A 50628-nucleotide genomic window follows, 5' to 3' on the forward strand; every position below is an offset into this window, starting at 1 on the left:
CCTAGTCAACCTTGCCAGGGCGGGACTACGAATTCATAATAAATTCTGTCCCGCTACCATCTTTGCTTTTCAGCTCATCACAGTTAACGCGTAGGTCGTAAACGTTTAATCATCAGTTACTTTTTTAATGATAGATTCTAATAGTTTTTCGCCATTTTTGCTTATTTCTTTATCTAATTTGTCAAGTTCTTTAGATGAAAGTTCACCAATATCTTTGGCTTTATCCGTATCAAAGCTGATGTCTGCTTTTAACTTCGTATCACTGTTTAAAATAAAGTTAATTGGCTCGTCTTGAAGTTTGATACCAACTGTTAATTTTTGTTTTTGTTGGTTATTTTTCACATCTGTATCTAAGCTGTTGTCAAAAGTAAAGTCTTGTTTAGTTCCAGCATTGTCAAATGTGATTGTACCTTTATCATGACGTTTTGTACCGTCTTGTTTTTCTTTGTTTTCAAATGTCAATGTAGATTTATTGTAGTTGTTATCGAATGTAGCATCGTATTTATCTTTATAGTTGTCGTCTTTACCAGTAGATTTACCTTTTAATGAGAATGAACCATCGTCAGTAGTGAATTTATAATCTAACGCAAGTTTGTCATCAGTGATGCTATTGTTACCAACGATTTTTACTTTTTTGTTATCTTTATCTGTTAATGTAATGTCACGTTTTAAGATTTCATGATGTTTTTCGTAAATTGTGGATGTGAATTCAATAAATTCTTTTTCTTTTGCATCTTCGGCTTTTTTGAGTGCATCTTCAATTTGTTTTTTGTATTCATCTTTAGACATTTGATTTTTTACAAGTGATTGTAGTTCTTTATCATCTTTAGCTTTTTTAAGGATGGCTAAAGTAAGTTTTTTAGTATCAGCACGGTCTAATTTTAATGTGACTTTGTTTGCTTTTTCTGTCTCACCGTCGACTTTAACTTCTTCTTTGCCTTCTTTTTTAAAGTTATCATCTTTTAAATGATCAAAGACAATATCTGTATAGCGTTTAATAATTGTATCCAAATCTTTTTGTTGTGTTTGTGTCGAACCTAAAAGTGTATTTAGATTTAAACTTTGATTTGTCACTCCTGATGATTTAAGCTGCTCTTCATCTTCTCCAGATATTTCTGCATATTGTTTCACTAACTCAGAATTTTTAACTTTGTAGTCACCTTTAAATAATGGCGCTGTAAAGTATTGGAAATTCTTATCTGCAGCCCATTGGAAATTACCCACTTCTTTATCTGCAATTGTAGGATTTACTTTGATTAATGATTTAGTATTTTTATCGTCATGACCAATAGAAGCTGTAATTTTTGTTGCATCAATGACTGATTTAGGCAATCCCATACTTTCAATGAGTTCTTTAGAAGCATCTGCACTCAATGACATGTTTGATAAATAAGAATTATCCTTCATCTTTTCTTGGAATTTAACTTCATTATCAAAACGGTCATTAAAATAATTTTGGAATTTTTTTGCTGTTTTTTGTTCGCTCAGTAAGTATGTATTTTTTGGTGTGTTTGAAAAAATTTTATATGCACCAAATCCAATACCTGCAACGATAAGCAATATCACTACTGCTGAAATAATAATTTTAAGTTTTTTTGACATTGTGCGCCTCCTAAATAGCTTATATTAATGTTCTAATTTAATGATTTTTTTGCCTATTTCCTTGGTAGTATAACCATCAGGATTTTTGGCTTCAATCGTAATAGGTTTTTTGTCATCTTTAATTTCAAAGAATCTCACACCTGTTACTTCACCATCTTTGTTAATGTTATTGCGCATATCCTCGCCGTACTTTTTGTACAAGTCTGAGTCTTCAGCAAAACCGGTCTCTAAACGTTTTTGAACGTTTTTCGTGTCATTATAGACGTCAAATGCTTCAATAAAAGCCGTACTAGCCGTAATTTTTTCGCTAGATTTATTTTTGACCTTATAGACAATGGCTAAATTAGGATTTTTACTATCTGCATATTTATCTGGCTTAACAACCTTTGTTTCCTTAATTTCAATATCAAATTTATTTGATGTAAATTTATTATCTTTGAATTTAGCTGTAGGTTTGTTTTTGGCTTTTTCTAAACAAGAATCAACTGATTCTGATTTGTCAGTAGCCGACTTGCTTTCAGACGATTTTTTCTCAGAACTATTTGATTCTGAATGCGATTTTGATCCACATGCTGTAAGTACTAATGATGAAATGAGCAATAAACTGAATAATCTCTTCATATATCCTCCCCAACTTATATAGAATGATGTAAGACTGAAAACAATAAATCGTATTAAAGTAGTATTATTTATGTGTTTTCGAAAATAGTATACCATTGATGTTTTTAAAAGGTAACACTTTTATTAAATTTCGTATACAAAGAAAATCTTAATTTATATAAATGACTATTCAATTTAACTCTAGTATCATTTATATATCTAAAATAATTTTTAATAATTTAAGAAAGGCCTTGCCCATCATTTGAACAAATGTTAATTAAATTCAGACAACATAAATTGTATTTAGTCAGTCCATTTTGACATTGTTATTCATTGAAAACTGTAGTACAATACAAAACGTAATAATTACGATTAATAAATATTAAGGAGAAGAATATGAAAAACAGTTATGAACAGTGGTGGCATAAAGGACAAGAAGATGATGACACGATGGCACGTGATCATCATGATGCTTGGGATAGAACAATTGATGTCATCGCTAAAGAAGATATTATTGGAAAAACGATTTTGGATTTTGGGTGTAATCAAGGTGGCTTTTTACGACAACTATATCAAAAGGTTCCATTCAAGCAAGGTGTAGGTATTGACTTAGCTCGAAAATCTTTGCAGAAAGCAGAATTGCTAAAAGGAGATTTACCATTATCGTATGTCTTAACCGATATGCCAAGTGATATTGGCCTACAGTTTGATACAGCGATTAGTACGTCTGTATTGTATCTTATCGATGATATTCCCCAACACGCAAAAGAGTTAAAACGCGTATTAAAGCCTCAAGGTGTTTACTATGCTACGTTTGCAGATTTAACCGATAATCCAAGTTGTGATTATATGGCACAAGTCATTAATACATATGGCGCAACGCCTTCGCAAAATCATTCGCTCAAACACATTGTGGACAGTTTTGTTCAGGAAGGCTTTCAAGTTAGCGTAAAGAGGGAAATGGTGCCAGACGAAATAGATTTAACCCATTATAGTGATTTTTATTTATCGCCGAGTGACTATTTGCGTACACTTTTCCAAGAATCTTACGTGATTAAAGCAACAGTGAAAGAAGGATAGTCATTATGATGAAACGACAATTATGTGCTTTAGTAACTGGGGCATTAATATTAACATCTGGTTGTTCGCAATCACAGCACAATCATAAACAAGTCACGTTGTCATTGCCAACTGAAGCAAAAGCTGCGAAGCTGGATGCACAAGGCTATGATGCTGCAATGCCAGTTTATAGTGCTGTGTATGATGCCCTTGTGCAGTATGATAAAAAGAAAACATTTAAACCTGGATTAGCACAAAAATGGGAGGTTAAAGATGGGGGAAAAACTTATTGTTTCCATTTGAAAAAAGGCGTTAAATTCTCTGATGGTAGTGATTTTGATGCACAAGCGGTAAAATTCTCAATTGAACGTGCCAAAGCAATGAATAAAGAGACGACAGTTGAAACACTCAAACAATTAAAAAGTGTCGTCGTTAAAAATAAACATACAGTTGAAATCAACCTCAAGACACCATCCAACCAAGTGTTGAATGAATTGACACAAGTAAGGCCATTACGAATTATGAGCCCACACGCGGTAAAAGACGGCAAGGTAACAGGTCAATTTAAAGAAGCGATTGGTACGGGTGCGTTTAAAATAGGCGACGCTGGCAAAGAAAAAACAACGTTAAAACCTAATCCTTATTTTAAAGGCAATAAACCACTAAATTATGATTTAGTCTTTCAAACAATTGAAGATGGTGATGCTCGTCAATCCGCTATTCAAAGTGGGGCAGTTGATATTACTGGTGGTGCCTTGGGTATGTTGACTGATGCACAAATTAAGCAGGCAAAATCTACCCAAAAGTTATCGGTATCAGAAAATCCTAGTACAGTCAGCCATTTTATGGCTTTTAATCCAGAAAATAAACAATTGCAACATAAAGATTTAAGACGAGCTATTAGTGAAAGTATTCAGACAAAAGCGCTATCATCTCAACCATTAAAAGGCCTATTTCAACGAGATGTACAATATGTAACGGCGCAAAATCAACAGCAACATCGTTTTGATAAAAAAGCGGCACAACACGCATTTGAACAGGCAGGCTATCATCGCAACAAGCAAGGCATGTATGAAAAAGATGGTCAAGTATTAACATTTAATCTAGTGATTCAAACTGCAGAATTTCCGAATTGGAAAGATAAAGCTGAACAAGTTCAAGCCAATCTTAAAGCGGTTGGAGTTAAAGTAAATATTAAGCACTTAGATGCCCAATCGTATTACGATACTTTATGGACAAAGAAAGATTATGATTTGATTTTTTATCGCACGTATTCGGATGCATTAATGCCATATAACTTCATGAACTCAGTGTTTAAAAATAATGGCGATAAACCAGGCGTTTTAGCTAATGATAAAGTCTTAACGCAACAGTTAGAAGCATTTCCTAAAGAAATAGATAAGCAATCACAAAAAAAGGCTTTTAATCATATCTTTAAGCACTTTAATCAACAATATTATGGTGTGCCTATCGCGTATCCAAACGAAACATTCGTAACAAGTGACAAAATAAAGTCCTTTAAATTTTCAGGTTTAACGGATGCACCTGTAGACTATAAAAAGCTGGAAGTTAATCAATAATGTGGCAGCGTACATATAAATTATTTGGCTATCTTATTGTAAGTTCGCTTATCATTTTTATTTTAGTAGAACAAACGGCAGGTAACCCAGCCATTTTATATTTACAACGCCATGGCTATACTCAAATGACACAACAACAAATTGATATGGCACAACATCATTTGGGGTTAGGACGCCATATTTTGTTGCGCTATTTGGATTGGTTAGGTCATGCATTAATTGGGGACTTGGGGTATAGCTTTAGTACGCAAGAACCTGTTATGAATCTCATTGCTAATGCACTTAAACCTACATGGATATTAATGAGTTGGGCTACAGTACTCATGTTACCTTTAGGCGTAGGATTAGGCTACTGCGTTGGTATGCTGCCACATGCTCGTATAGCACAAAGCTTACGCTATATTTCCCAGGTGATAACATCGATGCCAGAATATTGGATAGCCATTGTCGCTATTTATTATATGGGTGTCAAATGGCAGTTACTTCCTTTTGTAGGTAGTGCATCTTGGCAAAATTACCTATTGCCTGTTGGCATCATGATTATAGTAGAAGGAAGTCATCTCTTATTGATGACAGCGCATCTTATTGCGCAGACTAGACAGGATGATACCTACCAATTAATAAAGTTACGACAAGCAACTTGGAAGGCACGTATTTATTGCCAATTTAAAGTTATCTTCGCGCCATTGATGACGATTGTCGTCAATAGTATTATTCATTTGTTTAGTAGAGCTGTAATCTTAGAAGTGATCTTTAGTATGTCGGGATTAGGAAAACTGCTAATTACAGCAATTAATCAACGAGATTATCCACTTATTCAAGGCATTATTATGTTGATTATTGTCGTCATTATGTTGCTTAATTATTTGGGAGATATATTGATATTAAAAAGTGATCCTCGAATTCAGCGATTGCGTGCTAATAAATCAAAAGTGAGAGGTGCACGATGAAATATTTACATGTTAATTGGCAATGGAGGATCATAGGTGTCAGTCTCATAGGAGCACTGTATATTGCTGTTATTGGGTGGAATAGTAAACCTAGTGAACACTTAGCGCCGCCATCTTTGCAACATTTATTGGGAACCGATCAGCTAGGCAGAGATATGTTTACACGTATGATTATAGGAAGTGGTGTTACTTTAGGTTTAACTGTCGTCGTAGTGGTTTTAAGTGTCAGTATAGGTTTGATTTTTGGCATGATGGCAGGCCTAATGGGACGTTGGTTAGACAAACTATGTATGTTCGTAGCTGACTTATTATTAGCAATACCCTCATTCATTATTGCGCTCGTTATTTTAGGGCTAGTTAGTGATTCAATGATTGGGTTATTATGTGCATTAGTTATAGGCTGGCTAGGGCGCTATTTACGTTATTTTCGTAATCTTACACGTGATATTCAAAAAGAACCATTTATTCAATACGCAGTTTTAAGTGGTAATTCTAACGTTCAAACGCTGTATGCGCATATGTTACCACACTTATTAAGTAAAATTATGGCGTTAGTAACGGCAGATTTTGGAAAAATAATGCTGAGTATTTCAGGATTAGCTTTTTTAGGTTTAGGTGTTAAACCGCCTATTCCCGAACTTGGCACTATTTTATTTGACGGTAAAAGTTATTTAACGATTGCACCATGGTTATTCTTCTTCCCTGGTATTTTGTTAGGAGGTTATGCCTTATTATTTCAAATCATCAACAACAAAATCATCAAGTAGATCGAATAATACAAGTTAAGTCATTGAGTATCTATCATAAAGATAAAACCTTGATTTCATCGTTATCGCTTGAGGTAGAACGGTACAGTTTTCATTGTATTGTTGGTGAAAGTGGTAGTGGTAAATCGCTATTGGTTCGCAGTATTTTACACATGACTGATGATCAGTTGACATATCAAGGTAATGTGGACATTGATTTACTACATGCCGATGCCATGTTTCAAGATGCTAATAGTAATTTGTTTCAAAATATTACAATCAAGCAGCATATTGCAATGTTATATGATGCAAAAAAATCAACACTATCACGAGCAGAACAATATAAAGAGGTAAAAACAATGATGACACGTTTAGGTTTAGAACAACCTGAACAACTTTTACAATACTATCCGTTCGAACTAAGTGGCGGTATGGCTCAACGCGTGGCATTTATACTGTCATTAATTCGTAATCCACAATGTTTGATTTTAGATGAGCCGACAAGTGCCTTGGATGTGCAAAATCGTACTAAGTTTATGCAGCAGTTAATGCATATTATTTCAGAAAGAAAGATGACGGTTATTTTTGTGACACATGACTTGAGCTTAGTAAAAGATTACGCTACGCATGTCAGTATTATGCAACATGGTCAAATTATTGAAAGTGGGCAGGCGCAACAGGTGATGCATCATCCTGAGCGACACTATACACAAACACTGATTCGTACAGCAGAGCGGAGGGAAGCTTATGCTACAGGTTGATCATATTAATAAAACGATACAAGGGCGCATAATATTGGAAGATATTTCTTTTGATTTAGCACAAGGGAATCTTATTATCAGTGGACCAAGCGGATGTGGGAAATCGACATTAGCACATATAATTGCAGGATTAGATAAACAATATACCGGTTCTTTAAGATTAGATGGAAGGTTAATGCATGATTACAAAACGAAACAATGGATGCGTGATATTCAATATGTGCCACAATATCAGCGTACAAGTATGGATCCACGACAAACCGTTGAAGCGGTATTAACCGAGCCGTTAAAACGGTTTGGTATACCAAAGACGTTACATGCTTCACGTGTTGATAACGTTTTATCGCAATGTCAATTATCTTCACAATTGCTACAACAGCGTGTATCCACATTGAGTGGTGGTCAATTTCAGCGCGTATGGATTGCCAAAGCGTTAATCATTCAACCTAAACTATTGATTTTAGATGAAGCGACAACGAATTTAGATGTTGTTAATGAAGACTTAATTTTACAAATGTTGCAATCACTTACGGATATACAATTGCTGATTATTTCTCATGACCCTTATGTGATTCAACAATTTGAAGCACAGCATCTCTCTTTAACATAATAAATAAAGTTATTCACTGTTTCACGTGAAAAAGGGGGCGGGACTATGAATTCATAGTCCCGCCCCGGCAAGGTTGACTGGATTGAAAAAGCTTGGGATAAGGCTTATTTTCAATCCAGACAACTACTACCAATATATATCGTTTATAGCCTAAAACATAATTATGGCTCAAACTTTTTTATATTTAGCTTATTTATTTTGTGAGGCGAAAGCTTCTGCAATGTTCGCAAGTTTTTCAGGCGCATCCTCAGCTGCCATTGTAACTTCCACATAATGCATGACATCACTTTCTGCATTTATCTCATCAAATGTTCGTTTTAAATCATTTGAAGTGTGTACATCATGTATGGCTACATTATCGCCACCAAACACTGCTGGTAAGGCTTTGTAGTCCCACATATGGATATCATTATAAGGTGCTTTCATGCCATGAATAAGACGTTCTACAGTATAACCATCATTGTTGATTACAAAAATGATTGGTTTTAACTGGTTACGAATCATCGTTGATAAACCTTGAACCGTTAATTGTAGAGAACCATCACCAATAAGTAAGATATTTCTACGCGTTGTATCAGCCATTTGACTACCTATTGTAGCGGGCAAAGTATAACCAATAGAACCCCAAAGCGGTTGGCCGATAAAGTCAACATTTTTATATAATGCTAAGTCGTAAGCACCAAAGAAAGATGTGCCTTGCTCTGCAAGTAAAACATCATCAGGCTGTAAGAAGTCTTGAATCATATTAAAGTATGTTTCTTGTGTAAGTGGCTCATCTGATAATGTGTAAGAATGTGCTTTAGGTCTTACATATGATGAATACGTACCTTTGTTATGGTAATCCATCTCTAATAGCCCATGTAACATATCAGGCAATGAGACCTCGTTATTTTGAGTATCTCCTAGTTTGAAATTGTGATGATTAATCATGACGACATCTTCAATGTCAAAGTCGTAAGAGAAACCGCCTGTTGCTGAATCCGTAAGTTTAGCACCTATATTTAATATCGCATCACTGTTATTTACATAGTCACGTACATTATCTTCAGCAAATTTACCGTCAAAAATACCAAGGTAATGAGGGTTTTCTTCATTAAAAGCGCCTTTACCTAAAGATAATTGAGCGACAGGAATGTTGGTCTGATTCACGAGTTGTTCAAGCGCATCATGAAGATGGAAACTATTGATTTCATGACCTGCAATAATGACAGGGTTTGAAGCGGATTGTAGTTTTTGTTGAATGAGTTTAATGTATTCTGAAACATCATGTTGTTTTGGATTTTGAAGTTTAAATGGTTCTGTAACTTCAATTTCTGTCATAGCTACATCAATTGGTAAATGGATGTGAACAGGTCGACGCTCTTGAAGGGAAGCATTAATTAATCTTGGTATTTCAGTTGTCGCGTTCTCTGGTGTAATGTAACCTTGTGCAGTTGTAATATGTGAAAACATTTTTTGATAATCATCAAAAGTACCTTCACCTAATGAATGGTGGACATATTTTTTTGCTTGTTCTACGGCACGTGTTGGCGCACCCGTAATGGCAATGACAGGCACACGCTCCGCATAAGAACCGGCAATGCCATTAACAGCACTAAGTTCACCAACGCCAAAAGTAGTTACTAAAGCGCTTACACCTTTGAGGCGGGCATAACCATCTGCAGCATAACTCGCATTGAGTTCATTTGTATTGCCAACCCATTGCAAATGTTCATGAGCAACAATGTCATCTAAAAATGCCAGATTAAAGTCACCTGGAACACCAAATACTCTATCTGCACCAGCTTGATAAATTGCGTCCATTAAATATTGTCCTACACGTTGTTTCATAATTCATTCCACCTTTATCTCTTTTTTCTACACTTTGAATGATAATACTTTTTTATTGATAGGTCAACATAATTGACCTATCGAAAATATTTCGAACTTTAATGACGTGAGACCAAAAGTTTACTATAATGACGTTATTCTACTTTATAGAAAGTGACGTAAAAATGATGAACAAAAATGATTATGAACACATGTTATTTTATTTTGCCTATAAAACCTTCACATTAACTGCAAATGAAATTATCGAACAATATGGTATGAGTCGGCAACATCATAGATTTCTTTTCTTTATTAATAAATTGCCCGGTATTACCATAAAAGAATTATTGCAGACATTAGAAATTTCTAAGCAAGGTTCACATGCGACACTGAAAAAGTTAAAAGATAAACAATTAATTTTTGAACAACCTTCTAAACACGACCGGCGTGTGAAACAACTTTATACAACTGAAGAAGGTGAAGCCTTGATTGCCACTTTAAACAAAGCACAAGATGAGTTAATACAGCAGACAATAAAAAAAGTTGGTACGGATTGGTATGCGATTATGGAAGAATTGGCTTCCTATCGACAAGGATTTAAAAATGTAAAACACCTTAAAGATGAATAAAAAAGCACACAGCAGAAATGGTTTAGTATACGTATAATATACGGTTAACAAAATATTAAGTCAGACTTCGGGTTGTGTGCGCGTACTGTGCATGGTCACTAACAATAAAAAATTGAACGCGCGCTTATTCTCAAAGAGGGTAAGCGCGCGTCATTTGTCAGTAGTTATTGATTATAAAACATATATTGAGGTGATGGTTAATAACCAATGCTACCATAAGTAATATCGACATGTGTAACTCTGTTGTTATGGTTTACGGTAAATAAGACACGTGGTGTCTCCAGAGATGGTCGATAATCATAGACTGCTTTTACTTTTTTACTAGGTTTCGGTGGACCGACCTTTTTTAAAGCTTTACCGTAAGCATTTTTGAGTTGTGCTGTTGTGAGTTTACCTGTTACATCAAATGAGACGGTTGAAGCACTTTTACCTGATTTAGTAACTCCAGAAAAGGTTTGATCATAAAGCTTTACAGTTTTAGTTCCTTTTGTTGGTACAATTTTTTTGCCGTTAAAGGTAATATTTTTATATTTTATACCATTTTTGAACTCATGAGTTAACAAGAAACTAGGGTTATAACCTGCATATCCATGATAAGTATAATATGGAGTTATTGCTGCATGGGATACATGTTGAGCATTCGTACTAATCGCATTTACGCCGAGGACAGAACCGAAAACAAGGGTACTAGATAATACTAACTTTGTCATTTTATTCATGTTCGTTCACTCCTTAAATTTGATATAGCAGTTATTACACCTTCATATTACAAAATAGTTACAAAAATTGCAAACGATTACAAAAATTGTAAAATGACATAGTTGTATTTGGTTTAAATAATTTTTCTTAAATTAACCTTAAATATACAATTAATTATTAATTTAATACATATTATATGTTATGGTCGTACTGTATCACTTTTTATTTAGACGTGGCAAATGATGATATGAGAATTGGCTTAAAGTGTTACTTATTATTCAATGGAGGAGATGACAGAGTGAGCGTTTTAACAGTAGATAACATATCGAAGAAAATAAATTCGAAAACGATTCTCCAAGATGTTTCTTTTAACTTGGAAAAAGGTGAAATTGTAGGCCTTGTTGGTGCGAACGGCGCAGGTAAAACGTCATTAATGAAAGTTATACTTGGATATTCCAATTACCAAAAAGGACACTATAAAGTTGTTGATAGTGGCAGTAAAAGAAGTAGTATAGGTGCTTTAATTGAAAGCCCTGGAGTCTACCCATTTATGTCTGGATACGATAATTTAAAATTGTTAAATGAATCGAAGGATAATTCAGATATTGATGATATTGTCACTAAACTGAAAATGAAAGATTATATACATAATAAGGCCAAAACATATTCACTAGGTATGAAACAAAAGCTCGGCATCGCAATTGCTTTTTTAAATGACCCAAAGCTGATTATATTGGATGAACCTATGAATGGTTTAGATCCTAGAGCAGTTAGAGATGTGCGTAATCTTATTTTAGATAAAGCACAGCAAGGTATTACGTTCTTAATTTCCAGTCATATGCTAAGCGAATTAGTAAAGATAACAGATGCTATTTTAATTATTGATGAAGGTAAAATCGTTAAAGAAACAACGCGGGAAGAAATTGAGCAACATGATGCTGAAAATTTTGAAACGGTGCTCTTAGACATTATTGATAAGGAGGGCGACGCATAATATGGGTTCTTTAATTAAACAAGAATGTTTCAAATTAAGTAAAAAGAAATCGACGTGGATTTGGCCAATCGTTATTATTGCAATAATGATTACATTGCTTTTCATTTCCCAAAATAGTGATATCATGTCTAGCGAAGGCCTTATTCAAGGTGGTTTTTCAGGATTTTATTGGGTGGTCATTTTAATGATTGTACAAGCAAGTACGATTATTTCAATGGAATTTCATTATGAAACAATTAAAAATGTATTGTACCGTAATTATTCACGTACGAGCATTGTTATTAGTAAGGTTATTACATTAGTAATATATTCACTTATCTGCTTTATTGGGGTCATTGCTGTGACGTTACTCCTATATGCTATTAGCTTTAATGATATTGATTTATTGGCTCCACACGGTAGTCAGCCACCACTGTTAAATGAAATGTTACTTTTAGCAGTAGCTGATTTTGTAACCATGTGGCTTGTGCTAAGTTTAACTTTACTGATTTCATGTGCGATGAAAGGTCCGACACTTTCGATTACTATAGGCATCTTTTTTTATTTTGTAATGTCATTTGTCGCAGCATTATTAACATATTTTAATGGCAAATGGGAATGGTTTAAATGGAATCCGCTAAATATGATTATGTTACCTCAACAAATTGTAGATAATGATTTTAAGGAAATGAGTCACTTAGAATTACATGAATTGTTTATTGGTAATATTGTTTATATCGTTATTTTCTTAGTATTATTAGTTTTTGTTTTTAAAAAGAAAAATGTGTAACTTCGATATATAGATAAAAGTCAAAGCTATCGTTTGTGAGAAGTGTGTCACAAGCGATAGCTTTATTTAGTGTTAAAATTTTTATTAATTATTAAAAACAAGTCCATCTATTATTGGGATATACGCATATACCAAACTAAACATACTATTGAGATGTTATCTCAGTTTATAAAATGTTTATGACTGAATTACTCTTGAATACTAAACTCTGCTGACGCTTCGAATTTCACTTCTTTACCTAACATAACGCCACCAGTTTCTAAAGCTTGGTTAAAGCTAACGCCATATTTTTCTCTATCAATTTTACCAGAAACCACAAAGCCAGTAACTTGTTCACCGTTCATAGGATTTTTACTTACGCCATTAAATTCTAAATCGAATGTTTCTTCGTGTGTTTCGCCTTTAATTGTTAAATCACCGACAACTTTATCGTCTTTCACTTCTTTAGTTACAAAAGTGATTTTGTCATATTCATCCGTTGCGAAGAAATCACCTGATCTTAAGTGGTTATCTCTATCTTCATTTTTTGTATCTATAGATTTAGGGTCAATTATAGCAGTTGCTTTTAATGAGCTAAGATTATTAATGTCACCTTCAACGGTTACATCGATGTCATTAAATGTTCCTTTTACTTTTGATACCATTAAATGTTTGATTTGAAATTCAATACTGCTGTGTACTTTATCGAAATTAAATTGAGTCATAAATAAATACCTCCTAATTTTATCTTAATATATTTTATATATTTGATATAAATAATGTATCACATGTTCTAAACTTTGTACACTAAAATGTATCGAAATGCGATTAATTTAAAAACATTGTCACTATTGACTTAACCCATTTATGTAAACTTAAACATAAAAACTACAAATCAAAATGTGTTGTATGGCGTAGTTTATCGTAGTATGTATAGTTTCTATTAAACTGTTAATTTCAATATGGATTATTTTGCTATCTAATTAAGTAACTGATTTATTGTGATGGTAGCAGTTATATTTGTAGTAGGTCTAAATAGTAAATAATAATAAGGTGTAAAATGTTACAGTATGGGACATAAATATCAGAAAAACAGCAGTAAGATCATTTTCAATTAGAAAATATCTTGCTGCTGTTCTCTATTTTCACAATACTTCGTATTGAATGGCTTCGCTTTCCTAGGGTGCTGTCTCAGTCACCCCAACTTGCTTTGTCCGATGGCTTTCTTTTCGAAAGCCTATCTGTTGGGGCCCACCCCAACTTGCCTTGCTTGGCTAAATGCTTTTCGCATTTCTCTTTGTTGGGGCCCCACCCCAACTTGCTTTGCTTGACGAAATGCTTTTCGCATTTCTCTTTGTTGGGGCCCCTGTCTTCGACTGGCACTGCTCCCTCAGGAGTCTCGCCATAAATACTACGTATTAACATGTAATTTCAACTTTAAATGTTTAAAAATAAGGCAGTTTCTATAATTATTTCAATGGGAATTGCCTTTTTAATTTGTCCAAGAACTTTATGTCCTAGATGTACTTTAATATAGTGTGTTTAATCTCATTGTATATATGAAAAATTTATACACTTACTAAATTGCATCGTATATTTGAATTGGAGCAATCATTTGTTTTAATGAACAAGATAAAATTTAGAATTAATAAAGGGTATGTTAACCGGCTAAAATAAGGGTATATGATAAAATATGAAAACAACATATAAAATAAACCTGGTTGAGGAAGGAAGACAAACGTTATGGCACGCGGGCACAATAAACGACCGAAACGGAAATTAAAGTTTAAAACGCCACATACATATGCATTATTAATGATCATTATTACCATTGCTTGGATTATGACATTTATCATACCTTCAGGAGAGTATGAACGTCACAAAAAAGGTGGGCAGACGTTAGTTGTAGATGGTACATATCATCATGTACCGCATGCGGCAACGTCATTTCTAGATATATTTAGAGCTATACCGGAGGGCTTAGTAAGCGGGGCAGAAATTGTATTTTATATTTTTCTCGTAGGTGGCGCATTTGGGATTGTACATAAAACGGGTTCGTTTGAAAATGGTGTGAACAAAGCGATGCGTGCATTAGGGAATGCAAAAATATTGATGATTCCTTTAACGATGACAATCTTTTCAATTTTAGGGTTTTCAATTGGCTTAGCAGAAGAAACCATTATTTTTGTTCCTTTAGGCATTTTAATCGCTAGAACTTTGGGTTATGATGCTATGACAGGTGCTGCAATGGTCATCTTGGGTGCTGCTAGTGGTTTTATTGGTGGCATGCTTAATCCTTTTACGGTCGGTGTGGCACAAACAGTCGCTGAATTACCAATGTTCTCTGGTTGGGGCTTACGTTCGATTATTTACATTTTTATCTTAATTGCAGCCATTACAACAGTGATGTTATATGCACGTAAAGTTAAACGAGATCATACGAAAAGTCTTGTTTATGAGTTAGAACAGCAAGAGGGGACAATGAACGAAGATATTCAATACCAGCATTTTACGCCGAGACAAGTGATAAGTTTGGCACTTATGCTTGGAGCAATTATTTTGAATGTTGTCGGAATTTTTAAGTTTGAATGGACGTTTGGTGAAATGAGTGCCAACTTTTTACTCGCAGGTATATTAGCTGGTCTTATTTCTGGCTTAGGACTAAATGGGACATTTGATGCTTTAATTGAAGGCATGCAAAGTATTCTGTTTGGCGCGTTAGTTGTAGGCTTTGCTAAAGGTATCGTCGTTATTTTAGAAAATGGCAAGATTATCGATACGATTGTTCATGGCATGACATCACTATTAGCTGATGTACCCGCGTCGTTCGTTATTATTGCTATGTTTATATTACAATTTATGCTTAATTTCTTTATACCATCAGGTTCAGGCCAGGCATTAACAACGATGCCACTGATGGTCCCTATCTCTGACTTATTACATATCAACCGCCAATTGACGGTATTAGCTTTCCAATATGGTGATGCGATTAGCAATGTGCTTTTTCCAACATCTGCTATTTTGATGGGGGCATTAGCAGTAGGGCGTATCTCTTATGGACAATGGATTAAATTTGCTTGGAAGTTGATTGTGATTTGGGTGTTAATATGTGCCATAGCAATGTCTATCGCTTTATTTGTAGGATATTAAATAGATTGTAGCGTTTACAAAATATGTAAAGGTAGTGAATACATGGAATTTAACCATGCAATACATCAAGATAATACACATGCTAAAGTAACAATTATTGATAATGAAATATTAAAATATACGTCAAATATCATTTTCCCATTTATAGTTGGCGTTATTTTGTTTATATGTGGTTTAGTCGTCTTTATTGTCATTTTTGGGTTTCTTTCAGCGATAATAACTGGGCAATATAGCTTTGTGGCTAGTGGGGGTATTGCGCTTGTTGTTTCATATAGTTTATTTAAAGGTTTACACAATAAAATCTTTGAAAAAGAAGTTACATTGTACCAATATGGACATGAACGTTACGAATTCATCATTGGTAACCAACAATATACAGGGTATTACAAACATGTTGATAAAGTAAGATTACGACGATACTTTGGGGATACAACGTTATTTGCGCCAGATATTTCGTTAACACTCGTAACATTAAATGGCACGTTTAAGTTTGCGACTACACGAATAGGAGCACAAGAAGCTATAGGAAAAATGGAGGCTCATTTTAAACGTCTATCTCAATGAATAGAGTTCGCTGTAAAAATAGTGAAAGTCGATATTAGTGATGAGTGAAGTAAATTGAATCATATGGAGTCAGAGCTTATAATATACATAAGTTTTAAAAAAGGTGGATAATTACATGAATATTAAAAAATATTTAATTTTTATTATAGGTGCGCTAGGCGGTTTACTTTATGGTTACGATAATGGGATTATTTCAGGTGCTTTAACCTATATCCCTAAAGATATTCCGTTAACAAGCTTTCAAAGTGGTTTAGTTGTGTCATCTATGCTGTTTGGTGCCGTTATTGGTGCAGGTAGTAGCGGGCCGCTATCAGATAAGATTGGACGACGTCGTTTAGTACTATTTATTGCGATTATCTTCGCATTAGGTGCATTTATTTTAGCAATTGCGCCTAATGTTACGATATTAGTTCTTGGACGAATTGTCATAGGCCTAGCTGTAGGGGGGTCAATGGCAACAGTGCCAGTGTATTTATCTGAATTAGCACCAACAGAACTACGTGGTTCATTGGGCTCATTGAACCAACTGATGATTACAATCGGCATTTTGGCAGCTTATTTAGTAAGCTATGGCTTTGCAGATATGGGCGCATGGCGCTGGATGCTTGGACTTGCAGTGGTACCATCTATTATTTTATTAATAGGTATTGCTTTTATGCCGGAAAGCCCAAGATGGCTATTAGAAAATAAAACAGAAAAAGCAGCGCGTCACGTAATGCAAATTACATATAGTGATGAAGAAATCGACCGTGAGATTAAAGAAATGAAAGAACTTGCTGAAAAGACGGAGAGTAGTTGGTCGGTATTAAAATCTAAATGGTTAAGACCGACGTTAATCATAGGTTGTACGTTTGCTATCTTACAACAGTTTATTGGCATCAATGCTGTTATCTTCTATGCATCACCTATTTTAACAAAAGCTGGCTTTGGAGAATCAGCGTCAATCTTAGGTTCTGTAGGCATTGGTGTAGTAAATGTGCTTGTAACAGTTCTGGCATTATTTATTGTCGATAAAATAGATCGTAAAAAATTATTGGTTGTCGGTAATATCGGTATGGTGGCTTCTTTAGTAATTATGGCAATCTTGATTTGGACGTTAGGCATTCAATCATCTGCATGGATTATTATTGTTTGCTTATCACTCTTTATTGTATTCTTCGGTGCGTCTTGGGGACCAGTGTTATGGGTAATGTTACCAGAATTATTCCCAACGCGTGCACGTGGTGCTGCAACAGGGATTGCAACCTTAGTATTGAATATTGGTACGCTTATCGTGGCACAATTGTTCCCAATGATTAATGCAGCATTAGATGTTGAATGGGTATTCTTAATCTTTGCGGCAATTGGCGTTGTAGCCTTAATCTTTGTTATTAAGTTCTTGCCAGAAACAAGAGGCCGTAGCTTAGAAGAAATAGAAATTGAGCTTAGACAGCGTGCTGGTGTAAAAACAGAACAGTAACAATTAAATCATGTAATAATGGTCAATCATTGTAGCGATGTTAAAAACATTCTTAGGAAAGGTGATATTATTTTTAATAAAGAACAACATCCCAAATTATTAACTGTACTGCATATCATTATGATTGTCTTTGTCGGGTTAGCTGTCTTAACATTATTAATCAGTATCATTGCCCATTTTATTGTAGGTGGTCGTCCATTTTATCATTTTGCATATGTATTGTTTATCATTGGCATGCTTGCTGAAGTTAGTATTAATATTATACAGCGTCAGACTCAAGCTGTGGTGTTAAGTATAATAATGATTGTGTTAGCAATCATTATTATTTTCGCTGATTAATTGAGTAACAAAGTGAAATTATATTTATAAAAGAAATAATAACATCATAAAAGGAGTGTTATTTTGAGTGAGCGACGTAGATCGATCATTAGTAGTTTATTATTGATATTAGCGGTTATCATCATCAGTGCTGTGGTTTTGTGTGATATCATCAATTTTATAGCTGGAATATCGGTAAACCATCATATCATTAATACTCAGTATAATATGTACTTTGTATTTGTTAGCATGTTATTATGGATTATATCTGAAGTGTTTGATAAGCAGTATGTTAAAGCTGTAATCATAGCGCTTGTTGTTGGTGTACTAACAATCATCGCGTTGATAATTTGAAAGATTGTCTCTTTTTATAAAAAATCATCAATATAATTCAGGACAAATGTCTGATTTTAAAATAATAGAGTTTGGGCCATAATTATATTTTAGGCTCTGAGTTCTATATTGGCAGTAGTTGACTGGATTGAAAATACGCTAATACCAAGCTTTTTTCAATACTAGTCAACCTTGCCGGGGCGGGACTACGAATTCATTATGAATTCTGTCCCGCTCCCTTTTTATATTCAATACTTCGTATAGTTGACGCTTTTGCTTAGTGGGTAGCTTACTTTGTTAGAAAAACTGGTTTAGCCAGTTTTTCGGTGCTAAACGAATGAGGTAACTTGTGTATAAAATCAGCATAACATATGTTACCCAATTGAAATTTCTATTATGATAGTTCTAGCCGATCAATCGTCACATTAAGATTAAAATAATCTTGTAACAGCTGACGATAATTTTGAGGTGTGACGTCGTATTGTACTTTTCTGTTTAGTTTAGTCACCGTAAGATGTTGTTGGGACATTGTTACACGACCATATGATTTAGGCTGTGTGATGAGTAAGTTTTGAACAAAGATAGAATCGGGATGCGTCTCATTATAGTTAATTTTATCTTTAAATGCATCAATTGAAGATGCTTTTAATATTGCATCGTATTTCGTTTTCCAAGTATCACTTTCCCATTTTTGGACAAAAAATCTTGTTTTATTTTCATTTTCAAATATGGCACGAAATGTTCCAGATATATCTTGTACAGGTTGACTATCTTGTTCTAAAGTAATAGGCATCGCATGAAGTGGTAAATCACCAAATCCTACATCGGTCACATAATATGTCCCTTGTAATGGAACGACGAGTGACACGTGTGAGCCTTCTAACCGATGTCCCCCGTTTGCTGTGTGAACGGTAGCTGACATCATCTGTGCATCAAAACCTTTAGCTTTTAAATATGCCTGGAATAACGTGTTTAATTCATAACAAAAACCTCCGCGATGGTTGTCGACAATTTTATGGTATAAATCATTGATGTCGACAGAGATAGGTATGCCATTTTGAACGTTGATATTTTCAAAAGGCACCGTATACATAAAGCGTGTTGCATAATCATTTAATGCTTCTAGCGATGGTTCTGAATAGCGTTCAGAATCAATGCTCATATAGTGCTCAAACGCTCGGATATTCATCATAAAATCTCCTTTTATAATCAGTTATAGACGCAATGTTAACAATCGTTATATCTTGTTACAATTATGATGTTTTATCAATTTTTAAAAATAAAAAAACGGGGTAACACCATCCCCGTTTTATTAAAGCAGTGCTATTTTCATAGTACACCATCAGGTTCTTCGGGTAACAATTGACCACCATCGATAACTAGGCTTTGGCCAGTAATAAATTTTGCTTCTTGTGACGCAAAGAATGTTACCGCATAACCAATATCTAAAGGTTCGCCTAATTCATGTGTAGGAATAATTTTACGTGTGCCTTCTAAATAAGCTTCACCTTGAGCTTTTAATCCGTCAGTTAATACATTTCCTGGTTGTACAGCGTTTACAGTTATACCATATTTCGCATACTCTAGTGCCGCACTGCGCATAAAGCCTAATTGACCTGCTTTAGAGGCACCATAGTGCGCCCAACCAGGGTAGCCAGTAATTGGCCCAGTAACAGAAGAAGTAATGATGACACGACCATAACGCTGTGCTTTCATTACTTTTAACACAGCTTGTGTTACAAAAAACATACCTTTTAGATTAATATTTTGAATATAATCCCAATCTGCTTCAGTCAATGATTCGATATCAATTTGTGGGTATACACCTGTGTTTGATGCCAGAATATCAATGCGTTCATATTTAGCAACAATTTGATCAACGACGTCTTTAACTTGGTCATGCTGTGTGACATCTAACTCAATGAAGTCTCCGTTCAATTCACGTGCCGTTTCTTTACCACGTGTGTCATCAATATCCCCAATAATCACTTTAGCACCTGCTTGGGCTAATGCTGCTGCAATGCCTTTGCCAATACCATTAGCACCGCCAGTAACGAGTGCAATTTGATTTGTTAACTTAAACATTCCATCACCTCATGATTAATTAATTTTCACTCTCTCTATTCCATCAAAAAGGTGATCTTAAACCAATTAAATCATAAATGCTATTTGACAATACAAGGCATGACTATTCTGGTAGGTTAATGTTGTTATAACGTTTTTCCAATGTTAAATACAATTCTCGTACATAGCGATGCGCTTCATCTAATGATAAATGTGGCTGTACTTCGTCATAGCGTGTTTGCTGCTCATGAGATAAATCTTGCTTAGTTACGCGTGTATATTCTCTTGAGATAAATGTAATTAAATGTTCGTAATACTCAGTTTCAAAATGATCACACCTAATTAAGTGAATAAATGAGTGAAGCTCACCCTGATTGTTTATAAGTACGCTATTTACGATGTCAATTTCAGTTTGCACGTCATTTTTAAATGAGAGTAGCGGTGAAAGCACAATGAGATAAAAAAATAGTAAAGCAAAGATTAAACCAGCTATAATCGTCCAATTATCTGGAAATATGGTTCCATGGACAAATATATTATCTTTATTATTTTTTAAATATATATTTCCTAAATAAGGCAATATAGCAGATATTGGTATAGTTGGAAACATGATTAAGACAAATTTCCAATAATCTTTATTAAATCGTTTAAGTTTTGTATATGTTAAATTTGAAAAGCTATCATTTGTCAATACTTCTTCCATGGTTAGCGACCTTTCTTATGTATGGCGTAGTAGTTTTATTATATATAAATATTGAAGTATAAATTATATGAAATAATTTGTTGTTTATTTAGACTGATATAAAATTAGTTGTTCAAGGGCTCTTTTGAAAAGTTTTTTCAAAATACTAAAAAAGATTGATAATAATTTTCTGCGACATTATAGTATATGTGAAAACGAACCCATATACATACAATGTGGTTCTTGCTTATTGGGAGGAGTGTAAACAGTGAACAAAGTTTTTGAGAAAGCACAACAATTTGGGAAATCATTTATGTTGCCTATTGCTATTTTACCTGCTGTTGGATTATTACTTGGCATAGGAGGTGCACTTAGTAATCCAAACACAGTCAAAGCTTATCCAGTATTAGATGTAGCCATACTACAGAATATTTTTACATTAATGTCTAGTGCAGGAAACATTGTCTTTCAAAATTTACCAGTTATTTTTGCGATTGGTGTTGCTATAGGCTTAGCGCGTAGTGATAAAGGGACGGCTGGCCTAGCTGCATTGATTGGCTTTTTAATCATGAATGCCACCATGAATGGGATGCTAGTCATAACTGATGGTTTATCTAAGACAACGGAGCTTGCAAAGCATGGACAAAGTATGGTGTTAGGAATTCAAACGATAGAAACAGGTGTTTTTGGTGGGATTGTTACAGGTATTTTGACGGCTTATTTGCATAATAAATATAATAAAATTACGTTACCTGCTTATCTTGGTTTCTTTAGTGGTTCTCGTTTTGTACCTATTGTCACAGCGATAAGTGCTATTTTTCTTGGCGTTATCTTGTTTTATATTTGGCCTACAGTGCAAAGTGGGATTTTTAATGCGGGCGGTTTAGTTGAAAAAACAGGCGTTATTGGTACATTCTTCTTTGGTTTTATTTTAAGATTACTTGGTCCATTTGGGTTGCATCATATTTTTTATTTACCATTCTGGCAAACAGGTCTTGGAGGTTCATTAGAAGTTGGAGGCCATATGGTACGTGGTACGCAGAATATCTTTTTAGCACAGCTAGGAGATCCACATGTCACACATTATTTCTCAGGTATTTCACGCTATATGTCTGGCCGTTTTATTACGATGATGTTTGGGTTATGTGGCGCGGCATTGGCCATTTATCATACGGCTAAACCACAACATAAAAAGGTTGTTGGTGGATTAATGTTGTCTGCAGCATTAACATCATTTTTGACAGGGATTACCGAGCCGTTAGAATTTAGTTTCTTATTTGTTGCGCCAGTATTGTATTTAATTCATGCATTTTTAGATGGCTTGGCCTTTATGATGGCAGATATTTTTAATATCACGGTAGGACAAACATTTAGTGGTGGGTTTATCGATTATATTTTATTTGGTGTTTTACAAGGTAATGATAAGACAAATTATCTGTGGGTCATTCCTATTGGTATTGTGTGGTTTGTCTTATATTATGTGATTTTCAGAACATTGATTACTGTTTTTAACTTTAAGACACCTGGTCGAGAAGATAAAGAAGCACAACACACAGTAGCTGCAACAGAGCGCGCTGAAACAATTGTCCAAGGGTTAGGCGGTAAAGAAAATATTGAGGTCGTAGATTGCTGTGCAACGCGGTTGCGTGTAACACTTAAAGATGGTGACTTACTTGATAAATCCACACTGTTAAAGACCGATGCCAAAGGTGTAATTGTTAGAGGTAACGGCGCTCAGATTGTATACGGTCCTCACGTTACGACAATTAAAAATGAAGTTGAAGAATTATTAGAACAATCATAGGGAACATATTTTAAAATATGCTTTTTCATCGTTAAATATGATATATATAATATGATTTCGAACGGGAGCGGGGCAGAATTTATTATGCATTCTGTCCCGCTCCCCGGCAAGGTTGACTAGGATTGAAACAAGCTTGGTATCAATGTATTTTCTATCCAGTCAACTACTGCATGATGTTCCAGATTCGTTCTCTCATAATGTCATTCTATATTGTGAGTCCACCATCAACATATAGAACTTGTCCTGTCATAAAACGGCTCCAATCACTTGCTAAAAACATTACAGGTCCAGCAATATCATCTGGGACGGTATAGCGGCCTAAAGGTGTTTGCTGTATCAATTGTTGTTTAAGCTGTTCTTTCGTAGCTAGTGTATTGTTTGTTGGATAGACAAGGCCAGGAGCAACACAGTTTACGCGAATACCATACTTACCTAAATCTATTGCTAAATTTTTGGTGTAGGCTTCTAGTGCACTTTTAGCTACATTATAAGAATGGTAAGGGACGATAGGCCGTTTAATTAAATTTGTTGTCATATTAATAATTGAAGCTGCTTGTTGTTGCTTTAAATAGGGTAAGGCTGCTTGTATCACATTATGCGTATACAGCAGTGCGCCCTCAAATTGTGTCGCGTAATCTTGCCAATTCATCTCATCTGCGACTTGACGGGTTTCAGCATTAAATTCGAATGGACGAAAGGCATTGTTTACAACGCATGAGAGTTTGCCATAATTATTCTGTATATAATGCATCATCTCATCTACTTGTTGACGTTGATTGATATCTGCTTGTATCGCTTCAGCAATACCGCCATGTGCTTGACATCGTGACACAGTTTTTTGTGCCGCTTGTGTATTGGATTTATAGTTGATAATAACGTGTGCACCGGATTGAGCACATGCTTCTGCGATGGCACTGCCAATACCTCTACTTGCACCAGTGATGAGTATGACTTGGTCTTGTAACGTAGTCATCATCATTCCTCCTTCTTTGAAAATTAAATTTCATAATCGACAAAATGTTCACTGCTGGATAATAATGGTTGTTCAATATCGACAAAGCTTAGTAAATCGCGTAAGTTAAAGCCACCATCATGATGCCAACCAGCTTCCGGTAAAGTCATTGTTTCAAGACTTGAAAAACGACAGACACCTACTTGAGCCAGTGCTTCAGACCACTGAAACATTTTTTCAGTCGCAGCTGCAATGCCAACCGTTTGTAAATATGAACGATAAGGTGTGAGCAGCTGTGTTAGCTGTGTAATGTTGGTAAATGGCATAATTCTAACAAATCGATTTAATGGACTTGGTAAAAAGGTTAATTGTTTATGGAAGGTGACAATCCATGACGCATGAGCACCTTTAAAAACATGTATATCATCAGTAAGTAAAGCTTGCGTCTCTGCTTGTTGTAACCAATGTGATCTGGTCATACTATCTTGTAAATTGAATGATTGAGCAGGGAAAAGTTGCTCAAGTTGTTGTAGCTGATGTGCAATCATTTGAGCAACTTGTAGAGGATGATAGTTGCCACCCTGTTGTATAAAAATCATTTGTGGTGAATAACAGCCTTGCTGATCATAGTTAGCAATTTCCCGGGCAATATTTCGAGTTACTTGCTCTACTTTATTAGGAGATAATGTTTCATTGCCTATTAAGGCTAAGCTGACCTTTTCGCCATAAGCTAAGAAACGTTTAGTCACGGGAATTCGTTGAGCAATGGCAGACAGAACATCATTATTGCCGTAACCTAAAATAACGTCTGATTGTTCAATGGCAATACTTTCTAATTGTGTCTCGCCACCAGGCCAATAAATGACGGCGAAGCATTGAGCAATAACAGGATCGATTTCCGCAATAATTTCTGCGAACCAACTAGCTAAAAAGGGTTCAGCATGCGGTAATTTACAAATGCTACCAGATTTCACTAATAAGCTACTAATAAAGCTCCATAATGGTAGTCCTGGTATATTGCCAGACCATAAATGGGTGATGAGTGCAGGACTAACGGCCTTAGTATAACCCCCTTTATGATTTGGAATAAACTGATTAAGTATTTGTGGGTTAGGTAAGTCTTCCGCGATAAAACGATGTAGTTGATGCTTCCGGAAAGTCATTAAATAACGCGTTAGCCCAACCTTTATTATGTCAAAAGGATAACCCGTTGATTGCGGTAAAATTTCTTCAGCTAATTGACGCCATTTAGATGTGCGGTCTAATAATATCTGGATGGCGTGATCAATTACGTCAATGATGTCATTAATCGTATATGCTTGTAAATGATATCTGGCCGATTTAATTTGATGACACACGTTAGTTAATTGAGATTGTGTTAAGTCTGGAACTTTCACGGTATAGTTGCCCACTTGAATTGTTTGATAATGAATGTCTTCAGCCTTTAGAAAAGGGACATAGCCAAGTTGTATGGTCACGTTAATCCTCCTTTATTTCATCGTGTTTAAAAATGACTCAACAGCTAGGGAGCAACCTTTAGCTAAAGCGCCTTCAGTGCGTCCATGTAAGATAAAGCCATCATTTCGTGCTTCACCAATATCTTCCATCATAATTGCAGCAACAGAATTATAATTAGCTAAGTCATAATGAATTAAGACACCTTTTTCTCCATTTGGAACAGGTTCTAATGTGAGCGGATTAACAATTCTACTACGACACCAATGAGGTCCGTGCTTGATTGAAGGTGACACCGCATTGCCATCATCATAAAATTGCGTACTTAATTCTGTGACACCATACATATTGATACATTTATCTTTTGGCACACCAAATCGTTTTTCTAATGTGCTATAAAATTCTGATTGAGGTACATCGCGAGATTGATTTTTATAGCCTCCAGTATCAAAGATAAAGCTATCTTTAGGTAGTTTAAAATAAAGGCCGTGGTCAGCTAAATAATCCAAGAAATGAACCAAACTATAACTTGCGCCTAATAATGCATAAGGTGTTCCTTGTGCTTCGGCATGACGTAAAGATTGCACCACTGACTCAAATTGAATGCCCTGTTGATTAATAAATGTGTCACTAAGTGAGGTTCCAAATTGTTGTTTAACAACCTCTAAGTAATGCGCTAAAGATGAATGGGGCATATCATTAGGGCTAGGGAATAAGATACCCATATCAATACGTTCTATCTGAGGCATGACCTTTTGCTTAAAAAATTTCGTCATAGCTAAATCATAAACATCTAAATCTAGATGATAATTTTTTCCTTTGATTCCGCGTGTCGTACCGCTTGTCATAAAGACATATGCTGCATCTTCTGGAGGAATCGCACTAAAGGTCGCTTGTTTAAAGGCGTCTATAGGTACGGCAGGAATATCTTGCCATTGACGCACAGTTTGAGGTGTCTTGCCTTGGGCGATACAAAATTTTTGATAGTCTAAATTATGATTAAATTGAAAGTTAAAAAGCGTGAGCGCCATTTGTGGAAAATCTTCTGATTTACCGTCAGTAATAAAGTTAGTCATCTGTTGTTTTATTTGTGTAATATCCATTGGGACAGCCTCCTAAGCATAAATAAAAAGCAGGATACACCATCATATAATGGTACATCCTGCTCAGCGGTAATTAAATCTAATCACTTTCCTACGTTGGTATTAGCCATATCAGGTTCAATGGTTGAAGTAAGTTACTTCTCTCAGCAAGATGCACCCATAGTGATGTATAATATTGGAATACTTTTATTATATTGAAGATAGATCGTGTATGCAAAAATAATTTTGACATTGTATTTTAAATGAACTATATTTTAAGTAATGCAGATATAAGTACTAGGGGTGTTTTCGAACTGAGATGGTGTCATCCAAACCCTTTGAACCTGACCTAGTTAATACTAGCGTAGGGAAGTATATAGGATGCGGGATATATATACTTTTTTTACGAGGTTGAGACAGGAATAGCTTATGCTTTCGGAACCAAAAGTTCTGAAACTAGATTGTTGTCTCTCTCTTTTTTTGTACTTTTCTGCTCAATGTTATCGAAGGAGTAGAGTAAGAATGAAAAGATTGACGTTAGCAGATATTTTAGTCACCGTATTAATTAGTTTTATTTTTGGAATTATTTATAAAATGGTAGGCTTAACCGTTGCCGCATTAAAACCACTAGGATTGCATTTAGACCAAATTGCATATGGTTTATGGTTTATCGCGGCGATTGTTGCTTTTCTTATCATTCGTAAACCGGGTGTTGCCATTTTAGCAGAACTTGCAGCTGGCGCAGGAGAAACAATATTATCTGGCGAGTTAAACATGTCAATCATCATGCACAGTCTTGCACAAGGTCTTGCATGTGAATTGATTTTCTTAATTTTTAAATATAAGTCAACGAAAGCATCTGTTGCCATGTTGGCAGGGGCAACTGCAGGAATTTTTACCGTTCCTGTCGATTGGTTCTTTAATTATTTAGGCAATATGCCGTGGTGGAATGTGATATTACTTTATGTGATTCGCATTTTAAGTGGAACCATTTTATCAGGATTATTTGGCTATTATATTGTCCTATCACTAGAGAAAACAGGTGTTACACGCTTGTATCAATCATCGACGAAAAAAGATATCGATTCGTTATAAAGATACAGTGATAACTTTAATTATTAAAAAGAAAGTCTGGGACATCATTATGTTTTAGGCTATAAACTATATATTGTCACTAGTTGACTGGGTTGAAAATACGCTGGATACCAAGCTTTTTCAATCATCTAAAACGCTGAATTATTATATAATAGTAAAAGTCACATCGTATAAAACAGGCTAAGAAAAAGATTCTAAAATAATAGCACAAAGATGATTTATATCAAACCATCTCTGTGCTTCTTTTATATATAACACTTAATATTGTGTATACCCCAACTTGCTTTGCTTGATGAATTTCTTTTTAGAAATTCTCTTTGTTGGGGCCCCGCCCCCAACTTGCTTTGCTTGATGAATTTCTTTTTGAAATTCTCTTTGTTGGGGCCCGGCCCTAACTTGTCAGAGGTATTGATGTCCTAGACTGTGAAAAGTTAGGCTTTGACGTGTTGTTTAGGTATAACTAAGAAAGCTACTATAAAGGCTGAAATGACCATACATGCACCGACAATAAGGGCGATAGTTGCTGCCATATGAGGTGTGTGGTTTATCTCTAAAGTTGAATAAACAGTTGTTACTACAGCGATACCGAATGCGGCACCTAATGTAGAGGTCATTTTAATGATACCTGAAGCCATACCGACCTTAGATTCAGGTGCATTAGATACTGCAGTTGATAGCGCTGGTGTGGCGAAGAAGCCCAATCCCAGTCCTATAAAAGAGAAACCAATAAGAGCAATGATGTAATACAGGATATGTGGTAAGAAGTTTAAGGCAAGCAACAAAATACCTACACTAATTGATATTGGACCAGCCATCAATGGGATTTGTGGGCCTTTTTTTTGCATAAAACGCTCACCAATACGTATCATTAATAGACTGCCTAGCATATAAGGGATAGTAATCAGTCCAGCTTGTGCTCCGGTTAAACCTAAGCCCGCTTGCGCAAAAATATTGAATAAAGCAAGTGAACCAATCACGGTATTTACTAATAAATTGGCAATTGTTGTTCCAATATAGACCTTGTTTGAAAATAAACTAAAGTCGATAAAGGGATGCCGTTGTCGTTGTTCGTAAAAATAAAAGATAAATAACGTGAGTACAAATATAATCATCAAGGTTAAAATGATTGGGCTTAACCAGCCAATTTTTGATCCTTGCGTAATCACTACATTGACACTGACCATCATGATTACAAAGACAATGATACCGATGACATCAAAGCGTTTACCATCGCTAGAACGATCTTTGGATTCAGGTGTACCACGCAATAAGATAATTGCGATAAACGCAAAGATGATAGATAGGATAAAAATCCAACGCCAACCTACATAAGTTGCAATAGTACCAGCGAATAATGACGCTAAACCTGTACCACCATAAGAGCCAAATGACCAAAAACTTAAAGCTTTTTGCCGTTCTTCACCAGTAAAAAATTGATTAATTAAAGCAATTGTAGAAGGCAATAAACAAGCTGCTGACAATCCTTGTAAGACACGGCCTGTTAATAATAAGATAGGCATGTTTGAGACAATGAGTGCTAAAGAACCAATAATGCTAAGGATTAATCCGATGTTGGTCATTTTGACACGGCCTAATTTATCAGATAATCCGCCTGCTACAACGATAAAGACGCCTGTAAGTAATGAGGTTAAGCTCACTGCTATATTAACTACACTCATGTCTATTTTATAGTCATGTTGCACATGAGGTGCAATATTCAATAATGATTGCGCAAAAAGCCAATACGTTAAAATACCTAATATAATTCCAATAATAAGTTGTTTACCTTTTTGATATGAATTTGACATACTCATCACGACCTATTCCTTAATAACTTGATGCTCTGATGCGGTTTGAGCTGCAATACGACCAAATGTAAAGATATCAGCTAGTGCATTACCACCTAATCGGTTACCAGCATGTATACCTCCTGCAACTTCACCAGAAGCATATAAACCTTGAATGACTTGGCCATTAATATCGAGTACTTGAGCACCTGTGTTAATACTTAAACCACCCATGGTATGATGCACGGCAGGTTTTCGTGGTGTTGCATAGAATGGTGCTTTTTCAATTTTAAGATCAAAGGCATTTTTACCAAAATCATCATCATGTCCTTTGTCGACAGCAGCGTTATAGCGCTCTATTGTATTGATAAATGTGTCAGGATTTATATTTAATTTTTCAGCTAGTGCCGCTAATGTATCAGCTTTAACGAGTGTGCCGTCTTCAAGCTCATGATTAATCTTATCTTCAGATGTATTCATTGCGAGTTCTTTAATATTCGCATCTGCAATGATGTAGAATAAGCCGTCAGGTTGTTCTAAAGCAGCTTTGGATAAGACGTCACGACTTTCAAACTCATTGACAAAACGTTTACCATCTTTATTGACGAAGATAAAGTTTGATGGTGTCACGATTAAGCCAGTAAAGAGTGCACCTGTTTTCGGATCGGAAATAGGCATCATTTGTGTGAAGCCCATGCCTACAAGTTGTGCACCCGCTTGAGCACCTAAGCGAATACCGTCACCAGTAATGGCAGGGGAATTAGTAGTTTTAATATCATCAGGTATGTTATCCCAATACGTATTGTATTGTTGGAGCATTTTCGTATTAGCACCAAAACCACCTGTAGCAAGAATGACACCGTAACGTGCGCGAATATGCACTTTGGCACCATTTGCTTTACGTGCTTCAACACCAACCACTTTATGGTCTTCAACAATCAGTTTTTCAGCTGTCGTTTCTGTAAAAATACGTCCGCCGTTTGTTTTAACATAGTTACTTAACGTCTCTACATATTCTAAACCTTGTGCTTTCATAGGTTTATGGCCACGACGCCATAACGCACCTACAGGCATATCAACGAAAGAACGGTCAAAATGAACACCTTTGTCTGTCAACCATTTAACAGATGTTAATACATTGTCTGTTAATGTTTTAACTAAATCATATTGTCCAGAAATCTCTTCGCCGTATTTATCTGTGCGCTTACCACCAAGATAAGTTTGTATACGATGTAATTCGATTGAATCAAAGAGATAAGGTTTCTCTTCTTCTGTAGCGTTCAAATAGTCTTTGATTTGATCTTTTACTTTGTGGAAATCTTCTAGGTAGTCCTCAGCAATGTTTGCTTCGTCTAATGATAAGAGTTCACGTAATGTATCTCTTTCACCAGCGAGTGCAGGGAAGCGATTTTGCCATTGTGGTTCTGGTGCGTTGACTTGGCCACCAGTTCGAATTGTATTACCACCAATAGCAGGGAATTTTTCCAACATAATAACCTCTTTGTTATTATCCAAAGCTGTAGCAGCTGCACTTAATCCAGCACCACCCGTGCCAATTACAACAATATCTGTCGTTTCTTCTATTGTTTCATTTGACCATTGCACAACAGGTTTTGGTCTAGCTCGTAAAATATCTGGATCTTCACCAGCTTGAGTGATGGCATCGGCTATACCATCAATAATACCTTGGCTGGTTACGGTAGCACCTGAAATGACATCAACATTTAATGTTTGTCCGTCGATAATATCGCGAGGTAAACGTTCAAAGACAGGATTAGCAATTCCTTCAGACTCGCCGCTGTCATCCACATGAACGCTTATAATTTTATCTTTAGACAGTTCTACTTGCATTGGCAAATTACCATTATGTCCTTTCGCATAAACGTTGTAAACTCCTGCTTTAAACGCTACTTTTTTATTTTGTAATGCTTTTAATTTTTCATATTTTCTATGTTCTTCGGCCTTATCAAGAATCATAAAGTCCATGACTTTCCATAAAGGTGAAGGAATGTGTAGCGTTTGTTGATCGTGTATATCTGCGAAATCTTCTACAGTTTCGTCATTTAATATTTTTTCTAACCAATTTGGCTCGACTAAATAAGCTTTACCAACACTCATTAAATCATAGCCTAGAGTCAAGGCTTCTTCTGCATCTGCACGTTGTGCAATGCTTCCAACACCCATGATTGGAATCTCTGCCAATGTTTCATTTTGAAGGGATAAATATTTATTAATTAGCGGTTCAGTATCATCTTGGTTAACGATAGAAGTTCGTTTATAGCTATTAGCAGAAATATGGAAGTAATCTGGATGGTACTGTGCCAAGGTGTTAAGTAAGAACATCGTATCTTCAAAGCGAATACCAGGTTCTTCTATTTCTTCAGGGGAGAAGCGGTAACCAATAATAAAATTTTGCGCATGATGTTCTGAGGCAACTTGTTGTACTTTTTTCAATACTTCAACGGGGAAGTTTGTTCGTTTTTCTCGTGATCCGCCCCAGTCATCTTGTCGGCGGTTAGAGTGTGGAGAGAAAAATTGTTGTAGAAGGTACGTGTTAGCACCATGAATTTCAACACCATCAAAACCTGCTTCAATGGCACGTCTTGTTGCTTCTCCAAAGCGTTCAATCATGTTTAAAATTTGATTGTGGGTCATTTCTCGTGGTACTGCAGCGTCAGGTCTTAAAGCAGCTACTGGACTAGCAGAAATAGGTGTTTCACCAGCATTTAATTTTGGATTAGCCATACGACCAGCATGATATAGTTGTAAAATTGCTTTCGAACCTTTTGATTTAATGGCATCGGCTAAGCGTGTTAAACCAGGAATCTTTTCATCCGTATCGATACCTATAGCGCCAGGAAAGCCTCTACCGTGGTCTTCAACGAAGCAACTTTCGACAATTATTGCTGATGCACTCCCAGCTCTAAATTGGTAGTAGTCAATCATCTCTCTAGTGACGCTACCATCAAAATAGCCAGCTTGAATCGTCATTGGTGCCATTAAAACACGATTCTTTAATGTTGCACCACAATGTAGTGCCAGCTGATCAGTAATGTGTTTATCCATAATAACATCCTCCTGAGTGTGTATTGTGAAAATATTCACAATATGATGTAAAAAATATATGCTCTTATGAGCAAAGATTATAAATGCAATTTTGTTCTTAATTGATGTGTAAACAAGATGTCATGATTTTTGCGTATAATCACTCCTTCAACTCCGTCGATTTGGTTTAACAAATCAATATTCTGTTGCGCGTAGCCGAAGCTACATAGCGTTGACCAAATTTCGCCATCTATAGAATGGTTAGAAATAATCGTAACACTTGCAATATCATTGTTCACTGGGTAGCCAGTAGTACTATCCAAAATATGATGATACAGTTGACCATCTTGATAGAAATAGCGCTCATAAATACCAGATGTCACGACCGATTGTTGCTGTATCTCTACGGTTAATAATGGTAATCCATCGTGATGAAATGGGTCTCTAATACCTACATGCCAAGTTTTGTGTGTAGCAGGACTGCCAATTGTAATGACATTACCCCCAAGATTGATAATGCCTGAAGTTACACCATTTTGAAGAAAAAATGCTTGTAATTCGTCGGCAAAATAACCTTTTGCAATTGCACCTAAATCGATTTCCATACCATGCTGTGCTAAAAAAATCTCATGTTTGGCATCGTTTAAGTATAAGTGATGTGGTTGAATGCGTCTTAGTCGTTGTTGAATTTCTGTGTTTGTGGGTAATTGAGCATCTTCAAAGCCAATTCGCCATAACTTGACGAGGGGACCAATTAAAATATTTAATTTTAGATTGGATGACATTGATGCTTGATGTGCTTTTTTAATAAGATGAAACAATTCAGGATGTACCTGAACTGGACGAATACCGGCTTGTTGATTGATTGCCATCAACTCTGATTGGGTATTGTTCGCGCTAAAACGTTGTTCCCAAGCTCTAATTTTGGCTTCAGCGAGATCGAATAAGTATTCTGCATCATCGTGATTGATAGATAGTTGTATGAGGGTTCCCATTGCCTTAATTTGCCGTTTGTTCAATAGACAGCCCTCCTTTTTAAATTGCTTCGAAACTTTGTCAACGTTCAATTATTATCATAGCATGCATACAATAATAAATGATTGATGTCATTAAAATGTCATAATAATATTATGCTATTATTTTTAATAATCATAATAAGTAATTCTTAATGTATTTTAATTGTTTAACTAGTGGATATGTCATGATTATAGTTGTGTTATAGGGGTATTTAGTAGATAAATAATAAGTTGTTTTATATTTGGCTTGCTTATTGGATTGGCCTTAACATAAACAACGGAAATGCAAGGAGTGTGAATGATGCGTAATCAAAATGACAAATTAAAATGGTCAAGTCTCATTATGGGAACCCTATTATTGATTACTGCTATTATTATTTTTAGTCATCCGGTTAAAAATTTTTATGCCTTAACGTGGCTAATTGGTGTATTTATTGTGATTAATGGTATATTAGGGCTCTTTTTCAGAAGAGCAGCCAAGGCGATGACTGGTAGTGGCACTTTAACAACGTTTATGGCGGTAATTGACATTATATTTGGTCTACTAGTCATGTTCAATGTTGGTGTAGGCTCAGCCTTTTTTATCTACATGTTTGCCGTTTGGTTTGTGATTAGCTCAGTCATTGGTTTAATGACATTGTCAGGACAAGGGCGATTTAAAGGACTATCAATTTTGATCAATATGCTTGGTTTGCTATTTGGTATTATTCTGCTGTTTAATCCAATGATGGGAATGGTCATTGTATCGATGATGATTGGCATAAGTTTTACCATCATAGGCGTAATGTATATCGTGGATGGATTGGCTTAAATTTAAATTATTTATAATAGTTGAACAGATTGTGATATAAACACTAGAAATTTAGCCAGTAAATGAGTTTACAAAAACTCATTTACTGGCTTCTTTATTCATAATACGTCGTATGATTGACTCGTATGCATAGAGCGCTATCTCTTCACCCCAACTTGCTTTGTTTGGCGAATTTCTTTTCGAAATTCTCTTTGTTGGGGGCCGGTCTTTGTCGAACACTGTATTCTCGGGGGTCTCGTTATATATATTACGTATTCATGTGTCGTTTTACGGCGAAGTTTTTTAAGAAATAAGCGCGGTAACATGATGCAACATCTGCTACTAATAAAACTTCGGTTTTTATGCGTTCAAATGATATTGTGGAAACTATACTTGATAAAAAGATTTTGGCGTTGCAATTTTAATCCGTTCTATTTATGTTCCACACTGTCTTTTCACTTGTTATGGATTGTAAATGAATAAAAGAAAATAATAGGCTATAATCGGTATAAAGACTTAGCGGAGGTACTGATATGACATATAATTTTGATGAAATCATTGATAGACGTTCAACCAATGCGATGAATGTTGAAGGCTATCTGCCATATTTATTTGGTAATGCAGATGTGTCAGATTTACAACATACTGATGACTTAATTCGCTTATGGATAGCGGACATGGATTTTGCGACACCTGACGTGGTACTGAATGCCATTCGTCGTCGTTTAGATCAAAAAATTTTAGGTTACACACAAGTATTCCATGTGGATTATTACAACGCATTTGTTAAATGGACGCAATCACGTTACGGCTATCACTTTCCGCAAGAGCAATTGGTATTTTCTCATGGAATCGTTGCCGGATTGATAGAGTTAGTAAGTTATATTTGTAACAATGATGATCATGCGCTTATTTTAACGCCAAGTTATGGTCCATTTAAAATGGCATGTGATGAGAATCAAGTTGAGGTACACTACTCACCACTTATCAACGAAGAGGAGTATTATCGCATTGATTTTGATGATGTAGAACGTCAAATTGTACAACATAATATTAAGCTATGTATTTTCTGCAATCCACATAATCCATCTGGACGTGTATGGTCACGTGAGGAATTAGAACGCTTCGGAAATATTATGAAAGCACATGATGTGTGGTTAATTTCTGATGAAATTCACTGCGATATAATGAGAAAAGGTATGCAACATTTACCATTTGCGACCGTTCTTCCTGACTATGATAAAGTTATTACAGCCATGTCACAAAGCAAAGCGTTTAACATAGCTGGGCTTATGTTTTCAAATCTAATTATTAGGCATAAAGGACTATTAAATACATGGAAACAACAACATTTTGGTAGTGAGAATCCATTGAGCATTGCAGCAACTCAAGCTGCTTATGAACAAGGTGAAGATTGGCTACAAGCTATGAATACTTATTTAGATGGCAACTTTGAATGGTTAAAACAATTTTTACAACAAGAGCTTCCAAATGCGAAATTTAAAATCCCAGAAGCAACATATTTGGCTTGGGTAGATTTGAGTGATTATATCACGCAGCAGCATATTTCTGAACCTATGGCGAAGTATTTTATTAAGCGGGCAGGCGTGATAATCGAAGGTCAAGAACAGTTTGTACATAATGCAGATGGTCATATCAGAATTAATTTAGCTGTGCCAAGAACAGTGTTACAGCAAGGATTAACTAAAATTAAAGCAGCACTTATGTCATAGTTGAAACCATCATTTTTCTAAGGTGCATCTCAAAAGTTGGACAATGATCTGACTGTTAGGGATGCACCTTATTTTAATTTGTGAAAGGCATATTTCTTATGATTATATCGAAAAGACATAAGCAAAGTTTAAATATCAATTAAGAAAAATTTAAGCTTAATAACATCAAAATTGTGATATATTGCACATTAGAAGGAATAAGTATGAATTACAGTCATAGTGTAAGTTGGATAGTTAAATAAGATTAAACAGATTTTAAATTGATTAAAAAATTGGTACTGTTGTTTGCGTCATTAAATGCATTATTTAAATACTATGATGTTTATTATCCTACTGTTAAGCAGCTACTTAACCCATATGAGCTAGCGAGTTAAATGCGCTGATGATACAATTGAAAATCCTTTAGTAAAGAATGTTTATAGCTTAGAAGTTGAAGAAAAGTTGAGTTTAAATGATGCGAAAATGTTTTTTGGGTTGAATAACAAGAAAGAGAAAGGTTGATGATGTTGGGAACATTTATGGAAATATTAAAAATAATAACACCTGTGCTATTAGCTTCTGCTGTTATTGCTACACAATATTTATTATCACGTACAGGGAAAAAACGATTTGGATTAATTATTCCAATTATTACCTTGGCAGTAATTGTTTATATGCATATTACAGGGATTTTAGGATTGAAATTAATTGGGACCATCCTTTTAACAATTATTGCAGAGCTTTTTTTATTAGGGCAATGGGTAAGTGCTCAAGAAGATCGTAAGAAAAAACACGCTGAAAAATGAAAGTAAGGATTTAAAGTTATAGAAGATATAACAATGTTAAGTTGAATTTTGACGTTGCTAAAAAAGATTGGAGATACATATTTAAATCATGCCGGGGCTGGACTACGAATTCATAATGAATTTTATCCTGCTCCTTTTTTAATGCAATTATTTTGATGTTATAGAAAACATAGATGAGGCATTAAACTAAGTGTTAAACGCTGAAAAGGAACCGGCAGTATTTTGCTTCTTTGAAATGCATTTGTGTATGTGTCTGGGATTAAAAAAGTGTATAAAAAATTGACTAAGCAAGGTTGCTATTTCTCAAATTGGCAATTATGAATTGCGATACTTAATTAAGGTCCACTTGTTTTATTTTTAAATTAACAATAACTTAAAATATATATTTATTTGAATATTCAAAAACGCGGGCGTAAAATGGTGGTGAAGAAATAAGAAAACGCTTGCAAAAATCTTCTTATTTCTAGAAACACTAGTCATTGTATATTAAGTCATAAAACATTGTGAACAAAAGGGGGGACATTCATGACAGAAAAGTATGATGTGATTATTATTGGTGCCGGTCCAGGTGGTTATGTGTCAGCAATTCGTGCGGCCCAATTAGGTAAGACAGTAGCTATCATAGAAAAGAATAATGCTGGTGGTACATGCCTTAATGTTGGGTGTATTCCATCCAAGACCTTATTAGAGCATGGTAAGAAAGTGCATGACATTCAAAGTGCAGATGAATGGGGTATTCACACATCAAACTTGACGATTGATGCTGCGCAATTAACTTCACGTAAAGTACAAGTTGTACAAACATTAACAAGTGGTGTGACCCATTTATTGAAGAAAAATAAGGTTAGTTATTATAAGGGAGAAGCCAAAATCAATTCTGATCTTACAGTTACAGTAAATGATGAAACATTGTCATCACAAGATGTTGTATTAGCAACAGGCAGTCGACCATTTGTACCACCTATTCCAGGTTTAGAAAACGTTGATTATGAAACGACAGATACGTTTTTTGATATGGAAGCGTTACCTAAATCATTAGTAGTCATAGGTGGTGGCGTCATTGCTACAGAATTGGCATCATCCATGGCAGATTTAGGTGTCAAAGTAACCATTGTAGAAGTAGCAGATGATATATTGCTTACTGAAATTGATGAAGTGAGAGCGCTGTTGAGAGAACATTTAGAGTCACAAGGGATTGAAATTATTACATCTGCAGATATTGAAAAGGTAGAGAAAAAGTCATTGCATTTAAAAGGACAAGATAAGATTTCTTTTGATCGTTTGTTAGTAGCAACAGGGCGTCAACCAAACATCGAAATTGTAAATGATTTGGAGTTGAGTCGTGACGGTAAGTACCTACAAGTTGATGTGCACTATCAAACATCAAAAGCACATCTTTATGCAATCGGAGATTTAACATCTGGTTATCAATTAGCGCATGCCGCAAGTGCTCATGGTATACATGTAGCTGAACATTTAGCTGGAATGCAGCCCAAAACAATTAAACAAGAAGATATTACTCGCTGTATTTATACACGTCTCGAGGCTGCATCGGTAGGATTATCAGCTGAACAAGCTGAAGCGCTAGGTTACGAAGTGAAAGTGACGACATCTGGTTTTCAAGGAAATGCTAAAGCCATAATTAAAGGTGAAGGCCAAGGATTTGTACAGTTGGTAATAGATGAAAAATATAAAGAAATACTAGGTGCATTTATAGTAGGACCACATGCTACCGATTTAATTGGGGAATTACTAGGTGTTAAAGCATCTGAGGGAACGATTGCTGAGCTGAGTGAAATTATTCAACCCCATCCGGCATTGTTGGAAGCGATTGGAGAAGGTGCAGATGCTTATTATAATCAGGCGATTCATATGTGAGATATGCCATGATGTTTAGTTAAAGCAACGACGATGACTAAATGGACTTAGCAAACCACTATCAAGAGGATATGAGGAGGAATGAGTTATGGAAAAAGAACAAGCACGTTGGATTTATAAGACAATGAATGAAATTCGCTATTTTGAAGAAAAAGTGCACAAAATTTTCAGTGATGGTAAAATTCCTGGTTTTGTCCATTTATATGTTGGAGAGGAAGCAGTTGCAACTGGTGTCATGTCACAACTTGAAGATGATGATTACATCACGAGTACCCATCGTGGTCATGGCCATGCCATCGCGAAAGGCTGTGATTTGAATGGCATGATGGCAGAAATTATGGGTAAAAAAACAGGATTAGGTCATGGTAAGGGTGGTTCTATGCACGTAGCCGAAATTGATAAAGGTATGTTAGGTGCTAATGGAATTGTAAGTGGCGGTTTTGGTTTAGCAATCGGAGCAGGTATTTCTATTCGCAACCAGCAGAAAGAAAATGTGGCTGTATGTTTCTTTGGTGATGGCGCTGCAAACGAAGGCAATTTCCACGAAGGACTTAATTTTGCGTCTATTTTAAATTTACCGGTTATCTTTGTTTGTGAGAACAACCAATTTGGTGAAGGTACAACGCATGATTATGCCAGTGCGTCAGAGACAATTGCTGAACGCGCTTCTGCATATAACATGCCAGGTGTACGTGTGGATGGTATGGATGTCATGGCAGTCTTAGAAGCGACAGAAGAAGCGGTTGCGCGTGCTAAAAAAGGTGAAGGACCGACCCTAATTGAATGTGATACTTATCGGAAATATGGTCACTTTGAAGGTGACGAACAAAAGGTTAAATCACCAGATGATCGCAATGCTGATAAAAATGCAACCGAAGAATTTAGAAAGCAAGCGATTGAAGAAGGTTGGTTAACTGAAGACGAAGCTGACGACATTGAAAAAGCTGCAGAACAAGCAGTTGAAGATGCCGTGAAATATGCTGATGACAGTGATTTACCAGATGTCGAATCATTATATAAAGATGTATTTGCCTAAAAGGAGGATATCATTATGACTGAAACGCGAAAGCTAACATTTATGGGTGCAATTAACGAAGCGATTGATCAATCAATGGAACAAGATGAAAATGTCATTCTCATTGGTACCGATGTCTCTGGTGGTGCAGGCGTTAAGCACATTAAAGACGATGATACTTTTGGCGGCGTATTTGGAGTGACAAAGGGATTAGCGAAAAAATATAGCCGTAATCGTGTCATTGATACACCGATTGCAGAACACATTACATTAAGTGCAGGAGTGGGGGCAGCAGCTACAGGCTTGCGTCCGATTGCAGAACTTATGTTTAATGATTTTCTAGGATTTGGATTAGACCCTATTTTAAACCAAGGCGCAAAAATGAGATACATGTTTGGCGGTAAGGCTAAAATTCCACTTGTCGTGCGAACAGTTCATGGGGCTGGTGCAGGTGCAGCGGCACAACATTCTCAATCCCTTTATAACGTGTTTGCTGCGATACCAGGTGTAAAAGTAGTTGTTCCGTCAAACCCATATGATGCCAAAGGATTATTAATGGCGGCGGTACAAGATGACAATTTAGTCGTATTTTCAGAAGATAAAACATTACTTGGACAAAAAGGAAATGTGCCAGAGGAACCTTATACCGTTGATATAGGTAAAGCACGTGTTGTCCGTGAAGGGGAAGATTTATCCATTGTGGCAATTGGTAAAATGGTTGCTGTAGCCGAAGAAACCGCAGATCGTTTAAAAGACGACAATATTTACGTTGAAGTGATAGATTTACGCACTGTCTCACCATGGGATGAAGAAACTGTATTAACATCTGTTAAAAAGACCGGACGTTTAATTGTGATTGATGAATCTAACCCACAATGTAATGTTGCAGGAGATATTGCTTCGGTTATGGGCGACCGTGCTTTTGATTATTTAGATGGCCCAATTAAAAAAGTAACGGCGCCAGATACTCCTGTACCATTCGCAGCAAACTTAGAACAAGCATATATTCCAAATGCAGATAAAGTATTAGATATTGCAGCAGAATTAGTTGATGACTTAAGAAAAGTTAAATCATAAATGAGGGGGTGACATAAATGAGTCAAAATATCATTATGCCAAAGCTAGGTATGACAATGACAGAAGGTACTGTAGAAGAATGGTTTGTCGCTGAAGGTGATGATGTCAACGAAGGTGATAGTATAGCAACCATTAGCTCAGAAAAATTAACCCAAGATATTGAAGCGCCAGCGACAGGAACATTGCTAAAAATCGAGGTTCAAGCAGGAGAAGATGCTAAAGTTAAAGGTGTTCTTGGAATCATTGGTGATGCAGACGAAGCTACAGATAATAGCTCAAGTTCAACTGAGTCAACAAATGAAACTGCAGATACATCAGAACATGATCAGCATGAGACGTCAACGGAGACAGCAAAAGACGATGCTCAATCTTATTCAACAGAAAAATCAACTGCAGATGTGGAAAAATCACCACAACACACGCGTATCTTTATTTCACCACTTGCACGCAATATGGCTGAAGACAAAGCGTTAGATATTAATCGCATAAAAGGCACAGGTGGAAATGCACGTATTACCAAATTAGACATTCAACGCGTAGAAGCTCAAGGTTATGATTACGATGACAGTAAAGCTACTGAAACATCAGTCCAAACAAGTAAAAACGTTGATGTTACTAATATTGGAGAAGGATTAAATCCAATGCGTAAGCGCATCGCACAAAATATGCGTGAAAGTTTAGCTAACACAGCCCAATTAACATTACATCGCAAAGTAGATGCCGATCGTCTACTTGATTTTAAAGACAAATTAACCGTTGAATTAAATCAAGCAGATAAAGATGTGAAATTAACTGTAACTGCACTCTTAGCTAAAGCAGTTGTACTTGCCTTAAAAGACTATGGCGCAATGAATGCACGCTATGACAATGGTGAGCTATTGGAATATGAGGATGTTCATTTAGGTATTGCAACATCATTAGAAGAAGGGCTAATGGTACCTGTTATTAATGAAGCTGATACGAAAAGCATTGGTGCACTCGCTGAAGAAATTAAAAAAACATCTCAAGCCGTACGTGATGGTCACACAGATGATGTTCAATTGAGTGGTGCAACATTCACCATCACGAATATGGGTACAAGTGGTATTGAATACTTTACCCCTATTCTTAATCTAGGAGAAACAGGGATTTTAGGTGTTGGTGCATTGATGAAAGAAGTCACATTAGATGGTGATAGTTTGAGACAAGTGTCACGTATTCCTTTAAGTTTAACTTTCGATCATCAAATATTAGATGGCGCAGGCGCTGCAGAGTTCTTAAAAGTATTAGCAAAATATATCGAAAATCCATATTTACTTATTTTATAATAGGACAGCACACCCTCAATGCATTGGTTAAATGGATTGAGGGTGTTTTTTTGGAAAATTACTATCTTTTATTGTAAGATAGTTGACAAAATGAATTTGATGTACTATCTTATATTACAAGATAGTTGATAAAAAGGTGATAGATATGTCTGTTTCGAATCAAATGATGAAGGGGCTTTTAGATGGTGCAATTTTAGGCTTAATTGCAAAAGGTGAAACGTACGGTTACGAAATTTTAGAAAAATTGAAAGAAAATCAATTTCCAGAAATTAGTGATGGGAGTATTTATCCAGTTTTACTACGTCTAAGCAAAAAGGGTTATGTGCATACCACAACACGTAAATCCGATAATGGCGGCCCTAAACGCAAATATTATACAATTTCTGACAGTGGTTTAGACGAATTAACACGTTTTAAAGAAAAATGGCAATATTTAAATATTGGAATGACAAATTTATTCGGGAGTGAAATAAATGTTAAGTAAACAGTCAGAGGAATTTTTAACTAAACTTAGAGTAGAATTGTTATTTAGAGGTAAAAGTGAAGAACAAATTGATGAAATAGATGAAGAATTAAGAGATCATTTAACGATATGTGAACAGCAAGGTAAAGATGTGAGCGATATTATTGACACGCCAGTACAAGATTATGCCAATCGCTTTGCACGGCATATGCCGTTTGCTAATCAATTGGCTAAGTATATGACTTACTTTATTCTCTTTATGATTGCCGTATTTACTATCCCAGATTTATTTACTAAATCATTTACATTAAGTGTCGGTTATATTTTAAATATTTTCTTTATCTTCTTTATCAATGTCATTGTAGGATTGTATGTAATTAAAATGCTTATTTTAAAATTTGGAGATAAGAAGAGGCTTTATGTTTTAGCCTTTTTGACTGGTTTTCCTATATTTGGCTTAATGGTATTAAGTACGTATTTAACAGAAAAATTTCCGATTTATAACATCGTGACATTGAATCAACAGCAAAGTATTATTTTAGGGATAGTCTTACTTATTGCAGTTATGTTAGCGTGTATTTTACTAAAGCAAAAAGTGTATGCACTGATTATTTTAGCACTTTGTATGCCTAATATTGTTGCGTGTTTGTTTGCTAAAGACAACTCACAATATATCTATATTTCTGTGATAGGCTTAGTTATATTGACTTTCGTATTTATCGCCTTTAACATCTATCAGTTTTGGAAAGAAAGCCGTACTAATAAATCGAAATAAATTGAAATATAAAAAACAGAGTCATGATACTTAAAAGTTAAGTATTGCATGGCTCTGATTTTATTTGGATGATGTCTGAACAACATCTATTATAATAAGACTCAAAACTTACTATAAAATCGCTACACTATTATTATACATAATATTATGGGATTATAGTGGTGTTTTAGCAATAAATATGAGTAATTTTATAAGAATTAATAGACAATTTACAAAAAGTGTCGCCTAATTTCTAATTATTTTAGTTGTGTAGTTTATTTTTCTTCTGCAATTGTGACTTGACGAATAAAAATTGAGAATATAATGCACAATCTATACAATAAAATTGTACGAAAATAGTTGTAAATTTAACACTTTCAAATATAATTATATCAACTATTCAATAATCGTTATTTTGGACGTGCACAAGCGGTTTACTGCGATATAATCAAAACATAGCAACTTTCGAGTTGCTAAATTTAACACAAGTGAAGAATTTGTGTATGAAGCTATAGTCAAAAAGTTGAAATCACTGAGGTTCCAACGACACATCGATCGATGCTCTGCAGAGTATAACGCGCTACAAAATTAGTTGGATTTGTAGCGCGTTATTCAATTTGTAATAATAAAGAAAACTTATTTACTTCGCAAGATTTCAGACATTAATTGTATATAAAGGCCACTCGCTTTGTAGCCAATTAAGATGTCTTCCGTTTGAATTTTCGAAATGTGAGGTAAACCTCGAATTTTACATACCTTTTGATGATAATCTTCAAAAGAAACAGACGTTTTAGATTGAAATAACTCATAGAAATAACGATCAAGTTCACGCGTTTCATTCACAGTATAGCCGTATCGCAATAGCATTAAGTCACGAGTTTTTAAGTCAGGTGCTAATGTTTCTCGTAACATATCGATAGATTGTTTTATTAACAATAATTCATGATCTAATGCTTCTTGATTCAAACTGTTCAACTCCTTATTACTAAGAATAACCCTAACGTATCATAGCTTAATAAGATATGAAAGTAATGAAGGACAGGGGCCCCAGCAAAGAGAATTTCGAGAAGAAATTCACCAGGCAAAGCAAGTTGGGGTAGGGCCGCAACAGAGAGAATTTCGAGAAGAAATTCACCAGGCAACACAAGTTGGGGTGGGGCCCCAACAGAGAGGCTTTCGAAAAGAAAGCCAACGGACAACGCAAGTTGGGGTGCTGAATACATATAATAAAAAATATAAAATGAGATATGCTAGAATGTTACTAATAATAGCATCATAGGTTATGTCAATAAGACATCTACGTATATATAAAGATTAAAACATGGAATAAAATTACTGGAGGCAAGAACATGCTAGCAATTTTGAAAAGCACGGTTAAATTCATGCTCAAGTTTCTTGATTTTGAAAAGAAATGGGACTACTATTTTATGTTCTTTTTGAATTCAATTGTTATCATTGGTATTTTTTGCTTTCCATTAGCTATAGAAATAAAAATACTGCTAAATTTAAAGAATGATTTTTTGGAAATTATGCTAATTGCTATCGTATGTGCATTGATATTATCAAATATAATGGTATGGATCGTATTAATACAGACATGCTTAAACTTTTTTATAATTTACAGGGATTTGCAAGGTAGATGGTTTATCAAGAGAGGTTTAAATAGAAAATTTTATGAAAACACATTAAGGTTAGATACAGTAGAAGATATAAATAAGGAACTTGCTTCAAAAAATGTAGATTATCCATTACGAGCACTTTATAAATGTATTCATTATAGATACTATGATTTTGAAGGGAATATGTACGAAGAAATTGCATGTATATTTAGCAAACTTCATATGATACGAATGCATCTTTTTTCCCATCCGCATAAGAAGAAAAAGCTGGGTCTGCTTATATTAACCTTTATGATGAGCATAATGGTATGTATTTCATATATTACAGGTGGAAGTCCAATATTTTTAAATCGTATTATACCATATGCACAGTGTGTTTATTGCTTGATTAGTACAGGTATTCTAGCATTTATCAATGATGATCTTATAACAGAAAATAATAGGGCGAAAATTTTGGTAATACGGTATTTTCAACAACGAAATAATAATAAACGAAATTTTTAATAGAGGGCGGGACTAAGAATGCATTATGAATTCTGTCCCGCTCTCGTCGTAAGAAGCACAAAGATGATTTTTAATGTCAAACCATCTTTGTGCTATTATTTTGTGTTGAGACCTATATAAATATTACTAGATCCTTCATTGCTTTCCGTTTTGTTCCAGGCTACAATAAGTATTTGAAAACGGTTGCTCATTAAACAACAACGAATCCTGAGATAGAGAGTAGGGTGAATGATGATTGATCGACAATTGAAATTAGTACAGTTATTTTTAAATAATCAATCGAGTTATTTAACGTCAGATGAGATTGCAACGTATTTAAATGTATCGAATCGGACGGCACGAAATGATATTAAAATTGTAAATATGTCACTGTTAGCAGAACTGATTATAAGTGTAAAGGCTAAAGGATATACGCTTAATACGGCGCGTTACACGATTGAAGATATCGAAGCGGCTCTTCAAAGATTTTCTTTGCAGGATAGTAACCATCTAGTGCAGCTGGGTTATCGATTGTTGATGCATCATACCATCGTAACTCTGACAGATTTGGAACAACAATTTTGTTTCACAAAGCGTGAATTATTGGATTATTTAGAGCGTTTGCGCATGTGGTGTGACAAGTTTGAAGTAGATATACATATTAAAAAAAGAAAAGGTATTATTGTAGAAGGTAGTGAAACTGCAATAAATAATGCAATTTTACATTTGAATCAGTTAGCAACACAGCATGTACGTGTGGAAGATTTGATTCTGAATGAACTACCCGAAGCACATGTTTGTACAATACGTCAGATTTTTAAAACTAATTTACAAGCGGAGCAACTATCTACATCCGACATACAAATAGAACAATTGATGATCCATCTTATTTTAATTATGAAAAGACATCAGTCGAATGCACAGTCTTGGCATTTAAATGAAGAAGCCTTAGTGATTTCACGAGGAATTATTGAAGAAATTAATCATCGTTTAGGTTATGACTTAAATGATGATACAAGCCAACTATTCTCTTTTTTCATCGGTTATCATTTTAATAAGTTTGAGCTAACGTTCGAAAAACTATTTATTGATAGTTATATTCAACAATTAATTTTAAAAATGGAAGCAAAGATGCATATTCCATTTAGTCAAGATGTTATTTTAAAAGACAATCTAACAGAACATTTTAGTCGTACGTATTTGAGGATTATAAAAGAAGTGTATATGAATAATCCATTGACGAGTGAAATCAAAACGCTCTACCCATATGTCTTTAATGTATTATTTGACATTGTTCAAACACTGTCGCAAAGAGCGGATATTACGCTGAGTGAAGATGAAATTGCCTTTTTAACCATTCATTTTCAAGCATCCATTGATCGAAATGAAGTGACGCGTGTTCATATGGTTATTTGTTGCTACTATGGCTTAGGTATTTCTCAACTATTAGAAACGAAATTAACAACATTAAATCGACATATTAAAGTGCAAGATACGCTTCAGTATGATGATTTGGCTACTTATTCATTTGAAGGTGTGGATGTTTTAGTGATGACACATGATATAGATGTTGAGGTACCATCATATGTTGATGTCATAAAGATATCTCCATTATTATCAGAGAAGGATCAACATCAAATTCAATCATTGGTTAAGCAAAAGCTTAATCCAACCATAACCTCCCATGATATGAGTTCAATTCCTATTAAAGTGATTACAGCTAAGTCATATCAAAGTTTGCCTGAGTTATTTGATCGTGCACATGATATTTTAATGGCATGTCATGCAGTGCAAGAGGATTACATTCATACAGCATTATTACGTGAGAAAGCATCATCCACCTATATTGGACATGGTGTAACCATGCCGCATGGAGATCCAGACAAGGTGCTAAAGTCACATGTTCTAATTTTTAAACATAGTGAGGGTTTTTATTGGCAAGAACATGAGGTCAAGTTAGTCTTTTTCTTAGCCATTACACCTCAAGATATACACATGAATAAGCAACTGATGCACGTGCTAGCTCAATTAGATGATTCAGCTGTAGAACACTTGAGTCGCTTAGACGAAGTTGCATTTAAACAAGAAATTTTCGGATTAATACAAGGATAATTGCCGGTACTAGTGGCAATTATCTTTTTTAATGCCTTAATGTTATCGCTTACAATTTAAGTTGAGGAGCGTGATTGAAATGAAAATATTAGCGATTACATCTTGCCCGAATGGAATTGCTCATACATATATGGCTCAAGAAAAATTAGAACAAGCAGCTAAAAAGATGGGTGTTGATATTAAAGTTGAAACACAGGGCGGCGTGGGAGCAGAAAATGTGTTAACTGCCAAGGAGATACGTGAGGCAGATGGCATTATTATTGCAGCCGATAGACAAGTTGATTTGGCTCGGTTTCATGGTAAACGATTAATTAATGAAAATGTGCGCGAAGGCATTCATCATCCACAAGCATTAATTCAACGTATCATTGATCATGACGCTAAAATTTATCATCATCACGGTGAAACAAACGAACATGATGTGGTAGATGATGAAAATAAAAAAAGTGGCGTGCAAATGGTCTATCAACATCTAATGAATGGTGTGTCATTTATGGTGCCATTTATAGTTGTAGGTGGATTGCTGATAGCGATTGCTTTGACGTTAGGCGGAGAAACATCATCTAAAGGGCTAGTGGTGCATGATGGTACATTTTGGAAATCAATTGAAAATATAGGAAAATTATCATTTGGATTTATGGTACCGATTTTAGCTGGATATATTGCATATAGTATCGCAGATAAACCAGGTTTAGTACCCGGGATGATTGGTGGTGCTATCGCAGCGGATGGTAGTTTCTATGGTAGTGCTGCAGGTGCCGGTTTTCTTGGTGGCATTGTTGCAGGGTTTATTGCTGGTTATGTTGCTAAATGGATTAAACAGGTTAAAGTTCCAAAAGCGATGGCACCAATTATGCCAATTATTATTATTCCGATATTAGCTTCATTGGTTGTCGGTTTAATTTTTATTTTTGTTATCGGAGGGCCAATCTCGAGTATTTTTAGTGTGTTAACCACTTGGCTAAAAGGTATGCAAGGTACAAATATCATTATCTTAGCACTAGTCATTGGTGCAATGATTGCCTTTGATATGGGTGGCCCAGTTAATAAAGTAGCTTTTCTTTTCGGTTCGGCTTTGATCGCTGAAGGCAATTATACGGTTATGGGAATGGTCGCAGTTTCTGTGTGTACACCGCCGATAGGTTTAGGTCTAGCTACATTTTTCCAAAAACATAAATTTAATCAATCAGAACAAGAAATGGGTAAAGCGTCATTTACAATGGGATTATTTGGTATTACTGAGGGTGCAATTCCATTTGCAGCACAAGATCCATTGCGTATTATCCCAGCCAATATGTTTGGCGCAATGGTGGCAGCAGTGATTGCAGCTTTAGGTGGTGTGGGTGACCGTGTCGCGCACGGTGGTCCGATTGTAGCAGTACTTGGAGGTATCGACCATATTGTTTGGTTCTTTATAGCAGTCATTGTTGGTAGTATCGTGACAACGCTGACTGTATTATTGTTAAAACGTAAAACGCCTGCCATTAATGTTGATGAAATACAGGCAAAAACAACGTTAGCCACAGAAGTTACTACGCCTCCACAATCGTCAGTAAATGAAAATCTTGACAATAAAAATACTGCTGAACAACAAGTCTTTCATCAAGAGTTGATTGAACGTGTCCAAACACCTATGACGCGTGATGAAGCAATAGATTGCCTTATTCAGCAATTGGATAAACATGGCTATATTAATGATTGTTTAACTTTAAAAGATGCTATTGTAGCGCGGGAAGCCGAAGCGACAACTGCAATAGGAATGAACGTGGCGATTCCACATGCCAAGTCAGCTGCAGTTAAAGAACCTGTTGTGGCAGTATTACAGCATCAAACAGGTGTAAAGTGGGATAGTCTAGATGGTTCATTACCACAAATTATTTTCTTAATAGCTGTGCCAAATCATAGTAATGATACACATTTGAAGTTGTTACAACGTTTATCAAGAGCCTTAATGGACGATGCTACACGTAAACAATTTATTGAAGCAGCATCAACAGCAGATATATATCACATGTTACAACAACTATAAAGGAGGCGTCAGGACATGGTGTTATTTTTACAACCAGTTTTTCAAGAACGCATTTGGGGAGGTCGTGCCTTACAACAACAATTTAATTATGATATTCCAAGTCATACTACTGGTGAATGTTGGGCGATTTCAGCACATCCAAATGGTCCGAACATTATTGAAAACGGACCGCATAAAGGAAAGACTTTGACGCAAGTATGGGATGAAGATCGCGCATTATTTGGAGAAGATCAACGCAGCCAATTTCCACTGTTAACAAAGATTTTGGATGCTAATGATAAATTATCTGTGCAAGTTCATCCGGATGATGCCTACGCTTTAGCACACGAAGGCGAGTATGGCAAGACAGAGTGTTGGTATATTATCAGTGCTAAGGAAGGTGCAGAAATTATTTATGGTGTTCATGCAGATAATCAAATTGAGTTAGCCCAGAAGATTGATGCACGAGACTTTGACACGTTATTTAAACACGTTCCGGTTAAAGCAGGTGATTTTTTCTATGTGCCGGCTGGAACTGTACATGCCATTGGGGCCGGAATAACGATTCTAGAAACACAACAATCTTCAGACACGACCTATCGTATTTATGATTATGATCGCAAAGATAAAAATGGACAACTACGTGCACTGCATTTGGAACAGAGTAAGGCGGTTATTGATCTTGAAACGAAAAATCCTAATACGGTGCCGATACATAGTATCAAGCACGGCCAGTCAATGACACAGTTTGTGTCAAACGCATTCTTTACAGTAGATAAATGGGAAATTGATGGCACGTTACCATATGAGAAACCACATGTTTATTGTCTAGTATCTGTGATAGATGGACAAGGTATTGTAGCTATAGATGGAGAACAATGGCCAATTAACAAAGGCAGTCATTTTATTATCACAGCTGATGATTATGACGTTGAATTTGATGGACAACTCACGTTAATCGTTAGTCATCCATAAAAGGAGCGGGACAGAATTCATTATGAATTCGTAGTC

General features: G+C 35.4%; 44 protein-coding genes and 2 riboswitches. Of the genes, 29 read left to right on the forward strand and 15 right to left on the reverse strand.

Annotation, left to right across the window (positions count from 1 at the left end; translation table 11 throughout):
• Positions 1-105 precede the first annotated feature (105 nt).
• Complete coding sequence (locus tag HMPREF2864_RS07680) at positions 106-1602, reverse strand: DUF6583 family protein (RefSeq protein WP_002460790.1); 1497 nt, start codon at positions 1600-1602, stop codon at positions 106-108.
• Positions 1603-1626: 24 nt separating this feature from the next.
• Positions 1627-2223, reverse strand: coding sequence for a DUF5067 domain-containing protein (locus tag HMPREF2864_RS07685; RefSeq protein ID WP_002460789.1), 597 nt, complete (start codon positions 2221-2223; stop codon positions 1627-1629).
• A gap of 375 nt (positions 2224-2598) precedes the next feature.
• Between HMPREF2864_RS07685 and HMPREF2864_RS07690 the strand changes: the two genes are divergently transcribed.
• Genes HMPREF2864_RS07690 through HMPREF2864_RS07715 form a run of 6 tightly spaced genes read left to right on the forward strand, consistent with a single transcriptional unit; the run spans position 2599 to position 7908 of the window.
• A complete protein-coding gene (locus HMPREF2864_RS07690; RefSeq protein WP_070545324.1) occupies positions 2599-3282 on the forward strand; it encodes a class I SAM-dependent methyltransferase in 684 nt (227 codons plus the stop codon).
• Positions 3283-3287: 5 nt separating this feature from the next.
• The gene (locus HMPREF2864_RS07695; protein ID WP_070545322.1) at positions 3288-4841 is read left to right on the forward strand and encodes an ABC transporter substrate-binding protein; all 1554 of its coding nucleotides are present in this window, start codon (positions 3288-3290) and stop codon (positions 4839-4841) included.
• Positions 4841-5791 (forward strand): ABC transporter permease, encoded by a 951-nt coding sequence (locus HMPREF2864_RS07700; protein WP_002479061.1) that lies wholly within the window; start codon positions 4841-4843, stop codon positions 5789-5791. Before HMPREF2864_RS07695 ends, HMPREF2864_RS07700 begins: the two co-directional genes overlap by 1 nt.
• On the forward strand, positions 5788-6558 hold the full coding sequence (locus HMPREF2864_RS07705; protein ID WP_002460784.1) for an ABC transporter permease: 771 nt from the start codon (positions 5788-5790) through the stop codon (positions 6556-6558). The genes HMPREF2864_RS07700 and HMPREF2864_RS07705 overlap by 4 nt, the downstream gene beginning before the upstream one ends.
• Positions 6559-6581: 23 nt before the next feature.
• Complete coding sequence (locus tag HMPREF2864_RS07710) at positions 6582-7298, forward strand: ATP-binding cassette domain-containing protein (protein WP_080555274.1); 717 nt, start codon at positions 6582-6584, stop codon at positions 7296-7298.
• Positions 7285-7908 (forward strand): ABC transporter ATP-binding protein, encoded by a 624-nt coding sequence (locus tag HMPREF2864_RS07715; RefSeq protein ID WP_002460781.1) that lies wholly within the window; start codon positions 7285-7287, stop codon positions 7906-7908. Before HMPREF2864_RS07710 ends, HMPREF2864_RS07715 begins: the two co-directional genes overlap by 14 nt.
• 189 nt (positions 7909-8097) lie before the next feature.
• Here HMPREF2864_RS07715 and HMPREF2864_RS07720 read toward each other — a convergent pair whose 3' ends face one another.
• On the reverse strand, positions 8098-9738 hold the full coding sequence (locus HMPREF2864_RS07720; protein ID WP_002460779.1) for an alpha-keto acid decarboxylase family protein: 1641 nt from the start codon (positions 9736-9738) through the stop codon (positions 8098-8100).
• Between the two features lie 164 nt (positions 9739-9902).
• Between HMPREF2864_RS07720 and HMPREF2864_RS07725 the strand changes: the two genes are divergently transcribed.
• Complete coding sequence (locus HMPREF2864_RS07725; protein ID WP_002492441.1) at positions 9903-10346, forward strand: MarR family winged helix-turn-helix transcriptional regulator; 444 nt, start codon at positions 9903-9905, stop codon at positions 10344-10346.
• 197 nt (positions 10347-10543) lie between these two features.
• Here HMPREF2864_RS07725 and HMPREF2864_RS07730 read toward each other — a convergent pair whose 3' ends face one another.
• Positions 10544-11065 carry an immunodominant staphylococcal antigen IsaB family protein gene (locus HMPREF2864_RS07730; RefSeq protein WP_002460777.1) on the reverse strand — a complete coding sequence of 174 codons (522 nt, stop codon included), beginning with the start codon at positions 11063-11065 and terminating at the stop codon, positions 10544-10546.
• A gap of 278 nt (positions 11066-11343) precedes the next feature.
• Here HMPREF2864_RS07730 and HMPREF2864_RS07735 point away from each other — a divergent pair, with 278 nt between their 5' ends.
• Entirely contained in the window at positions 11344-12039 is a 696-nt protein-coding gene (locus tag HMPREF2864_RS07735; RefSeq protein WP_002479058.1) for an ABC transporter ATP-binding protein, read from the forward strand.
• Between the two features lies 1 nt (position 12040).
• Positions 12041-12808, forward strand: a complete 768-nt coding sequence (locus tag HMPREF2864_RS07740) for an ABC transporter permease (RefSeq protein ID WP_002460774.1) — start codon at positions 12041-12043, stop codon at positions 12806-12808.
• 188 nt (positions 12809-12996) lie between these two features.
• Here HMPREF2864_RS07740 and HMPREF2864_RS07745 read toward each other — a convergent pair whose 3' ends face one another.
• Complete coding sequence (locus HMPREF2864_RS07745; protein ID WP_002460772.1) at positions 12997-13512, reverse strand: YceI family protein; 516 nt, start codon at positions 13510-13512, stop codon at positions 12997-12999.
• Positions 13513-14530: 1018 nt separating this feature from the next.
• Here HMPREF2864_RS07745 and HMPREF2864_RS07755 point away from each other — a divergent pair.
• The 5 genes from HMPREF2864_RS07755 to HMPREF2864_RS07775 all read left to right on the forward strand — a co-directional run bounded on the left by HMPREF2864_RS07755 (position 14531) and on the right by HMPREF2864_RS07775 (position 18632).
• Complete coding sequence (locus tag HMPREF2864_RS07755; RefSeq protein WP_002460770.1) at positions 14531-15937, forward strand: YfcC family protein; 1407 nt, start codon at positions 14531-14533, stop codon at positions 15935-15937.
• Positions 15938-15979: 42 nt separating this feature from the next.
• Positions 15980-16501 (forward strand): hypothetical protein, encoded by a 522-nt coding sequence (locus tag HMPREF2864_RS07760; RefSeq protein WP_002460769.1) that lies wholly within the window; start codon positions 15980-15982, stop codon positions 16499-16501.
• A gap of 115 nt (positions 16502-16616) precedes the next feature.
• Entirely contained in the window at positions 16617-17960 is a 1344-nt protein-coding gene (locus tag HMPREF2864_RS07765; protein ID WP_002460768.1) for a glucose transporter GlcP, read from the forward strand.
• Between the two features lie 18 nt (positions 17961-17978).
• Entirely contained in the window at positions 17979-18299 is a 321-nt protein-coding gene (locus HMPREF2864_RS07770; protein ID WP_002460766.1) for a hypothetical protein, read from the forward strand.
• A 63-nt stretch (positions 18300-18362) separates the two neighbouring features.
• Positions 18363-18632 (forward strand): hypothetical protein, encoded by a 270-nt coding sequence (locus HMPREF2864_RS07775; protein ID WP_002479052.1) that lies wholly within the window; start codon positions 18363-18365, stop codon positions 18630-18632.
• A gap of 373 nt (positions 18633-19005) precedes the next feature.
• Here HMPREF2864_RS07775 and HMPREF2864_RS07780 read toward each other — a convergent pair whose 3' ends face one another.
• The 3 genes from HMPREF2864_RS07780 to HMPREF2864_RS07790 all read right to left on the reverse strand — a co-directional run bounded on the left by HMPREF2864_RS07780 (position 19006) and on the right by HMPREF2864_RS07790 (position 21378).
• Positions 19006-19800: an arylamine N-acetyltransferase gene (locus HMPREF2864_RS07780; RefSeq protein ID WP_237449023.1), complete on the reverse strand. Its 795-nt coding sequence runs from the start codon at positions 19798-19800 to the stop codon at positions 19006-19008.
• A 140-nt stretch (positions 19801-19940) separates the two neighbouring features.
• Entirely contained in the window at positions 19941-20696 is a 756-nt protein-coding gene (locus HMPREF2864_RS07785) for an SDR family oxidoreductase (RefSeq protein ID WP_002460763.1), read from the reverse strand.
• Positions 20697-20799: 103 nt separating this feature from the next.
• Entirely contained in the window at positions 20800-21378 is a 579-nt protein-coding gene (locus tag HMPREF2864_RS07790) for a hypothetical protein (RefSeq protein WP_002460762.1), read from the reverse strand.
• A gap of 247 nt (positions 21379-21625) precedes the next feature.
• Between HMPREF2864_RS07790 and HMPREF2864_RS07795 the strand changes: the two genes are divergently transcribed.
• On the forward strand, positions 21626-23161 hold the full coding sequence (locus tag HMPREF2864_RS07795) for a PTS transporter subunit EIIC (RefSeq protein ID WP_070545317.1): 1536 nt from the start codon (positions 21626-21628) through the stop codon (positions 23159-23161).
• Positions 23162-23366: 205 nt separating this feature from the next.
• Here HMPREF2864_RS07795 and HMPREF2864_RS07800 read toward each other — a convergent pair whose 3' ends face one another.
• From HMPREF2864_RS07800 to HMPREF2864_RS07810, 3 genes are read right to left on the reverse strand one after another with little or no spacing between them, the layout of a single operon-like run.
• Positions 23367-24137 (reverse strand): SDR family oxidoreductase, encoded by a 771-nt coding sequence (locus tag HMPREF2864_RS07800; protein WP_002460759.1) that lies wholly within the window; start codon positions 24135-24137, stop codon positions 23367-23369.
• Between the two features lie 20 nt (positions 24138-24157).
• Positions 24158-25591 (reverse strand): acyl-CoA reductase, encoded by a 1434-nt coding sequence (locus HMPREF2864_RS07805; RefSeq protein WP_070545315.1) that lies wholly within the window; start codon positions 25589-25591, stop codon positions 24158-24160.
• A gap of 12 nt (positions 25592-25603) precedes the next feature.
• Positions 25604-26671 carry a LuxE/PaaK family acyltransferase gene (locus HMPREF2864_RS07810; RefSeq protein WP_002460757.1) on the reverse strand — a complete coding sequence of 356 codons (1068 nt, stop codon included), beginning with the start codon at positions 26669-26671 and terminating at the stop codon, positions 25604-25606.
• Between the two features lie 71 nt (positions 26672-26742).
• Positions 26743-26842: riboswitch (TPP riboswitch) on the reverse strand.
• A 97-nt stretch (positions 26843-26939) separates the two neighbouring features.
• A riboswitch (TPP riboswitch) is annotated at positions 26940-27038 on the forward strand.
• Between the two features lie 134 nt (positions 27039-27172).
• Between HMPREF2864_RS07810 and HMPREF2864_RS07815 the strand changes: the two genes are divergently transcribed.
• Positions 27173-27745, forward strand: coding sequence for an ECF transporter S component (locus HMPREF2864_RS07815; protein ID WP_037543389.1), 573 nt, complete (start codon positions 27173-27175; stop codon positions 27743-27745).
• 431 nt (positions 27746-28176) lie between these two features.
• On the opposite strand, the gene HMPREF2864_RS07820 is transcribed toward HMPREF2864_RS07815, so the two are convergent.
• From HMPREF2864_RS07820 to HMPREF2864_RS07830, 3 genes are all read right to left on the reverse strand, one after another.
• Positions 28177-29553, reverse strand: a complete 1377-nt coding sequence (locus HMPREF2864_RS07820; RefSeq protein ID WP_070545412.1) for an MFS transporter — start codon at positions 29551-29553, stop codon at positions 28177-28179.
• A 12-nt stretch (positions 29554-29565) separates the two neighbouring features.
• The gene (locus tag HMPREF2864_RS07825; RefSeq protein ID WP_070545313.1) at positions 29566-32598 is read right to left on the reverse strand and encodes an NADH-dependent flavin oxidoreductase; all 3033 of its coding nucleotides are present in this window, start codon (positions 32596-32598) and stop codon (positions 29566-29568) included.
• A gap of 77 nt (positions 32599-32675) precedes the next feature.
• Positions 32676-33596, reverse strand: a complete 921-nt coding sequence (locus HMPREF2864_RS07830) for an FAD:protein FMN transferase (RefSeq protein WP_037543383.1) — start codon at positions 33594-33596, stop codon at positions 32676-32678.
• Between the two features lie 298 nt (positions 33597-33894).
• Here HMPREF2864_RS07830 and HMPREF2864_RS07835 point away from each other — a divergent pair, with 298 nt between their 5' ends.
• The 9 genes from HMPREF2864_RS07835 to HMPREF2864_RS07875 all read left to right on the forward strand — a co-directional run bounded on the left by HMPREF2864_RS07835 (position 33895) and on the right by HMPREF2864_RS07875 (position 43416).
• Complete coding sequence (locus HMPREF2864_RS07835) at positions 33895-34404, forward strand: HdeD family acid-resistance protein (RefSeq protein WP_037543380.1); 510 nt, start codon at positions 33895-33897, stop codon at positions 34402-34404.
• Between the two features lie 512 nt (positions 34405-34916).
• Positions 34917-36116 carry a MalY/PatB family protein gene (locus HMPREF2864_RS07840; protein ID WP_070545311.1) on the forward strand — a complete coding sequence of 400 codons (1200 nt, stop codon included), beginning with the start codon at positions 34917-34919 and terminating at the stop codon, positions 36114-36116.
• Between the two features lie 500 nt (positions 36117-36616).
• Positions 36617-36901: a hypothetical protein gene (locus tag HMPREF2864_RS07845; RefSeq protein WP_002460747.1), complete on the forward strand. Its 285-nt coding sequence runs from the start codon at positions 36617-36619 to the stop codon at positions 36899-36901.
• Between the two features lie 525 nt (positions 36902-37426).
• Positions 37427-38779, forward strand: coding sequence for a dihydrolipoyl dehydrogenase (gene lpdA / locus HMPREF2864_RS07850; RefSeq protein WP_070481894.1), 1353 nt, complete (start codon positions 37427-37429; stop codon positions 38777-38779).
• 88 nt (positions 38780-38867) lie between these two features.
• Positions 38868-39815 (forward strand): thiamine pyrophosphate-dependent dehydrogenase E1 component subunit alpha, encoded by a 948-nt coding sequence (locus tag HMPREF2864_RS07855; RefSeq protein ID WP_002479037.1) that lies wholly within the window; start codon positions 38868-38870, stop codon positions 39813-39815.
• A gap of 15 nt (positions 39816-39830) precedes the next feature.
• On the forward strand, positions 39831-40871 hold the full coding sequence (locus HMPREF2864_RS07860) for an alpha-ketoacid dehydrogenase subunit beta (RefSeq protein WP_070545307.1): 1041 nt from the start codon (positions 39831-39833) through the stop codon (positions 40869-40871).
• Between the two features lie 17 nt (positions 40872-40888).
• Positions 40889-42178 (forward strand): dihydrolipoamide acetyltransferase family protein, encoded by a 1290-nt coding sequence (locus tag HMPREF2864_RS07865; protein WP_002479035.1) that lies wholly within the window; start codon positions 40889-40891, stop codon positions 42176-42178.
• A gap of 145 nt (positions 42179-42323) precedes the next feature.
• Positions 42324-42662: a PadR family transcriptional regulator gene (locus HMPREF2864_RS07870; RefSeq protein ID WP_002460740.1), complete on the forward strand. Its 339-nt coding sequence runs from the start codon at positions 42324-42326 to the stop codon at positions 42660-42662.
• On the forward strand, positions 42652-43416 hold the full coding sequence (locus HMPREF2864_RS07875) for a hypothetical protein (protein WP_002460739.1): 765 nt from the start codon (positions 42652-42654) through the stop codon (positions 43414-43416). The genes HMPREF2864_RS07870 and HMPREF2864_RS07875 overlap by 11 nt, the downstream gene beginning before the upstream one ends.
• A 615-nt stretch (positions 43417-44031) precedes the next feature.
• Here HMPREF2864_RS07875 and HMPREF2864_RS07880 read toward each other — a convergent pair.
• Positions 44032-44361, reverse strand: coding sequence for a hypothetical protein (locus HMPREF2864_RS07880; RefSeq protein WP_002460738.1), 330 nt, complete (start codon positions 44359-44361; stop codon positions 44032-44034).
• Positions 44362-44744: 383 nt separating this feature from the next.
• Here HMPREF2864_RS07880 and HMPREF2864_RS07885 point away from each other — a divergent pair, with 383 nt between their 5' ends.
• The 4 genes from HMPREF2864_RS07885 to manA all read left to right on the forward strand — a co-directional run bounded on the left by HMPREF2864_RS07885 (position 44745) and on the right by manA (position 50592).
• The gene (locus HMPREF2864_RS07885) at positions 44745-45518 is read left to right on the forward strand and encodes a hypothetical protein (RefSeq protein ID WP_070545305.1); all 774 of its coding nucleotides are present in this window, start codon (positions 44745-44747) and stop codon (positions 45516-45518) included.
• Positions 45519-45746: 228 nt separating this feature from the next.
• On the forward strand, positions 45747-47609 hold the full coding sequence (locus tag HMPREF2864_RS07890) for a BglG family transcription antiterminator (protein ID WP_002460735.1): 1863 nt from the start codon (positions 45747-45749) through the stop codon (positions 47607-47609).
• 79 nt (positions 47610-47688) lie between these two features.
• A complete protein-coding gene (locus tag HMPREF2864_RS07895; protein WP_070545303.1) occupies positions 47689-49638 on the forward strand; it encodes a fructose-specific PTS transporter subunit EIIC in 1950 nt (649 codons plus the stop codon).
• 15 nt (positions 49639-49653) lie between these two features.
• On the forward strand, positions 49654-50592 hold the full coding sequence (gene manA, locus HMPREF2864_RS07900; RefSeq protein ID WP_002479029.1) for a mannose-6-phosphate isomerase, class I: 939 nt from the start codon (positions 49654-49656) through the stop codon (positions 50590-50592).
• The last annotated feature ends 36 nt before the right edge of the window (positions 50593-50628 follow it).

Source organism: Staphylococcus sp. HMSC059F04 (assembly GCF_001812565.1).
Lineage (GTDB): Bacteria > Bacillota > Bacilli > Staphylococcales > Staphylococcaceae > Staphylococcus > Staphylococcus lugdunensis.

Excerpts from the sequence above, each read along its gene's own strand:
- HMPREF2864_RS07890 (WP_002460735.1), top strand. The coding sequence starts at position 45,747 with ATGATGATTGATCGACAATTGAAATTAGTACAGTTATTTTTAAATAAT.
- HMPREF2864_RS07785 (WP_002460763.1), bottom strand. The coding sequence starts at position 20,696 with ATGTTTAAGTTAACAAATCAAATTGCACTCGTTACTGGCGGTGCTAAT.
- HMPREF2864_RS07875 (WP_002460739.1), top strand. The coding sequence starts at position 42,652 with ATGTTAAGTAAACAGTCAGAGGAATTTTTAACTAAACTTAGAGTAGAA.
- HMPREF2864_RS07760 (WP_002460769.1), top strand. The coding sequence starts at position 15,980 with ATGGAATTTAACCATGCAATACATCAAGATAATACACATGCTAAAGTA.
- HMPREF2864_RS07845 (WP_002460747.1), top strand. The coding sequence starts at position 36,617 with ATGATGTTGGGAACATTTATGGAAATATTAAAAATAATAACACCTGTG.
- HMPREF2864_RS07840 (WP_070545311.1), top strand. The coding sequence starts at position 34,917 with ATGACATATAATTTTGATGAAATCATTGATAGACGTTCAACCAATGCG.
- HMPREF2864_RS07730 (WP_002460777.1), bottom strand. The coding sequence starts at position 11,065 with ATGAATAAAATGACAAAGTTAGTATTATCTAGTACCCTTGTTTTCGGT.
- HMPREF2864_RS07745 (WP_002460772.1), bottom strand. The coding sequence starts at position 13,512 with ATGACTCAATTTAATTTCGATAAAGTACACAGCAGTATTGAATTTCAA.
- HMPREF2864_RS07755 (WP_002460770.1), top strand. The coding sequence starts at position 14,531 with ATGGCACGCGGGCACAATAAACGACCGAAACGGAAATTAAAGTTTAAA.
- HMPREF2864_RS07705 (WP_002460784.1), top strand. The coding sequence starts at position 5,788 with ATGAAATATTTACATGTTAATTGGCAATGGAGGATCATAGGTGTCAGT.
- HMPREF2864_RS07835 (WP_037543380.1), top strand. The coding sequence starts at position 33,895 with ATGCGTAATCAAAATGACAAATTAAAATGGTCAAGTCTCATTATGGGA.
- manA (WP_002479029.1), top strand. The coding sequence starts at position 49,654 with ATGGTGTTATTTTTACAACCAGTTTTTCAAGAACGCATTTGGGGAGGT.
- HMPREF2864_RS07810 (WP_002460757.1), bottom strand. The coding sequence starts at position 26,671 with ATGGATATTACACAAATAAAACAACAGATGACTAACTTTATTACTGAC.
- HMPREF2864_RS07725 (WP_002492441.1), top strand. The coding sequence starts at position 9,903 with ATGATGAACAAAAATGATTATGAACACATGTTATTTTATTTTGCCTAT.
- HMPREF2864_RS07870 (WP_002460740.1), top strand. The coding sequence starts at position 42,324 with ATGTCTGTTTCGAATCAAATGATGAAGGGGCTTTTAGATGGTGCAATT.
- HMPREF2864_RS07855 (WP_002479037.1), top strand. The coding sequence starts at position 38,868 with ATGGAAAAAGAACAAGCACGTTGGATTTATAAGACAATGAATGAAATT.
- HMPREF2864_RS07695 (WP_070545322.1), top strand. The coding sequence starts at position 3,288 with ATGATGAAACGACAATTATGTGCTTTAGTAACTGGGGCATTAATATTA.
- HMPREF2864_RS07700 (WP_002479061.1), top strand. The coding sequence starts at position 4,841 with ATGTGGCAGCGTACATATAAATTATTTGGCTATCTTATTGTAAGTTCG.
- HMPREF2864_RS07720 (WP_002460779.1), bottom strand. The coding sequence starts at position 9,738 with ATGAAACAACGTGTAGGACAATATTTAATGGACGCAATTTATCAAGCT.
- HMPREF2864_RS07800 (WP_002460759.1), bottom strand. The coding sequence starts at position 24,137 with ATGATGACTACGTTACAAGACCAAGTCATACTCATCACTGGTGCAAGT.
- HMPREF2864_RS07885 (WP_070545305.1), top strand. The coding sequence starts at position 44,745 with ATGCTAGCAATTTTGAAAAGCACGGTTAAATTCATGCTCAAGTTTCTT.
- HMPREF2864_RS07790 (WP_002460762.1), bottom strand. The coding sequence starts at position 21,378 with ATGGAAGAAGTATTGACAAATGATAGCTTTTCAAATTTAACATATACA.
- HMPREF2864_RS07820 (WP_070545412.1), bottom strand. The coding sequence starts at position 29,553 with ATGTCAAATTCATATCAAAAAGGTAAACAACTTATTATTGGAATTATA.
- HMPREF2864_RS07715 (WP_002460781.1), top strand. The coding sequence starts at position 7,285 with ATGCTACAGGTTGATCATATTAATAAAACGATACAAGGGCGCATAATA.
- HMPREF2864_RS07690 (WP_070545324.1), top strand. The coding sequence starts at position 2,599 with ATGAAAAACAGTTATGAACAGTGGTGGCATAAAGGACAAGAAGATGAT.
- HMPREF2864_RS07825 (WP_070545313.1), bottom strand. The coding sequence starts at position 32,598 with ATGGATAAACACATTACTGATCAGCTGGCACTACATTGTGGTGCAACA.
- HMPREF2864_RS07815 (WP_037543389.1), top strand. The coding sequence starts at position 27,173 with ATGAAAAGATTGACGTTAGCAGATATTTTAGTCACCGTATTAATTAGT.
- lpdA (WP_070481894.1), top strand. The coding sequence starts at position 37,427 with ATGACAGAAAAGTATGATGTGATTATTATTGGTGCCGGTCCAGGTGGT.
- HMPREF2864_RS07685 (WP_002460789.1), bottom strand. The coding sequence starts at position 2,223 with ATGAAGAGATTATTCAGTTTATTGCTCATTTCATCATTAGTACTTACA.
- HMPREF2864_RS07680 (WP_002460790.1), bottom strand. The coding sequence starts at position 1,602 with ATGTCAAAAAAACTTAAAATTATTATTTCAGCAGTAGTGATATTGCTT.
- HMPREF2864_RS07865 (WP_002479035.1), top strand. The coding sequence starts at position 40,889 with ATGAGTCAAAATATCATTATGCCAAAGCTAGGTATGACAATGACAGAA.
- HMPREF2864_RS07895 (WP_070545303.1), top strand. The coding sequence starts at position 47,689 with ATGAAAATATTAGCGATTACATCTTGCCCGAATGGAATTGCTCATACA.
- HMPREF2864_RS07765 (WP_002460768.1), top strand. The coding sequence starts at position 16,617 with ATGAATATTAAAAAATATTTAATTTTTATTATAGGTGCGCTAGGCGGT.
- HMPREF2864_RS07740 (WP_002460774.1), top strand. The coding sequence starts at position 12,041 with ATGGGTTCTTTAATTAAACAAGAATGTTTCAAATTAAGTAAAAAGAAA.
- HMPREF2864_RS07860 (WP_070545307.1), top strand. The coding sequence starts at position 39,831 with ATGACTGAAACGCGAAAGCTAACATTTATGGGTGCAATTAACGAAGCG.
- HMPREF2864_RS07770 (WP_002460766.1), top strand. The coding sequence starts at position 17,979 with ATGGTCAATCATTGTAGCGATGTTAAAAACATTCTTAGGAAAGGTGAT.
- HMPREF2864_RS07780 (WP_237449023.1), bottom strand. The coding sequence starts at position 19,800 with ATGAATATCCGAGCGTTTGAGCACTATATGAGCATTGATTCTGAACGC.